Here is a 57,671-nt window from a genome sequence, read left to right as displayed (position 1 = left end):
CGATGGTCTCCTCCACTGCCTCGGCAGCGGTCTCAACTACGGTCTCTTCCATGGTCTCATTCGTTTCGTTGATCTCAGACATTGAATCCTCCTGCGCTTCCGCGCGTGTTGGGCGGCTCATCTCTTGCGCCGCTTCTCAAACGAGCACGGTATTCTCCTCACCGTGCCAGCCAGGCCTTTCGGCCGGTCACCCAGTTTAGGTGTCCGCACCCATAAATACGTGGACAACCTGTGACTCCACAGGAAAGCCGCGATACGCGCCGCTTACGCCTGACGGTAATGCGCCATGAAGTCCGCCAGATCCTCCATGCACTCCTGCAGCACGTCCATGCGCGGCAGGTACACCACGCGGAAGTGGTCGGGCTGGCCCCAGTTGAAGCCCTTGCCCGGCACGATGAGCACGCGCTTCTCGTGCAGTAGGTCGAGCGCGAACTGCTCGTCGTTCGTGATGTTGAACTTCTTCACGTCGATCTTCGGGAAGATGTAGAACGCCGCCTTGGGTTTGACCGCCGTGATGCCCGGGATATCGTTGAGCGCCTTATATACGTACTCGCGCTGGTCGTAGATGCGCCCGCCAGGCACCACGTAGCCCTCCACACTCTGATGCCCGCCCAACGCCGTCTGCACGATCGACTGAGCCGGCACATTGGAGCACAGGCGCATGTTCGACAGCATGTTGATGCCCATGATGAAGTCCTTCGCGCAGCGCTTGTTGCCCGAAAGAACCATCCAGCCGATGCGGTAGCCCGCGATCATATGGGACTTGGACAAGCCCGAGAACGTGATGCAGAACAGGTCGGGCGCGAGCGACGCGATAGACACGTGCTCCTCGCCATCCATCACCAGGCGGTCGTAGATCTCGTCGGAGAAGATCATGAGCTGGTGCTTGCGCGCGATCTCGACGATGCCCTCGAGGACCTCGCGCGGATACAGCGCACCGGTGGGGTTGTTGGGGTTGATGATAACGATGGCCTTGGTGCGCGAGGTCACCTTGCTCTCGATATCGGCCAGGTCCGGATACCATTCGGCCTCCTCGTCGCACACGTAATGCACGGGCGTGCCGCCCGAGAGCGTGGCGCACGCGGTCCACAGCGGGTAATCGGGGCTGGGGATCAAGATCTCGTCGCCCGTATCCAAAAGCGCCTGCATGCACAGGTTGATGAGCTCCGACACGCCGTTACCGGTGTAGATGCTATCCATGTCCACGTTGGGCAGATGCTTGAGCTGCGCATACTGCATGATGGCCTTACGCGCCGAGAACAGGCCCTTGGAATCGGAGTAGCCCTCGCAGTCGGGCAGCTGCATGCGCATGTCGGCGATAACCTCGTCGGGCGTACGGAAGCCGAACGGCGCCGGGTTGCCGATGTTGAGTTTGAGGATGCGCTTCCCCTCGGCCTCCATGCGGCTCGCCTCGTCCACCACGGGGCCGCGGACGTCGTACAGAACGTTATCGAGCTTGGAAGACTTTTTAAATTCGCGCATGGTGGTGCTCCCTTGGGATTGAATGGATTGCGAGGTAGAAAGGGCTGGCCGGCTATCAGGATGCCGAGCAGCCGACCGGCTGGAAGGGGAAGCCGGCGCGGCCGCGCACGCGGGCGGGGCGTCCAGGTGGGCATCGGACGGCAGCGGGGCGTCGCCGGATTCCAGCCAGGACGCGTCCACGTCCAAGATGGCGGCGAGCAGGCGAACCATATCGGGACGCGGCATGGTCTTGCCGCTCGCATATTGGCTCACCTGGCTTTTTCCCAGGCGGCCCCCGTAGTCGCCCGCCAGGCGCACGAGGTCGGCCTGCTTGAGGCCGCGCTCGCGCATCGCCTGTTTAAGACGGAGGGAAAATTCCGTTTCTGCCACATCTACCTCCTTAAGTTCAATTTGTTAACGATGAACGGCACTGGAGTTCAATTTCTTTTCCAGTAGAAGTTCAATTTCAATCGAGTGTAGCGCAACGGAATTGAACTTTTGCAGAACAATCGACGAGAGAACCCTCGACATCGTTTCTGCACACGATGCGCGCCCACGCGCAGGCGCCTATGCGCTCGCGGACGACGGCGGTCGGCGCGCGCGAAAGCCTCCCTTCAAGGAAGGCATCACCGACCTCGACACGGGCACCGTTCTCTACGACGCCAGCGTGGCAGAGCTGGTCAACGGCCGCGAGCTCACGATACCGCTCGCCGCACCGACGCGTCGCCATCCATCTGAAGCATCATAAGCGCATCGCCGCCGCATCCGCCACGCCAGAGGGCAAGGGCGCTCCCGCCGACACGGCACGCCCCCGAGGTGCTCGACCCGCCACGCTTCCAGCCGCTGCCAGCACCCCCAGCATCGCAGACGATTACGCCAAAGCGGACGGGCTCAAGCCTTCGACGGCCAAGCGCATTGAACTGCCTCCCATTTCTTGAACAAGGAAATAGAAGCCCGAGAGATGGGAGGCTTTTCCATGATGATCTACAACAGATCGGTGAGGGAGCTGGCCTGCGGCCTCTTCAACCGCGGGCTCGAATCTTCGCGTCAGGTTTCCGCGCGCGAACGGCGTTCGGCGGCGATTCCTCCCGGCGGGCCGCGGCGGCGGGCTCTCCCCGTCAGGTTTCCGCGGGCCGCGGGCGCCTCCGCGCGCATCGCTCCCGAAAAGGACGTGGGGCCGCGGTTTCCTGACGCGCGGCGCGCCCGAAAGGGCCCGATGGCGTCAGGAAAGCGCGGTCGCGGGCCTCCGGCGTCGGGTTTCCGGAAGAGCTCTCGGATGGAACGGCTTTTCCTCTCGATAAGGCGGCGCCGGGCCGCGTCCCCCGCCGAGCCGCCGCCGCGGGACCGGCGGAGCGGCCTTCCCCCGGCGGGCCGCCCTCGGGGCGGGCCGGGGCGCCCTCCCCCCGATAAGCCAGCGCCGAGGGGCCGCGGCATGGAAGAGGGGGCCGGCCCGGAAGCCGGCCCCCTCGCGTCGGGGATATGTCGGCGGAAGCGCCCCGGCACGCGCCGGGGACCGCGACCCCCGGCGGCGCGGGCGCCGCCCAGCGGCGGCCCCGTGCTCGGAAAGGCGCCCGTCCCCTTTCCGAGCGCGCGCCCCTCTCGGAAAAGTGCCTGTCCCCTTTCCGAGGGGGCGGTGCCTACTTCAGGTCCACCAGGTCCTTCTCCGCCATGCGCTGCAGGAACGCGGCCATGTCGCAGCGGACGATCCGGTCGTAGGGGCGGAACGTCCTCGTGCCGTCCCCGGCGGTCCAGCCGGTGGAGACGCCGGAGGCGGCCAGCCACAGCACGGCCCCGCGGTGCGGCGTGTCCCTCGCGACGTCCGCGAAGGCGTCCTTCGCCTCGAACTCGGGCTCGCCGGCCATGCGGTACAGGAACGCGGCCATGTCGCAGCGGGCGATCTCGGCGTAGGGGCGGAACTCGGCCTTGCCGTCGGCGCCCTTGTAGCCGGTGGAGATGCCCTCCGCGGCGAGCCACAGGATGGCGTCGCGGTGCGGGGTCTTCTCGTCCACGTCGGCGAAGGCCGGGGTCTTATTGACGTCGAACTCCGGCTCGCCGGCCAGGCGGTAGAGGAAGGCGGCCATGTCGGCGCGCTTCACCGTGGCGTAGGGGCGGAACTCGAAGGCGCCGTCGCCGTTGTCCCAGCCCTTGGTGACGCCGTTGGCTGCCAGCCACTCGACCTCGGCCCTGTGCGACGTGTCCTCGTCGACGTCGACGAAGGCGACCTTCTCGACGGGCTTCAGGCCGGCGCGGGCGTCGGCCAGGGCCTTCGCGGCGGCGTCGACCGCCTTCTGGTCGGCCTCGGCGTCGGCCAGGACCTTCTCGGCGGACTTCAGGGCGCCGGCGAACGGGTGCCAGGTCATGGTCTTGTAGTCCTCGGCCTTGAGGGCGCGGGCCTCCTCGACCGCTGCCTCGAGGGCTGCCTTGTCGACCTGCGGGGCCTCTTCCTTCTTCAAGCCGGCATGGGCGTCGGCGAGCATCTGCAGCGCGAGGTCGACGTCGGCCTGGCCGGCCTTGTCGCTCTCGAGGACCGTCTTCGCGGTCCTGAGGGCGGACTCGAAGGCCTTCCAGGAGTCGGCGGTGTAGCCGTCGGCCGCAAGGTCCTTGACCTCGTCGTACTTGGCCTGGAGGGCGGCCTTGTTCACCTGCGGGGCAGCATGGTCCTCGGCGTACTCGCGCGCGACCTGGGTCAGCTCGGTATAGACGCGGTCGGACTCGGAGTGGGCCAGCATGCGATCGGCTTCAGAAGAGGGGACGTTGTTCGAGCCGTTGGGGAACTGCATGGAATCGAACGATGCCTTTACGGTAGCCGCCTGCCCGGCGGTACCGTTCTCCTCGAGATAGCGGGCCTTGCAAACGTCACGGATTCCCTGCTTGAACAGTTCGTAACGAGGCGAGCTGTAGTACCCCTTGGGGTTTTCAGCCAGCTTGGCCGGATCGTACACGCCGTCCACACCCAGCTCGAGCGGATAGATGAACCACGCGTCGCCCGGCTCCCAGTTGACGAACGTGGTATCGCCGTACATGTCGTTGGTCCAGGCATCGAGCGCCCAACGAAGGTAGCCGTCGGTATGGAGCGCCTGCGAATACAGCGCGGACCAGTAGGTATCGCCTGGGTCGGCCTGCTGGGAGCTATTGGGGTAGTCGCCCGTGCAGGTATACATCGTCGTCTCGAGGCCCTGTTCGCGGCGAGCATCGACGAACGCATACCATTCGTCCATGGACCAGGAGCTCAGTACGTGCTTCTGACCGACGGAGATGTCGTCGAGGTACTGGTCCTCGCCCACCTGGTCGGGAGCGTAGTTGATGGCGGCGGCGGTCTTCAAGGCCGCGCCCGCGGCGTTCTTGTGCTCCTTGATGAACTTGCAGACACCATCGATAGCAGGGCGCTCATCGAAGGCGATGTAGGTGATGTCGAACCAGCCCTTCTCCTCGAGGTGCGCGATGAAATCCTCCAGGAACGGCGTCCAGATCTGCTGCCACTGCTTCGAGAGCGGCGTGAGGTCCACCTTCACGAGCTCACCCGTTGCGGCATCCGTGTAGGTCACGCGGTTGTTCCACGGAATCATGGAGTAGCACTTGATCTTGCCGCGGCCGGAGGCGGGGTCGATCACGCCGCACTCGATACCGAACTCGACCCACCTATCGAAGAGCGTGTAGTCGTAATCCCAGCCATCGGCGGTCTTGGTCCACTGGACCATACCCTTGTCGGAGTAGTAGCACTGATGGCCCCATGCCTCATCCACGATGTTGGCGACCAGGTCGTCGCCTCCCATGGCGGCATAGTCCTCAAGGGTCCCCTTGTAGTATTGACGGAAATCGTCATCCAGGAACTTGTCGATGGGCGCATCCGTGCCCACGGTAGCGCCCCACAGGCCGCTACCGCCCTGGCCGCCCCAGATGGTGCTCTTGCCGAAGTAGTAACCCGTAGCGGAGAAGGGGTGCTGCCACAGCTGCACGCTATAGCCGACCTCTTGCGGCGCGGGCTGCTCGATGCCGATGACCTCGAGCGTGTAGCTCAACGGATACTCGACGTCGCCCGCCTTGACCGTCAGGACACCCGTGTATACGCCGGGCGCGGCGTCAACGGGAACGTTGAGGGTCACCCATGCGAAGCGAAGCGTCTCGGCCGGGATGTCGATACCGGTATTGGGATAGCAGATGACATCGGGATAGCTGACCTTGCGTCCGGACATGCCGCGATTGGCGTCGGCGATCACCTCGCGCAGCCACCGCACCTCGACGTTGGAGGCATCGATGACGTCGCCGTTCGCGGTGGTGAAGTCCCCCACCTCGATGGTCACGCCATCCACCTGGTGGTCGCGGGTGGCGACGCCGATCTTGGAAGCGCGCGCATCGCCGAGCCAGGCGACGTCGCTCCATTCATCGGCGAAGGTGGTCATAGCATCCTCGTACGCGCTCGCCGGCAGATCGAGCAGCTTCTCGTCGCCGACGAAGGCGTTGAAATCGCGGACCTTCGGATAGACCGTCACCTCGACGGAAGCGTTCACATCGCTGCCCTCGACGGACGCCGTGATGGTAGCCGTCGCCTTCCGAGCGACCTCCTTGGCCGTCACGACGCCGTCCTCGACCGTGGCCACATCCTCGTTGCTGGAGCTCCATGCAACCGGGACGGGATCGGCCAGCGCGGGCAGGAGCGTATAGGAAAGCTCGCGCTGCTTGCCGGCCTCGAGGGCGAAGTCATCGGTATCGAGCGTCATGCCGCTCACCTTGATGGGCTTATGGACGACGTCGGCGAAGTCGAGCTGAATGGTATCGGTCTCGCCCACGTTGGTGATCACGAGCTCATGTACCCTGTTCTCGAGCTTTTCGGACGTAAAGAGCACCTGCTGGTGCTTTCCGCTCGCGGTACCCGCGTTGAAGGTGCCCGCGACCTTGCCGTCGATCGCAAACTGATAGGTGCTGTGCGCGCGATTCAGGCTGCCGCCCACGATAACCTGGGTGCCCTCGAAATACAGCGTCGCCTTGGCATCCTTGCCATGGGAATACATCTCATCGCCCGCCGAGAAGAGGTCGGGATGCGTATTGCCATACGTCCAATCGCCATCGAAGCGCCAGTGGAACAGCTCTTCCCCATCGGTGCGCGCGCCCACCTCGACGCGGGACGTGATATCGCGATCGGGGTCCAGCTCGACGTTCTTGGCGATCGCGTATTGCAGCGACACGCCCAGCGCGTCCACGGCAGCGGGGTTGGTCTTCTCGAGTACCTCGATATGGGCGACGTGTGCCCCTTTGCCGAGCCCGTTCAACGCAACCAAGAGCTGATCGGACTCACGGGACGCAGCGTAGCAGTCCGCTTCCACGGGATCGCCTTCGTCGACGGCCACCTTGATGAAGCGATGGTTCGGCGCCTTGATGCCGTACAGCTCGAGACCGTCTCCCTCGAAGGAGATGTCGACCGTAGCGCCCACGCTATTGGACCAATGCTCGGTGCTCGCGGCATCTCCCGACCCGCCACCGGTCCATCCGCCGTTGTTGGCGCCGCCTCCTGAGTAGCTCCAACGGGGATCGGTATCGTCGATGATCACGTCGACGCCCGCCGCCCGCGCCTCAGCCCACGCGCGCAACGGCGCATATGCGACGGTACAGCACAGGAGCACGGCGACTACCAGCAACGCTCCCTTCCACCATCGAGAGTTGGCAACTGTTCTCATGCGATCCCCCGTCCTCTTTCGGCCGGGCGCGCGCCACGGCCTGCCTTGTCAAAACCGCAGCCTCAAAAACGCTGCAGATACAACAAGTTATAGTACGGAGCCCGCCCTGCCTCAAACAACGCGGCGCAACCCCGCACGAGCGGTGTCGGCCCGCAAGCGAACGGCGTTCATTTCTCCTAGACAATCACACGGCGCGGCAGGCATGGCCTATCGACCGGCCGTCGAGACGACGATTCCGGAAGAACGCCCGCGCACCAGCAGACCACGACGGCGAGGGCCCGGACGAGCCGCGCCCGCATATCGCCCCGCATCGCACGGCCGCGGCAACGTGCCGTAAAAACGGGGGTGCCAGACATACCGGACACCCCCGAACCTCGCAAAAACGCGCGAACCTTCCCTAGATCGTGTAATCCAGCCCACGCGGGGCGCAACGTAGATCCTCGATGGTCACTCCATCGAGATACGACGAGATGAGCGTATCGAGCTGCGTCCACATCCCTACCGTAGGACATTCATCGGTGCGGGGACAGGCGCCGCACGTCCCGTTCAAGCAGGCAACCGGAGCCAACGTGCCCTCGGTCAGACGCAGGATCTGCCCCACCGTGAACTCGGACGGGTCCTTGGTGAGACGATAGCCACCGCCCTTGCCGCGCATGCCCGTGAGCACCTTGTTGCGCACCAACGTGGACAAGATGTTCTCCAGGTACTTCTCGGATACGTCCTGACGATCGGCGATCTGCTTCAAGGGAATTCTCCCGTCCCCCTGGTGCTCGGCCAGATCAACCATGACGCGCAGGGCGTACCGACCCTTCGTGGATACCAACATGTAACCACCTCCTCCCGACGTGAATGGTGGATTTATGGTAACAGACGTGTATCAAATGGCGAATATCCGAACGCAATCAAAGGCACGACTGGACGGTTTTCAACGACGGACGGTGATGGAAAACATGCTGCTGACGTGCGGTAACGCAAGGGGGTGTGCGATTGCCCGCTCGTTGCGCCTGTGAGCCGCCCATCGAATCCTGGTTGCAAATTTGAAACAAATCGCTTTACACGTGCATATACTCTTGACGAGCCGAATATTCATGGTTAACTAGTTCCAATTTATCCAGCATTTTCCCATCAATATTATGGGTTGCATCAAAAGGAGTCGCCATGCCACAGGTCTACACCAGCATCGACCAGCTTATCGGCAACACCCCGCTCCTCGAGCTCACGCATATCGAGGCGGCCGAGAACCTCCAGGCGCGCGTCCTGGTGAAACTCGAGTACTTCAACCCCGCCGGCTCGGTCAAGGACCGCGTCGCGCGAGCCATGATCGACGCCGCCGAGGAACGCGGAGACATCGCCCCCCACGCCGGCTACACCATCATCGAACCCACGTCGGGCAACACCGGCGTCGGCCTTGCCAGCGTTGCGGCCGCGCGCGGCTACCGCCTCGTCATCACCATGCCCGAAACCATGAGCATGGAGCGACGCCAGCTCATGCGCGCCTACGGCGCCGAGCTCGTGCTCACCGACGGCGCGCTCGGCATGAAGGGGGCCATCGCCAAGGCCCAAGAGCTCGCACGCCAGATACCCGGGAGCATCGTCGCCGGCCAGTTCGAGAACCCCGCCAACCCCGCCGCGCACGTCGCCGGTACCGGCCCCGAAATCTGGCGCGACACCGACGGCGCCGTAGACATCTTCGTCGCGGGTATCGGCACCGGCGGAACCATCACCGGCGTCGGCACCTATCTCAAACAGCAAAACCCCGCTATCCGCGTGGTGGGCGTGGAGCCGGCCGACTCCCCCGTTCTCACGCAAGGCCAGGCGGGCCCTCATAAGATCCAGGGAATCGGCGCGGGCTTCGTGCCCGAGGTCCTCGACACGCGGATCTACGACGAGGTGCTCGTTGTCGAAGCCGCCGATGCATTCGCCACGGGCAGGCGCCTGGGCAGCGAGGAGGGCGTGCTGGTTGGAATCTCGTCCGGTGCGGCAACATGGGCGGCACTCGAGCTGGCACGTCGCCCGGAAAACGCCGGTAAGACAATCGTGGCCCTGCTCCCCGATACCGGCGAGCGCTACCTCTCCACACCGCTCTTCTCATAACGGACCTCGCGCGGTGCGCGCCGCGATACACTAATAACTTCACGTCCCGGCGCGCGATCCCTCGCGCCCGTACTCCAACCACGTCAAGGAGAACCCCATGTCCGCTGCCAGCGCACCTCGCTCCCGCGTCCTCGTCGCCATGAGCGGCGGCGTCGACTCGAGCGTCACCGCGCACCTGCTGCTCAAGCAGGGCTACGAGTGCATCGGCGCCACCATGCGCCTCTACGACGGCGCGACGGCCGGTCGCGATTCCGAACGCGCCTGCGATAACGAGCGCGATATCCGCGACGCCGCAGCGCTCGCCGCGCAGCTCGGCATCGAGCACCGCGTCATCGACTGCCGCGAGCAATTCGACCGCGACGTGATCGAGCGATTCGTGAGCGCCTACGAGACGGGGCTCACCCCGAATCCCTGCGTGCTGTGCAATCGCAGCCTCAAGTTCGGGCGGCTCTTCGAGATCGCCGATGAACTGGGTTGCGACTACGTCGCCACGGGCCACTACGCGCGCATCGAGCGCGACGACGACGGCAGCGCGCTCCTCGCCAAAGCGGCCGACGCCACCAAGGACCAGAGCTATTTCCTCTACACGCTCACACCTGACAAGCTCGCGCGCACGCTCTTCCCGCTTGGAGGGCTCATCAAAGAGACCGACGTGCGCCGCATCGCCGAGGAACAGGGCTTCGCCATCGCGAAAAAGGGCGACAGCCAAGGCATCTGCTTCGTACCCGATAACGACTTCGCCCGCTTCATCGAACGCCGACGTGACCGCGAGCTGCCGGATGGCCCCATCGTCAACGCCGCCGGAGATGTCCTCGGCACCCATCACGGCGCGATTCGCTACACGATCGGCCAGCGCAAGGGACTCGGCGTGGCCATGGCGCACCCCGTGTTCGTCACGAGCATCGACGCCGCCTCCAACACCGTCGTACTTGGCGAGAGCGAGGACCTCGACGCCAGCGGGCTCGTGGCATGCGACTGGACCTGGAGCGTGCCGGCCCGCGAAGCGCAGGCAGCCCTCGACGCCGCCGGCGACACGGGCATCGCGGTCTGCGCGAAGGTCCGCTATCGTCAACCAGACCAGGAAGCCCGCCTCATGCGGGGCCGGCACGACGGCGAGATGGCCCTGCTCTTCGAAGCGGCGCAGCGCGCCATCGCGCCGGGCCAGGCGGTCGTTGCGTATCGGGGCGACATCGTCTTGGGCGGTGGAACAGCCGTGCGCGCCCTCGCCTAGCGACGCGGCCCCGTCTGGCTGTTCGAATCCCGTCTTTCAAAACCAGGCGCACCCCTATCGGGCACCAGATGCAAAAGGGCCTCGGAGTCGCGACTCCGAGGCCCGAATGCGCTTTATCGAGATTCAGCGAGCTACGCCATGATCTGGCGGAACATGCCCATGACGTCGTCGTAGGAAGCCTCGCGGGGGTTGCCCGGGAAGCAGGCGTCGGCCATGGCGTCGCGGGTGAGCGTGTCGAGCTCCTCCTCGGTGATGGCCTCGCACACCGTCGGGATGTTCACATCGACGGAAAGCTGCTTGACGGCGGCGATGGCGGCGTCGGCGGCCTCGTCGGTGCTCATACCGGTGGTGTCGACGCCCATGGCCTCGGCGACCTTGGCCAGGCGCTCGGTCACGACGGGCTTGTTGAACTCCATCGCGATGGGCAGCAGCATGGCGCAGGCCACACCATGCGGGGTGTCGAAGTGCGCGGAGAGCGTGTGGGCCATGGAGTGGTCGACGCCCAGACCGACGTTGGAGAAGCCCATGCCGGCGATGTACTGGGCGAGCGCCATGCCCTCGCGGCCGGAGCCGGGAACGCCGCTCTTGGCCTCGGCGACGGCGTCGCGGAGGTTCTTGGAGATGAGCTCGATCGCCTTGAGGTGGAACATGTCGGACATCTCCCAGGCGCCCTGGGTGGTGTAGCCCTCGATGGCGTGGGTGAGCGCGTCCATGCCGGTGCTGGCGGTGAGGCCGGCGGGCATGGTGGCCATCATCTCGGGGTCGACGACGGCGACCTCGGGAGCGTCGTTGGTGTCGACGCAGACGAACTTGCGGACCTTCTCGACGTCGGTGATGACGTAGTTGATGGTGACCTCGGCCGCGGTGCCGGCGGTGGTGGGCACGGCGATGGTGAACACGGCATGGTTCTTGGTGGGGGCGACGCCCTCGAGGCTGCGCACGTCGGCGAACTCGGGATTGGTGATGATCACGCCGATGGCCTTGGCGGTGTCCATGGCGGAGCCGCCGCCGATGGTCACGATGGAGTCCGCCTCGGCGGCCTTAAAGGCCTCGACGCCATCGACGACGTTCTGGATGGTGGGGTTGGGCTTGATGTCGGAGTAGACGCTGTAGGCGATGCCCGCCTCGTCCAGAAGGTCGGTCACCTTGGTGGCGACGCCGAACTTCACCAGGTCGGGATCGGTGCAGACGAAGACTTTCTTGTAACCGCGGCGCTGGAGCTCGCCGGGGATCTCCTTGATGGCGCCCGCGCCATGATAGGAGATGGTGTTGAGAACTATGCGATTAGCCATGATGTGCCTCCTTGCACGGAATCACGGAGCACGCCCGCCGGCAGCGTCGGCGGCACGGTCCGCGCTAGCACCATGATACCCGCAAACGCGCCGCGCCGATGCGGGGCTACAGCGCATCGGCCCCTCTCGCTTCGCGATCGGAAAACATCAAGACGAACGCCACGAACAGCAGTAGCGAGCACAGCGAGATAGCCTGCAGGCCGAATCGTTCCAAGCACCAGTTGCCCAAGATCGCACCGGCCACGAAGCACACGATCACACCGAAATACAGCAGGCCGTTCACCAGGAACCCGCGCCTGTGGGTGATGATGTAATCATCCACGTTCTGCAGCGCGCTGCGCAGGTTGCCGATGCACATCGTGGTCGCCACGCCGCGTCCGTGGATCTTGCGGAAACTCTCGACCTGCATGCCGCATGCCAGGGAAGTCAGGCAGTTCGCCGCCAGGTTGTACCGCGCATCGATGAACCCCACGCCCAGCAAGATAAGCGCCTCGGCGACGACGGTCACCTGTCGCCAGTGGATCGCGCTCGCGAAACGCACGTGCACCAGGTCGCTCACCATGATACCGACGGCAAAGGAGAGGACGGGCAGCAGGAAGCTTGCAGCCAAGCCGAATTCCCCCTGGGAAAGATGGACGCCCGTCAACAAGATGTTGCCCGTCTGCGCATTGGCAAACACGCCGCCGCGGCCCATATAGGAATACACATCCATGAAGCCGCCCACCAGCGCCAGGATGATCCCCAGCTCGATAGACTCCGAAACCTGCTTCGCCCGCTGCACGCGACCCCTTCCCTCGCCACTCTGCCGGCTCATCAAACAAGCCAGCCTCCCCAGGGTACGGCACGGGCGCGAGCGCCCGCAACATCCATGCGCCATATTTAATGACAAAGCGTCCCGGGCACCCGACAATTCCCTTACATTCATGAAAGAGTTTTGTAGACGTTGACGGCGCCCTCGCCAAACCTATAATTCGTGTCGGTTAAATTAAACGGCCACGAGCCCCGCCCGCAAGGAGGTGCACCATGGATAGCGTTCCCAGTCATAGTAGCCGCAATGCGACGCGCTATCGATTGCGCACCGGGCGGGCGCATCGGGCCAACGGCCTGCCGCTCTAACGGCACGGCACCCCGCGCTCGTCGAGCGAGCCCATCCCAGCACATCGATCCATAGCACGGCGCATCAAGCACGCCATACCGAGTGCACGCCCCTTCGGCGCGCCCTCATCGCATAGCTTCGGCACGCGTGAACGGCCCCACGGGCCTCGTTCGAGCATGCCGGACCCATGCGCCATGGCTGCCGGCGGCATACTCCAACCCTCTCTTGGCAACACGGCCCTCGATCCGGAAGGCCCCATCGACAGGAGGTGCGATATGTCCAAGCTGACGCGCACGATCCACCAGCTCCACCAGCTGCGCAACCAGAAGCAGACCATCCAGACCAGCGAGCTCGACCGCCTCGTCGTGTTCGCCGCGACGCACGAGCCCCGCGAGCTCTTCTCCCAGTTCGGGACCGGCGAGCACGGCCTCGATCCCACGCTCGCCGCCGAGCTCACCGGCGCCTACGGCAAGAACATCGTCGAGGAGGAGGAGGAGCACGACAGCGCGCTGAAGCGCCTCGCCGAATCCTTCGTGAGCCCCTTCACCCTCATCCTCGCCGTCCTCGTAGGCATCTCGCTCTACACCAACGTCATCCTCGCACCCGCCGGCGAGGCCGACCCCTCCACCGCCATCATCATCGGCATCATGGTGATCATCTCCGGCGTGCTGCGCTTCACGCAGGAAGCCAAGAGCGTCAGCGCCGCCAGCGCGCTGAAAGACATGGTCACCACCACCTGCTGCGTGGTGCGCGAGGGCGACGGTCCGGCGGGCACCGAGATCCCCATGGAGGACGTCGTCCCGGGCGACATCGTGCGCCTCTCCGCCGGCGACATGGTCCCCGCCGACGTGCGCATCATCGCCGCGAAGGACCTCTTCATCACGCAGGCCGCCCTCACCGGCGAGAGCGAGCCGGTCGAGAAGACGGCCGACGCCGTCGAGATCCCCTACCACGGCCGCGGCACCGCGCTCGCCATCGACGACTGCACCAACATCGCCTTCTCGGGAACGACCGTGCAGAGCGGCTCCGCCACCGCGCTCGTGCTCTGCACCGGCGGGCACACCTATCTCGGTCGCGTCGCCCGCGCGCTCGACACCAAGCCCGCGCGCACCAGCTTCGACGTGGGCGTCGCAGCCGTCTCGCGCGTCCTGGTAGCGTTCATGCTCATCATGTGCCCCATCGTGTTCGTTGTGAACGGCCTCACCAAGGGCGACTGGCTGGATGCGCTCCTGTTCTCGATCTCCATCGCCGTGGGGATCACCCCGCAGATGCTGCCCGTGATCGTGACCACGTGCCTTGCGCGCGGGGCTACCACCATGTCGCGCCACGACGTCATCGTGAAGAACATCAACGCCATCCAGAACCTGGGCGCCATGGATGTACTGTGCACGGACAAGACCGGCACGCTCACCCAAGACAAGGTCATCCTCGAGCGCCACATGGACGTGATGGGCCGCGATGACGACCGCGTCCTGCGCCACGCCTACCTCAACAGCTATTACCAGACCGGCCTGAAGAACCTCATCGATGTCGCGGTGATCGAGAAGATGGACGAGCTCGCCGCCGTCGAGGCCGCATACGCCGGCATCGACAGCCGCTACACCAAGGTCGACGAGATCCCCTTTGACTTCGAGCGCCGCCTCATGAGCGTCGTCGTGGCCGATGCCGCGGGCAAAACGCAGCTCATCACCAAGGGCGCGGTCGAGGAGGTCCTCGGGGTCTGCACCGACGTAGAGTACGACGGCCGCGTGCAGCCGCTCACCGACGAGCTGCGCCGGCTTGTCATCGAACGCGTGCACGGCTTCAACGACGAGGGCATGCGCGTCATAGCGGTGGCTCAAAAGACCGGCCCGCGCCCGGCGGGCGCCTTCTCGACTGCCGATGAATCCAACATGGTCCTCATCGGATACCTGGCGTTCCTCGATCCGCCCAAGGAGAGCGCCGCTGCCGCCGTGGCGACGCTGGCCGAGTACGGCGTCAACGTGAAGGTCCTCACCGGCGATAACGAGGGCGTCGCCGCGGCGGTCTGCCGCAAGGTGGGCATCGACCCCTCCAATATGCTGCTCGGCAACGAGGTCGACGCGTTGGACGACGCCGAGCTCGCCGAGCGCGCCGCGCGCACGCAGCTCTTCGCCAAGCTCTCTCCGCTGCAGAAGCAGCGCGTGGTGAGCGTGCTGCGCGAGCGCGGCGGGCACACTGTTGGCTTCATGGGCGACGGCATCAACGACGCGGCCGCCATGCGCGCCAGCGACTGCGGCATCTCGGTCGACACCGCCGTCGACATCGCCAAGGAGAGCGCCGACATCATCTTGCTCAAGAAGGACCTGCTCGTGCTCGGCCGCGGCATCATGGAGGGCCGCCGCACCTACGGCAACACCATCAAGTACATCAAGACCACCGCGAGCTCGAACTTCGGCAACGTGTTCTCGGTGCTGGTCGCCAGCGCGTTCCTCCCCTTCCTGCCCATGACGGCGCTCCAGCTGCTGCTGCTCGGCGTCGCCTACACCATCAGCTGCACCGCGATCCCCTGGGACAACGTCGACGACGAGTTCCTGCGCGAGCCCAAGACCTGGGACGCCAAGTCCATCGTATCGTTCATGCTGTGGCTCGGTCCCACCAGCTCGGTCTTCGACATCCTCACCTACGCGGCGATGTTCTTCTTCATCTGCCCCCTCGTGGTCGGGGCGCCCTTCGCCGAGCTGGCCAGCCCGGCGCAGATCGCCCTGTTCGCCGCCGTCTTCCAGAGCGGCTGGTTCGTCGAGTCCATGTGGACCCAGACCTTCGTGCTGCACATGCTGCGCACCGAGCACGTACCCTTTATCGGAAGCAAGCCGGCGGCCTCCCTTACCGCGCTCACCGTGGGCGGCGTGGCGCTGGTCACGGCCCTGCCCTACATCCCAGGCCTCAACGCAGCACTTGGCTTGCAGCCGCTGCCGCTGCCCTTCTTCGGCCTGCTGCTCGCCTGCATGGCGCTCTATCTGCTGCTGTGCGGCGCCGTCAAGGCGATCTACGTCCGCCGTTACGGCAGCCTGCTGTAGCGATCCACGCGCGCCGGCCCGCCGCGGTCTAGCCATGGGCCGCCGCGGACCGGCGCGCGCTCGAGCCGAAGCCGATGGTTCGGCGGCGGACCCCAAGGATCTCCGCAAGGTGCGAAATCAAGATCTCGCATCTACGCTCCTCGGAAATCTGCCGATATGTGATACGCACCACCTTGGCCCCCATATTCTCCAGCGCGAGCGCCCGATCGTCATCCGCTGCCGCCGTACCCCATCCACCGTGGACCATCGCACCTTGGCACTCCAGGATCGTAAGCGGCCTTCCAGCCCTCGCCGACCATACCAAGTCGCCCTTTACGTATGATGAGCCGCAGATCTTCCGCGCGTCTGCATCGAGGTCGATTCTCACGTTGTTCCGCACGCCCGCAAAACCCGCCCCGCCAAGGGCCCGTGAAGAAGCCAGCAGGACCGATGCGCGCGCCTCGAACGGACTGGCTGTCACGCCGGTAACATACCTCCTGGCAAGAGCAAGGTTCTTGATTCCATGCATCCCCGCGTTCGCCTCGATGAACGCATCGAGCTCATCGAGGGTAAGGAGCGCCGGACGGCTCCAGAGATCGCTCCCAGCGGCACTCCCGCTCCGATCGGCAGTGATGCCGCGCTCCTTGGCAATGACATCGCAAGCGACTCGGCCCCAATCATCCAACGAGATTCTTCTTATGCCGCCTATCGCCTCCCGGTAGATTTCTTCAAGTTCGGGACTCGGCGCGAAGACGGTAAACGTCCCCACGAACTCATAGATGAGAAGCGCGAGGTGCACGATGGATACATAAGGGGAAACCATCAAAAGAGTGAGGACGGGAGACGTCACGGCAAAATCGAAGGGCGTGTCGACGATGGCACCGGCGGGAAGATCGGAGCTCCAGAAACGCGGCGCGACCACGTTGGAGATTGGCGTTTGATTTCCGTTAGACTCGCACGTCGGCGAGACCTGGATCCCATCATGGCGCAAGCTTATAGCCGCTATCGAAATCATCCATCGAATACAAGCGCGGCGTGGGGACAACGAGAGAAGAGGGGCATCGCCGCGGCGAAGTGCAATCCTAACGACTTTTCCCATCAACTCCCGAAACTGCCCCGCATGACAAGCTCGCTCCAATTCCATGAGCTGGCATTCTCTTCTTACTGATTGCTTGGCTACTCTGAGTTTTTCAAATTCGATGGGAAAAATCGGCAAGATCGCGCATTCCAGTCCAAAAATCGCCACGCAATGAAAGCCGGGCTGCTACCATGCAGTGAACCCTGCGAGACGAGGAGCGCATCAGATGCAAGCGATCATATTCGATATGGACGGCACGCTCGTGGATACCGAGCGCGTGAGCCAGGCGGCGTGGCGCGCCGCGGCACGCGACTTCGACATCGTCATTCCCGAACACATCCTGCACGCCTTCGTAGGCTGCAGCATTCCCAACGCCATGAAAATGATCGACGAGGAGTTCGGCGACCCCGACTTCACGGTCCGCCTCTTCGACCGTCGCCACGAGATCTTCGAGGCCACTTGGGAAGACGAACTCGAGCTCAAACCCGGCGCCGCCGAAGCCGTCGCCGCCGCGCGCGCAACCGGCGCGGCCGTCGCCCTCGCCACCTCGAGCGTGCGCGATCGCGCCCGCACCAGCATGGAGCGCTTCGGACTCATGGAGCTTTTCGACGTCGCCGTATTCGACGAGGATATCCAGCACCACAAACCGGCCCCCGATGTCTACCTCGTCGCCGCCGACCGCCTCCACGTCGATAACGCGCGCTGCATCGCCGTGGAGGACTCCTTCAACGGCGTGCGCGCGGGAGCCGCGGCGGGCATGCGCGTGCTGATGGTCCCCGACTACAACGAGCCCACGCCCGAGATCCGCGCCCTCTGCACCGAAGTGCTTCCCACCCTCCACGAGCTGCCGCCCGCACTTCAGCGGCTGAGCGCCTCCCGCCTCTAGCCGAGCGGGCCGCGCAGGCTGGATGGGCCACACGGCCCACATGGCCGCATGGAGAAACCGGAGCCAGCTGAGGACTCCGCAATTGCGGTTTATGAATCGACCTGAGCACCGCAGCGATGGCGGGACCCGTGCATAGCGTATGCTTGGACGCGATCGACTCCTACGAAAGCGAGCAGCATGTCCAAGCATTCCCATAAACACGCGTCCTCCGCTCCCAAAAAGAGCTCCAAGCGAACCGCGGGCCCTAAGGCCGACACCGCACGCGGACACGCGGACGGCGCACGCCCCGACGGCCCGGCCCCGCAGGGACGGGCCGCGAACGCCAACGGTCGCGACGTGCGCGGACCGCAGCAAAAGCAGCCCGTAGCCAGCCGCGCTGTGCATCCCAAGGGCCGCCCCGCCCGCGATTCCTTCCTGCCCGTCTCCCGCGCGGACATGGACGCGCGCGGCTGGGACGCCTGCGACTTCGTCTACGTCTGCGGCGACGCCTACGTCGACCACCCGAGCTTCGGCATGGCCATCATCTCGCGCGTGCTCGAGCACGCGGGATATCGCGTCGGAATCATCTGCCAGCCCGACTGGACCGACCCCGCGAGCATCTCCGCGCTGGGCGAGCCGCGCCTGGGCTTCCTCGTCTCCGCGGGCAACATGGACTCGATGGTCAACCACTACACCGTCAACAAGAAGCCGCGCCACGAGGACGCCTACACCCCCGGTGGACGTGCGGGCGCGCGCCCCAACCGCGCCGTCACGGTCTACGGCAACCTCATCCGCCGCACGTACAAGGACAAGCCCATCATCATCGGAGGCATCGAGGCGAGCCTGCGGCGGCTGGCCCACTACGACTACTGGCAGGACAAGCTCAAGCGCTCCGTGCTGCTCGACTCCGGCGCCGACCTGCTGATCTACGGCATGGGCGAGCACGCGATCGTCGAGATAGCCGACGCGCTGGCCGGCGGTCTGCCCGCGAGCCAGATCACCTACGTGGACGGCACCGCCTACCGCACGAGCGGCGCGGGCGCGCTCGACGAGGTCTACGACTACGAGCTGCTCCCCTCCTGGGACGAGCTCGAGGCGGACCGCCTCGCCTACGCGCGCAGCTTCAACATCCAGCAGCAGAACATGGACCCCATCACCGGCGGGCGCCTGGTCGAGCCGTATCCCAACGGCGTCTACGTGGTGCAGAACCCGCCGTCGGCGCCCCTCACCACCGCCGAGATGGACGAGGTGGCCGAGCTGCCCTACGCGCGCCACTGGCACCCCGACTACGACGCGGCCGGCGGCATCCCCGCGTTCGACGAGATCCGCTTCTCCATCTCCAGCAACCGCGGCTGCTTCGGCGAGTGCTCCTTCTGCGCGCTCGCCTTCCACCAGGGCCGCATGCTGCAGGTCCGCAGCCGCGAGAGCATCATCCGCGAGGCCGAAGCGCTCACGCGCGACCCCGAGTTCAAGGGCTACATCAACGACGTGGGCGGCCCCACCGCCAACTTCTTCAAGCCCGCCTGCAAGAAGCAGCTCACCCACGGCGTGTGCAAGAACCGCCGCTGCCTGTGGCCGAGCGTCTGCCGCAACATGGACACGAACGAGGACGAGTACGCCGAGCTCCTGCGCGACCTGCGACAGATCCCCGGCATCAAGAAGGTCTTCGTGCGCAGCGGCATCCGCTTCGACTACACCATGGCCGACGCGAGCGACAAGTTCCTGGTGGAGCTCCTGCAGCACCACGTGAGCGGCCAGCTGCGCCTGGCGCCCGAGCACGTCAGCGACGCCGTCCTCTCCGTGATGGGCAAGCCGCGCCGCGAGGTCTACGACGCTTTCGTCGAGCGCTTCGAGCGCCTCTCGGCCGAGTACGGCCTCAAGCAGTACGTGGTCCCCTACCTCATCTCGAGCCATCCGGGCTCCACCATGAAGGAGGCCGTCGAGCTGGCCTGCGCCGTGCGCGACATGGGCTACATGCCCGAGCAGGTGCAGGACTTCTACCCCACGCCGTCGACGATGTCCACCTGCATGTTCTACACCGGCGTGGACCCGCGCACCATGGAGAACGTCTATATCCCGCGCGACCCGCACGAGAAGGCCATGCAGCGCGCGCTCATCCAGTACCGCAAGCCCGAGAACTACAAGCTCGTGCGCGAGGCGCTGCTGCGCGCCGGGCGCGAGGACCTCATCGGCTACGGACCCAAGTGCCTGATCCGCCCCGTCCCACCGGCGGGCTCCGGATCCAAGGGCGGCACGGGCAAGAATCGCGACGGCGGCAAACGCGGCGGATACGGGCATGCGGGCGGCAACGCAGCCGGCAAGGGCGGCGCCTACGGGCGCACGGGCAAGGGCGCGGCGGGCACCAACCCGCACGCGCGCAACCGCGCCGCACAGGGCCGCCAGGGCGCCAACCGGCATTAAAAACGACCCCGCCGCCCTTCGTCACGATCGGACGGAAGGCGGCGGGGCCGAAATCATTCGCAAGCAAGGGGTAGGCGCGCGGCAGGCGAACCCGCTCCCCTGGCATCACTCTGGGCCGAGCACGTCCTCGTTGCAAGCGACAGGGGCCGGCTGCTCGCCGGTCGATGCGCCGTCGAGCGAAGCGACGGGAGACGCGGGGGCGGCAGGGGCGCCGGAGCACCAGACGCGCGCGAACAGCAACGCACCGCCGACCAGGGAACCCATGCCGATCACCAGGAACCACGTCGTCCCCACCAACTCGGGCAGCCACGCGCTCAGCTCGAACAGCGGGTCGATCAGGAACGAGGACGCGTTCACCGCCAGATGCAGGCCGACGGCGTAGCGCAGTTTACCCGTCTTCCAATACACCCAACCCAAGATCAAGCCAAGCGCGAACGCATATGCGCCTTGAACGATGTTGAGATGCATGAAGCCGAACGCCGCAGCCTGCAGCGCATTGCCAGCTAGGAACGCGACCGCGCCCACGGAGGTGTCGCGCGCGCCGACGCGCGAGCGCCATACGGGGCTCGCCGCCCGCAAACCGTACTCAAGCAGGATGCCGCGACATACGATCTCCTCGGACACGGGGGCTAGGATAACCGTAGTCAAGACGTTAAGCGGACTCAACACGCCGATGCCGGCATCCTCCATCAGCTCGTTGTAATCCTCGATGAGCACCGGCGCGATCAGCGATACAAGGGTGAGCAGCAAACTGATGACCACCTGGAGGCCGAGCCCCAAAAGCAGCAGCGAAACCCAGGCGCGAAGCACATCGGCAGTCGACCTCCGCGGCAAGGAGCGGCAACGAGTGCTTACGAGCGAACGCGCGAGCACCTGGCGCCACCACGGCAGCGTGATCGCAATGACCGAAAGCTGGGCGACGAGCACGCCGATATCCATGGCGAACGGATCGAGCGTATCCGCCGAAACGGAGACGGCGCCGTCCATCACACACGTGGCGAGCATCGCGGCCAGGACGCTGACGACGCCCATAGCGCCCAACACGGCCGCCGTCGTGCCGACTACGGCAAGCGTCCAGGCGATGAAGGCGCGGGCGCGCGAGGCAGGCGCCGTGCCCTCGTGGACGGACCCGCCATCCGACTCGGAGGGCATGGGCGCGTGGCGACCGTCCCGACACTCGAAATCCATAATGCCCCTTTCCCCGTATGATTCGTTGCGATGAGAATACCCCAAGGCGCGATAGGTTGACACGAAATGACAGCCGACGTCGCACCCGAAGACGCAAACGGCCGGATAGGGCGCACCCTATCCGGCCGTACGGTCTATAGCCTATCGACGTCCGCCGCGGTCCCCCGGGCGACGGCTGCCGCCACGCGGGGCATAGCTGCCGCGGTTGTCGCGACCGCCGGCGCGCCCGCCGCGGGCGCCGCCGCGACCACGCCGCTCGCTCGGCTCGTCGTAATTGCGCCACGTATCGCGTTTATCGCGCGGAGACGCCAGCACTTCCTCGCCGTTGCGCGTGCGATTCGGACGGTCGGAGCGATATCCGCCAGCGTCGCGCTTACCGCGCGAGCGCTGACCGCGCTCGGAGCGGGAACGGTCGTTGCCGGAACGACGGTGCTCATCGCGAGCACGGCCGCCGTCCTGTTCGACCTCGCCGAAATACACCCCGGCTGCCCGGGCGCGCAGCGCGGGACCGCTCGAGGCGCCCTTGGAGCGACCGCCGCGACCGGACGGACGACCCTCCTTGCGCGGCCGTTCGACGCGTTCCGCCGTCGTCGCCTCTTCTGCGCGAACGCGCGTCTTGCCCGCACGCTTGCGGCGCGAGGGCTTGGGAGCCTCGGCCGCAGCCTCGTCGTGCGGACCCTCGGGACGCTCGAAGCGCTTATCGTCAGAACCCGCTACGGCGGCGCGCTCGGCACGGCCACCGCGCTCGGCGCGGGAACGCTCGCCCGCGCCGCCGCTGCGACCCGTGCGCTCGCTATCGGCCGAACGGCCGCGGCCGCCCCTGTTGCCCGAGCGCTCGGAGCGCGCCTCGGCCTTGGCGCGACGACGCTTCTTGGCCTTCTTGCCCGCGGGCTTGGAGGCGGGGACGCGGTCCGGATCGACCACGGGGGCGCCCACGCCCACATCGAGGCCCTCGGCGTCGTACAGGTCGGCGGTTTTGCCCATCAGCGCCTCGATGTCGAAGAACTCATCGATATCCTGCGAAGTCACGATCGTGAGCGCCCAGCCCATCTCGCCGGCGCGGCCCGTGCGGCCGATGCGGTGGATATAGTCCACGGGCTCCTCGGGTACGTCGAAGTTCACCACGTAGCGCACGTCGGTGACGTCGATACCGCGCGCCAGGACGTCGGTCGCCACCAGCACGTCGCAGCGACCCTGGCGGAACGCCTTCAACGCGCGCTCGCGCTGGGCCTGGCTGCGGTCGCCATGAATCGCGGCGCAGGAAATACCCGCGCGCTCCAAACGGCGGCAGCAGGTGTCGGCGCGGCGCTTCGTACGCGTGAACACGATGACGCGCTCGGTCCCCTCGCGCTTGAGGATCTCGGTGAGCACGCCGTTCTTGGCGTCGCCGGAAACGGGCAGCAGGAACTGGTCGACGGTCTCGGCCGTGGAGGTGGCCGGAGCGATCTCGACGCGGGCGGGATCGTTTACCAGCGAGGTGATGGCACCGACTTCCTTCTCGTCGAGCGTCGCCGAAAACAGCAGGGTCTGGCGGTCGGCGCGCGTCTGACCAACGATCTGGCGCACCGCGGGCAAAAAGCCCATGTCGAGCATGCGATCGGCCTCGTCGAGGACGAGGACCTGCACCTCGTCGAGCATGCAGGCGCCCTGCTCGATGAGGTCGACCAGGCGGCCGGGCGTTGCCACGAGGATATCGCAGCCGCGCCTGAGGGCGCTCTTCTGCGGGTTATACGACACGCCGCCCACCACGGTCACGGCCGTATGGCGCGTATGGTAGGCGATCTTCTTGCATACGGAATCGATCTGCTGCGCCAGCTCGCGCGTCGGCGTAACGATCAGCATGCGCGGACCGCAGCCCACGGACATCGCGCGACCGCGGGCGCGCTTCACGCGCGGCAGGGTGCTCATCGTCGGCAGCAGGAAGGCGGCCGTCTTGCCGGTGCCGGTCTGGGCGGCGGCGAGCAGGTCGCGACCGGCGAGCACCTGGGGGATGGCGCCCGCCTGGATGGGGGTAGCGGATTCATAGCCAAGATCCTCGATGGCAGCGAGAACCTCGTCGGAGAGGCCGAGCCCCTCGAAGCTCGCGGGCGTCTCATCGACAGCGTTTTCGACCTGCAGGTTCTCGGTGTCCTGCAGGACCTCTTCATTCTGTGCAGTCATGCAATTGTTCCATTCTGGCGGCGGCGCGCCCATACTGGGGGCTCACATGCGCAGCCGCAGGTAAGCGTGATATCAAAACGACGTGCAAGCGGTAAGGACGAACCGCGCACGGGCAGATTTGCCAGCCGCGCCAGAGCGCGGGGCAAGGGAGCAGATTCCGCCAACGGCTAGTATATGGTGGCGAACGGCATGTCCCGCGCGCGTATCGCAATACGCACCCAATTCCCACGTTTGCCGGCCTGTGGTCATTCCTACACACCCCCCAGGGGTGTGGTCTGCTATAGTAAGCATCGGTAAACAATAGAAAGGAGGCCGTGATGGCACGTAAAACCTTCGACGTCACCGGCATGACCTGCGCCGCATGCCAGGCGCACGTGGAAAAAGCAGTCGCCCGCCTCGACGGCGTGGCAGACGTCTCCGTCAACCTGCTCGCCGGCTCCATGACCGTCGACTTCGACGATTCGCTCGTCGACGCGCAGCGTATCTGTTCTGCGGTCGATCATGCCGGATACGGCTCCACACCACGCGAGCCGGTCCCGGGAACCCAAGGGCGCACGGCGTCCACCCGGACCGCATCCCCCACGAAGAAGCTCGAGGAGACCGCGCGCGCTATGCGCACCCGCCTCGTCGTCTCCCTCGTGTTCCTCATCCCGCTTTTCTATATCGGCATGGGGCATATGCTCGGATGGCCGCTGCCCGCCCCTCTCGCCGACCACGACCATGCCATGACGCTCGCCCTCGTGGAGCTGTTGCTGCTCATCCCCATCGTCTTCGCGAATCGCGCGTACTTCAAAAACGGCTTCCTATCCCTTCTCCACCGCGCGCCCACCATGGACGCGCTCATCGCCATCGGATCGGGGGCGAGCATCGCCTGGTCCGTATACGCCCTGCTCCTCATGGCCGAGCAGCTAGCCAGCGGCGATGTGCACGGCGCCGCGCAAACCGCGATGGACAACCTCTATTTCGAGAGCGCCGGCACGATCCTCACCCTGGTCACCGTGGGCAAATACCTTGAAACCAGGGCGAAGTCAAAAACGGGAGGCGCGATCGAGAAGCTCATCGACCTCGCACCGAAGACGGCTACCGTGGTCGACGCCAGCGGCGACACGCGCACTATCCCGGCAGACAACCTGAAGCCCGGCGACGTCGTGCTCGTACGCCCCGGCGAGGCCATCGCCGTCGACGGAATCGTGCTGGACGGAACGAGCTCCGTCGACGAAAGCGCTCTCACGGGCGAGCCGATCCCGCGGGAGAAACGGCCCGGCGATCCGGTAAACGCCGCAACCATCAACAAGAACGGATCGTTCACCTTCCGTGCAACGCGCGTGGGCGACGACACCGGACTCGCGCAGATCATCAAACTCGTCGAGGACGCCAACGCCACCAAGGCGCCCATCGCCCGCATCGCCGACCGCGTCGCCGGCGTTTTCGTTCCCGCCGTACTCGCCATCGCCCTCATCACGCTCGTCGCCTGGCTCGTCATAACCGGCGACGCCAACGAAGCGCTCACCGCGGCCGTCGCCGTCGTCGTCATCAGCTGTCCATGCGCGCTGGGCCTTGCCACGCCCGTCGCCATCATGGTGGGCACCGGTAAAGGCGCCGAGATGGGCGTCCTGTTCAAAACGGCCGAAGCGCTCGAAGCCCTGCAGTCCGTCGACGCCGTCGTTCTCGACAAGACCGGCACCATCACACAGGGCGCGCCCGTCGTCGCTCGCGTCATCCCCGCGCGCCGCCCGGACGGCTCCGCCGCCATAACCGAAAAGGGGCTGATCAAACTCGCAGCAGCGCTGGAAAAACGCAGCGAGCATCCTCTTGCCGAGGCCATCATGGCCTATGCCGACGAGCGCGGCATCGTCGCCCGCACGGTCGATGACTTCCAAGCCGTTCCGGGCCGGGGCGTCACGGCACGCGAGGGCGCAAACGCTATCGCGGCGGGCAACGCCCGGCTCATGGCCGACCTTGGAATCGCCGTCGACGAGCAAGCCCGCGACAGCTTCGCCCGCGAGGGGGAATCGCCGCTCTTCTTTGCAAAAAACGGGGAGCTCGTGGGCACGATCACCGTCGCCGACGAAATCAAGCCCACGAGCGCCGCGGCCGTTCGCGCCCTCGACGCCCTCGGGGTCGAAGCACTCATGCTCACCGGCGACAACGAGCTCACAGCGCACGCTATAGCCCGCCGCGTCGGCATCGCCAGCGTCATCGCCGACGTGCTCCCCCAAGATAAGGAGCGCGTCGTGCGCGAGATGCAGAACGCCGGTCGGCGCGTCGCCATGGTGGGCGACGGAATCAACGACTCCCCCGCCCTCGCACGGGCCGATGTCGGCATCGCCATCGGAACGGGCGCCGATATCGCCAAAGACGGCGCCGACGTCATCCTCATGCACGGCGACCTCGTCGACGTCGCGCGCGCCATCGAATTGTCCCGCGCCGTCATCAGGAACATCAAGCAGGACCTTTTCTGGGCGCTGTTCTACAATTCCCTCGGCATCCCGCTGGCCGCCGGCGTCTTCTTTCCCTGGCTCGGCTGGCAGCTCTCGCCCATGTTCGGCGCGGCGGCCATGAGTCTCTCGTCGCTCTGCGTCGTGGGAAACGCCCTGCGCCTGCACCGATTCGAGCCGCGCTCCTAGCGCACCCTTTGCTCCACAAGGCGACGGACCCAGCTCCGTCGTAGAAAGAAAGGAACCATCATGGAATACCGCATCGCTACCGAGGGCCTCATGTGCGGACACTGCGACGCCGCCGTCGAAACCGAGCTGCTGAAGCTTCCCGGCGTCACCGACGCCGAAGCCGATCATGAGACCCAGACCGTCATCGTCGAGTCCGCGCGCCAGCTCCACGCCGATGAGCTGGCCGGCGCGTTTGCATCCGCGGGCACCACCTTCCGCATCGTCTCCATCGAAGTCGCATAGGGGCAGCCCATGATGGCAGACCGCGAACGCACGCTGCGCCTGCTTAAAACCGCGCGCGGCCAGATGGACGGCATCATCAAAATGGTCGAGGACGATCGCTATTGCATCGATATATCAACACAGCTCATGGCAACGCAATCGCTGATCGGCCGCATCAACGCCGACGTCCTCAAGGCGCACATCGAGCACTGCGTCGCCGAGGCCGCATCCTCGGGGTCCGAGCAAGAACGCGCCCAGAAGATCGAGGAGGTCGAGCGCATCATCGAAAAGCTCGCCAAATAGCCCGGGCGGCATCATCGTCACAACGACCATCCCGCTCCAAGCGGATGGTCGTTTTGCACTTTTGATGACGCCTTGCGCCCATATGTCGTAGCATGGGGTATAGCTGTGAAGCTAGCCGCTGTATAAGGAGCCACTCATGCAAGAATTTATGAAAGATCGCTACGGCGTCGACGACCTCACCATCGGCCTCGGCGTCCTGAGTATGCTGCTCGCCCTCATCGGGTCGCTCGCCAAGCTTTCCGTTCTCACATGGATCGCCCTGGCGGTGGTCATCATCGCGCTGCTCCGCGCCTTCTCCAAGAACATCGCCGCGCGCAAGCGCGAGAACGCCGTGTACCTCGACCTCGTCGCCAAGGTCCCCGCTGTCGGCTCGTTCCTGGCGCCCCTTTCGCAGGGCAAGGGCGCGGCGGCATCGAGCCGCTCCGCCAGCTCCGCCGCTCCGCAAGCAGGCGTCGAATTCAACCGCGCCAAGCGCACCGCCCAGCGTATGTGGCGCGAGCGCAACGACAATCTGTTCTTCCGCTGCAAGAGCTGCGGCTCCATCCTCTCCGTCCCGCGCGGCAAGGGCCGTATCCGCGTCACATGCCCCAAGTGCGGCACCAAGGTAGAGAAACAATCCTGATAATCTCCGTGCATACGCATGCGTCCAGCGGCCGTCGGTCTCACGCAGACCGACGGCCGCTTTTCGTAGCGCAGCGCCTCGTACATAAGTCCCCTTCCAGCATCCGTAGCATCCGTTTTCAAGCCCGATGGGCAACGGGTGTACACTAAACCACACGTATGCATCCGTCATCTGCACGCAATCACAACGATGAAGCCCCAAGAGAAAGCTCGGACCCCATGGCCACCCAATCCCCCCGCTACGCCTTCATACATGCCAACGTACTCGACGGCCGTCCCGAGATGCAGCCCATCCCAAACACCACCGTCATCGTCGAGCGAGGGTCCATCACCTATGTGGGTCCCGACGATCGCGCGCCCATCCCGCGCGACGCCCAGATCATCGACGTCGATGGCGCCTACCTCATGCCCGGCCTCATCAACATGCACGTCCACCTGTGCGGATCGGGCAAGCCCGTCTCCGCGGGCAACGCGGGCGCGCTCATGAAACGCTTCGACAACAAACTCGGCCGCGCCATCGTCCGCCGCATTCTCAAAAGCAGCGCGCAAACCCAGCTCGCCAGCGGCGTTACCACGCTCCGCGGTGCGGGCGACCCGCTCATGTGCGACATAGCCGTGCGCGATGCCATCAATGCCGGCAACTATCTCGGACCGCGCATCATCGCCCCCGGCTGCGGCATCACCGTTCCCCAGGGCCATGGCGCCGGGCTATTCGCCAGCATCGTCACCACGCCCCGCGAAGCCGCCGCACAGGTCCAAGAACTCGTCGCGCGCGGCGCCGACGTCATCAAGCTCTTCGTCACCGGCGGCGTGTTCGACGCAGTCGAGCCCGGCGAACCAGGCGTCCTGCGCATGCAGCCGGATATCGCGGCGGCGGCATGCGGGGCTGCACACAGCCTCGGCCTGCCCGTCATGGCCCATGTCGAAAGCACCGAAGGCGTTCGGGTCGCGCTCGAAGCGGGCGTCGACACCATCGAGCACGGCGCCCCCATGACGCCGCAGATCATCGAGCTCTACCAACGTAGCGCCCACCAGCTGCACGGCCGGCCCGCATCCCTTACCTGCACCATCTCCCCCGCTCTGCCGTTCGCCAAGCTCGACCCCGAAAAGACGCGCTCCACCGAGGTCCAGAAGATCAATGGCGACATCGTCTGCGCCGGCATCATCCAAAGCGCTCGCCAAGCACTCGAAGCCGGCATCCCCATAGGCCTCGGAACCGATTCAAGCTGCCCGTATGTCACCCAGTACGACATGTGGCGTGAAATCGCCTACTTCGCCAACTACACCGGTGCATCCAACGCCTTCGCGCTCCACCGCGCCACGCTCGGCAACGCCGAGCTCCTTGGCCTCGGACATACCACCGGCTCTATCGAGGTCGGGAAAGAAGCCAACATCATCACCACGCAGCGCAACCCGCTCGACGACCTATCAGCCCTGCGCGACGTCACCCACGTCATGGTGCGCGGCGAACTCGCCGACGGCCTGCGCGCCAAGCACATCTCCGAACTCGATGCTGAACTCGACTGGATCATAGCCCAGCCCCTCGACAGCATCTACACGCGCTAGCAGGCAACCGGCTCGAAAAGCGGTGGCGCCAACACGACGGATGCCATCACAGCGGGAGCGCCGCGCTATGGCACGCCCGCTTAACCAGCAGGGCCGTCCAGACCATGCCGGCGCGCCTCGATCTCGCGGCGCAGCGCCGCGCCGGCATCCGTCTGCCGCAGACGCATCGTATGATGGTAGCGCCCGTCGATCGAGAACACGTCGTATACGAACCGAATGAAGAAGCCCATCTCGCTCAGATACGGCCGCGTATCTCGATCCTCCTCATGAACGCAGCCGGGGCCATCGCGCCGCGTCGCAGCCTCCGGAGCGCGGTCGTACATGCACACCTGTCCCACCGTCTGCCAAACACCGTCCACGCGTGCGATGCGCAAGGCGATCGTCCCGTCCTTCCAGCCATCAATCGAGCACAGGTGCGGGTCGAACACCTCGTAGCACCGTCCGTCCATGACATCGCGCAACGTCGCCATGCCGGCGCGCTTCCGCTTTTCAAGGATCGCAAAGCGCGAAAAGAACTGTGTCCGCACCACCTCGCGTAAACTGTCGAGCGCATCGGTATCCACGTAGCTCGGCGGTTGGTCCACATACGCCATCAGAGGCGTATAGCCACCCAGCAGCTTGCATTCAAAGAGCAACCACTCGGTATAGCAGATATTGAACTGCACCGACATCAAATCATCCGGTTCCTCCTCATACGCGAATGCTGGATCGATCAGGGATGCGAAGAAGTCACCCGTCATCCCCATCAGCTCGTCTTTTCGAGCCATCCAATATGCCGCCATCTGGTCAACATCGTCCTTGGCTATCCGAAACGCATCCATCCGGCCTCCTCACGCTCATGCGATCCCGTAAGAACCAGCCTACGATGCGCGCGCTGTCCGCAATGGACCCGATTCGAACTATCGGACGAGCCGCTCAACGGAATCAAACACGGCCCCAACAACCATGTTGGACTCCTGGCCTCCATGCCTCGCCAGCCGGTCTGGTATGCAGGCTCGACATCGCATGGTCGGGATCGAACCACGGCCCATCCAACGAGAATCCCAGATCACCCGCGCGCCGCCACGGTCCCGCCACATTAAAAAAGCGCCCACCCAAACGGGCGGACGCTTCCTCAGCATATGTGCTTCGGAGTTGTTACTCCTCAACAGCCTCGAACTCATCGGGACCGACGCCGCAGACGGGGCAGACGTAGTCCTCGGGAAGCTCGGGGGTGTCGACCTCGACCTCGAAGCCGCAAACAACACAAACAAACTTGTAGGTCTTCTCGTCGCTCATGACGAACCTTCCTTTCGCAGGCGAATTGACATTAGTAGAAGTATATCCATCGATTCGGCTCGCTATCCCGGCAAACCACGATTTCCAAACTCCATTGGCTGCCATTATTGTTACACGTACGGTAACGTTTAATCAAGAGTTTCCTATAAGAAACTCAAAACGCGAATCCCCCGACGCTCGCCATCGAACACGGCGCGCGTCGTCGCCGATACGGGCCTACCCCTGGTACGACGATGCCTTGGGCGGGGTCTTCCCCTTCAACGTGCTGTGATAGTAGGCGTAGGTGAGCGGCGGCTCGTCAGAGAGGCGCTCCGCCTCCACGACGTCGCCGATGAACAGGTAATGCGTACTCACATCTACCGTATCGGCCAGGCGGCAGGCGAACACGGCGCACGCATGCTCGGGGGAATATGCGTCGCCCGTAGCGGACTCGGCCACCTCGTACTTCTCGAACTTGTTATACGTATCGCTCGTCCTAAAGCCAAAATTGCCGATGTAGGGCATGTCGGCGGTCTGATCGATGGCCGTCACGGTAAAGGTTCCGGCCTCCCTGATCACCCGCGCCGTGCAGTTATCCTTGTGCACCGCCACCATAAGACGCGGCGGCTCCGCCGTCACCTGCGTCGCGGTGTTGATCACGCACCCCGCGCGCTCGTCGCCGGCTGTCGCGGACACCACGTACAGTCCGTAGCTCATGGTAAAGAACGCCGTCATATCCATGCCAATCTCCTCTCGATCAGGCATCGTGCCAAAACGGCCCTGCATACCGCAATGATAACGCCGCCGCGCTCGCGTAGCCCCAGCGAATCGATGGGCTGAAGCATGTCACGGCGGCGAGTACGCGCTATCTGCTACGCGCCTTGAGGGCCCGGTCGATCTCGCGCTGCATATCGCGCTTCGCCATATCCTCGCGCTTGTCGTAGAGCTTTTTACCGCGACCCAGCCCCAGCAGGAGCTTCACGCGGCCGTTGTCATCGAAGTACAGCTCGAGCGGCACCAGGGCGTAGCCCCTGTTGCGCAGCTTGCCATCCAGGTAGTCGATCTCCTTGCGATGGAGCAGCAGCTTACGACGGCGATCGGGGTCGCGGTTGAAGATCGATCCATGCGAATAGGGATGGATGTGCACGCCGATGAGCCAGCACTCGCGATTGCGGATGAGCACGAAGGTATCGGTGATCTGGCAGGCGCGCTCGCGGAGGCTGCGCACCTCGGTACCAGCGAGCTCGATGCCGCACTCAAAGGTCTCGTCGATGAAGTACTCATGGTGCGCGGAGCGGTTCTTGGCGATGGTCTTGCGCTTCTTCTCGCTCGGCATGGCCTACTCCCCGTTCCCGGCGCCGTCGTGCGAGCGCTCCTGCGCGAGCTCGGCATCGGATTCGTGGATGAGCTTGACCAACGCACGGCACGCCTCCTCGCCGATGAGGTTGTTCGCCCGCACGGTGAGGGAGGTGGCCTGCTGGGCGTCTCCCTCGCGGGCAGCGTCGCTGGCGCACATAAGCAGGCAAACGGCGATATCCGCGCTGGGGGCGGTAGGGATCCCCTCCAGGGAGAGCTCGCCCATCACATGCGCGTCCGACTCCTCCATGGCCTCGGGATGCTCGGCCATGATGCGGTTCTGCAGGCGCACCACGCGCTGGTCGGCAGCCGCAAGGCTCACCGCGAGGCGCGTGCAGCCCGCGGCCGCGCTCGGCTTATCCTCGTCGAGGAAGAACTGGCCGAGGTTCGCGTACGCGCGCGCGGCCGAACGGCCGTCGGATGCGCGCTCGATCACCGAATAGCTCAGCGACGCCCACTCCTGCGTATCCTCCAGCGCGCGGAAGATCTCGGCCAGGTCGAGGCGGTAGTTGCAATTCATAGGGTTCCAGCGCACGGCCTGCATGAGCGCATCGCGCGCAGAGATCCAATCCTGCTGTCGGATATAGGCGAAGGAGAGCGCGCTGTACAGGCGGTCCACCGGAGCGGGAACCTGGATGAGCTCGCGCGGATCCTTCTCGACGCGTCGGTATGCCAAGCGCTCGAAGGCGTCGTTGAAGCTGAACCATTGGGTCGTATCGTTTGCCACGCATTCCGTCTCTGCGTACTCCTCGACCATCTCGGCGAGGCGCTTCAGGAGCGGGAACGCGGTTACCATATCTCCGGATGCCAAGAAGTTCTCGGCATATTCGACATCATGTGCATCTATGGGGAAATCCATGGGGCCTCCTTATCGCAATAGGTTGTAGTGTAGCGCAGCGCGCAGGCGCTGGGCGAGGTCATTCGGACGCGGACGGCAAGCCGACAAGCATCAGGTCGAGACGGCCGCGCAGCACGTTGACGCGCGCGACCTCTACGGCGACGCGTCGGCCGAGCGTGATGACCGTACCGGTAGAAGACCCGGTAAGGGTGAGCGAGCGCTCGTCGAACTCCCACCACTCGCCGCCCAGGCCGCGCAGGCGCACCAGCCCCTCGGCGCCGGTGTCGTCCAGGCGCACGTAGATGCCCGTCTGGTCCATCCACGAGATGGTGCCCGAAGCGCGCTGCCCGATTCGATCGCCATAATACTGCGCCACCTTGATCTTCTGGGTGGCGTGCGCGGCGGCGTCGGCGAGGCGCTCGCGCTCGCTCGCATGGCGGCAGAGCTGCGGGGCGATGGCGTCGAGCGCCTGCGCGCCCGTACCCGTAAGCAGGCGACGTCGCTCCGCCGCAGCCTTTCTGCCCAGATGCTCGCGTGCCAGCGAAAGCTTGAGCGCGCGATGGACGAGCAGGTCGGGGTAGCGGCGGATGGGGCTGGTGAAATGGCAGTATGCAGGCGCGCCCAGCGCATAGTGCCCTTCGTTGTGCGGCTTGTAGAGGGCGCGCTGCATGGCGCGCAGCAACAGGGCGTTGGCAAGCGCCTCGCAGGGCGTCGAGCGCACCGCATCGAGCGCGGCAGCGATGGCATGCGGATCGGCCGACTCGAGCGCGAGGGCCTGCTCGCCATCGAGCGCGCCGATCTCCACCAAAACGCGAGCGGCGGCCACGAGGTTGTCTTCGAGCGGCGGCTCGTGCACTCGAAATGCCGCCACGGCGCCCTCGTCGGCAAGGCGCTCGGCAACGCACTCGTTAGCCAAAAGCATGGCCTCCTCGACCAGCGAGGTCGCGCACGTACGGGCGCGATTCACGATGCGCACCGGCAGGCCGGCCTCGTCCAGCAGGGCATGTACCTCCACGGTTTCGAAATCGATGGAGCCGCGCTTCCGGCGTAGAAGCCGACGCGCCTCGGCGACCCCGGCAGCCCGGCCCAGGAAGACGGGCAGGTCCACGCCGAAGCGCGCGGCCGCCTCGACGGCCGCGGCGGCATGCGCGCAGACGACCTCGTCCACAGCGGGCTCGGCATCTCCATCCACTGGATTCGAAGCATCGCGCAGCAGCAGGTCCGCGGCGCCGTAATCCAGGCGCACGCGCGAACGGATAACACTGGGATAGCACTCGTAGGAGCGCACGCGGCCGCGGGCATCAAGCTCGATGTCAACGGAAAACGCCAGGCGGTCTTCATCGGGTACCAGCGAACACAGGTCGTTGCACAGACGCTCGGGAAGCATGGGCAGCACGCGGTCGGCAAGGTATACCGAAGTGGAGCGGCGGCGCGCCTCCAGGTCGATTCCCGACTCCCATGCGACGTAGTGCGATACGTCGGCGATGTGGACACCCAGGCAGCAGCCGCCGTCATCACGCGGCTCGAGCGAGATGGCGTCGTCGAAATCGCGCGCATCGACCGGGTCGATCGTTATAACGAAGCGATCGCGGATATCGCGCCGCAGCGGATCGGCCAGGGCCCCATCGACGTCCAGCGCGAGCCCCCGGGCCTCTTCGGCTGGAGATGCGGGGTAGCCGTCCGAAAGGTCGTAGCGGGCCATAACGCACGCTATGCCCAAATCGGGCGCGGTGGCGTCGCCGATGCGGCGCTCGAGCGTGACGATACCCGATTCCACGCGGTTGGGATACACCTCGATGCGCGCCGACACGATATCGCCCGGCTCCACGCCGAGGCACGCGGGCGAATCGTCGGTGGGAAGCACGAAGAAATCATGCTTGATACGCGTATCGAGCGGACGAACGATGCCAAGCGGGCTCGCCACGTCATAGGTGCCCACCACGGTGGACGTCGCGCGCTCGATCACGTGCTCGACGACCGCGCGGCGCTCGCCCTTGGGACCCCGCCCCACGCTCGCGTACACGCGGTCTCCGGGCATGGCGTCGCGCAGCCCGCGCCCCGTCAGCCGATAGGCCCCCTCGGCCGTCTCGACGAAGCCCGCATGCTCGGACACCCTGACCACGCCAACCAGGCCCGACGCGCGCTTCGACCGCATCGGACCCTTGCGGCCTCCCTTTCGACTTCTCCCCATAACTCCCCTTCATGTCATCGACGCCCCGGCGGGCATCTCGAAATGTACGTTCTTCCCTTCTACCCAAAGCGCGGCCCCGCGCATCGCGAGCCCTTGCAGGGCATACGCGACCCCGAGGCGAACGATGAGCGCCCATCCGGCGCATACCCGGGCATCCGCGGTCTGCAGCCGGGCCGAGCGCCATAAGCCCGCGGCAATAGGTGGCGAACAAAAAACGGGCCGAGGGAATCCCCCGGCCCGTACGTGGCATAGATTGTGCGCAGACGGCTAGACACGCAGGTAGCGGCGCATGGCGATGGCCGAGCCAAAGAGGCCGATGAACACGCCGACGAGCACCAGGGAACCGTAGGTTGCCAGGTATACGTTGAGCGGGATCTCGATAGCCATCCACGACAGCCCGTTTTGCACCATGGGCATAACCAGGTTGCGCACGAGCTCGAGGCAACCAATGGCCAGCAAGGAGCCCAGCAGCGCCTGGACGACGCCCTCGGTCACGAACGGCCCGCGGATGAAGCCGTTGGAAGCGCCCACCAGGCGCATGATGGCGATCTCGCGGCGGCGCGCGGTGATGGACAGGCGGATCGTGTTGTTGATGAAGATGAACGACACGAACGTGAGCAGGGCGACGAGCACGACGGCGGCCAAGCGGATGTAGTCGATCATCTGGAACATGCGACCGACCTCCTCCTGCCCGTACAGCACGGAGGCGTCGACATCGGCTTCGATATCGTCGACGCTCGGATCGTCGTCGTCGACAATCTGGCGGAAGTCCTCATCGGACTTGATCTTCTCGGCCATACCCTCGACCTGCGAGGGCTCGTTCATCTCGATGACGAACGAACGGGGCAGCGGGTTCTCGCCATCGAGGGCGCTGATGGTGGCATCGGCCTTGCTGGAGCTCTCGCGATAGCTCTCCAGCGCGTCCTCCTTCGACTTGAAGGTGACGTCCTTCACGTTGTCCCAGCCCTCGATTTTGTCCTGGAACTCCTCGACGGCCTCGTCGGAGGCATCATCCGAGATGAACGCGGTGATGGTGACCTGCTGCTCGACGTCGCCGATGACGGCGTTGACCATCGCGGAGCCCACGATGAACAGGCCGATGATGAACAACGACAGGAAGATCGTGATGACGGCGCCCAGGGACGTGGTCCAGTTGCGCACGAAATGCCTACCTGCCTCTTGCAGGGAATAACCCAGATTAGAAGGAGCCATAGTTGCCGTAGCCTCCCCTCTCCTGATCGCGGATGACGCGGCCGCCCTCGAGGGCGATGACGCGACGGTGCATCGAGTCGACCATCTCGCGATCGTGCGTAGCCACGATGACGGTGGTGCCGGTGCGGTTGATGCGCTCGAGCAGCTTCATGATGCCGAGCGAGATGGCGGGGTCGAGGTTGCCCGTGGGCTCGTCGCAGATGAGCAGCGGCGGACGGTTGACCATGGCGCGCGCCACCGAGACGCGCTGCTGCTCGCCACCGGAAAGCTGGTCGGGCATCATGTCCATCTTCTCGGCCAAGCCCACGAGGCGCAGCACCTCGGGAACCTGGGCCCGGATGACCCCGCGGGGCTTGCCGATGCACTGCAGCGCGAAGGCCACGTTCTCGAACGCGGTCTTGTTGGGCAGGAGCTTGTAGTCCTGGAACACCGCGCCGATCTGGCGGCGAAGCAGCGGGACCTTGCGATTCTTGATCGTCATGAGGTCGTGACCGGCTACCAGCACGCGTCCCGAAGTGGGCTTGACATTGCGCAGCAGCGTGTTGAGCAGCGTGGTCTTACCAGAGCCGGAATGGCCGACGAGGAAGACGAACTCGCCGGGATAGATGGAAATGTTCACATCGTCCAAAGCGGGCTTATTGGGCTGCGCGGGATATACCTTGGTGAGGTGCTCGATGTGAATCACCGGCTCCACGCCCGCCTGGCGCGTAGCCTTCTGGCGCTGTGCGGCGCGATCAAGATCCGCGGGCGAGAACACCGACGTGAAATCGGGGTTTTGCAGCGCCATGTCCACATCGTGCACCTGACGTGCCTCGTCGGCGTCCGTGGAGGGCACGGCCGGGCCGGCCGCCGTCATAAAGACGTCGGGATGGGGCGCGGGCGCCGCAGCGGGGACCATGGGATCCGGAATGGACGCCAGCGACGGCGTGGAAACGGGCGCATCCACCGGCGAGGGGACGTTGAACATGGAGGGCGCCGCCTCGACGGGCGAAGCCGGTGCAGAAGCATCGGAAGCGGCTTCTGCGGCGGCTGCAGCATGAGCATGAAGCGGTGCCGGGATGTCGGTCTGGGGGAACAGATCTTCTTGCAGCGTCATAGGCTGCTCTTGGGTATCCGGAGATGCAACGGCATCGGCGGGAGCCGCAACGCCCTCGGGCGTCGTCGGCGCGAACGCGGACTGCTCGTCTCCGGATGTACGGAAGTGGTTACCCACTAGAGCTCCTTCGTGTCGTGCGTTTAAACTTCTTGAGCTCGATTATTTTACCAAGTCCTATCCATGCGCACAGAAGCGACACGGGATTTGCAAGGAGCGACCATGTTAGCGCGATGCAAAACAGCCGCCCGGGCACCTGCCCGAACGGCTGTTAACAAGCATGGAGAAACGTGTTATGCAAGCAGCTCGCGAACGCGTGCGGCGATGCCGGCGGCATCCAGGCCGTAGTGCTCGAGCAGGTCGGCGGCGGTGCCGGACTGGCCGAAACCGGTCATGCCCAGGCGGCTCACGCGGCAGGGCTGCTTCTCGGCGAGAAGCTCGGCCACGGCCGAACCCATGCCGCCGTAGATGCTGTGCTCCTCGACGGTAAGCACGAGGCCGGTCTTGCCGGCAGACGCCAGGATGGTCTCCTCGTCCAGCGGCTTCACGCTCATGATATCCACGACCTCGGCGGAGACGCCCTCTTCGGCCAGAAGCTCCGCCGCCTTGAGGGCGTGCGCGAGCTCGACGCCGCATGCCATGATGGAGATGTCCGAACCCTCTCGGACGACCTGTGCGAACGCCTCGGAATCGATGGCGAAGTCCTCGCCGTACACCTCGGGAAGGTTTTCGCGGCCCATGCGCACGTAGAAGGGACCGGGAGTCTTGGCTGCGAAGCGAATGGCTGCGCGAGCAGCGTTGTAATCGGCGGGAACGAGCACGCGCATATGCGGAAGCACGCGCATCAGCGAGATATCCTCAAGGGCCTGATGGGTCTCGCCATCGGGGCCCACGGTAATACCGGCATGCGTGGGGCACACCTTCACATCGAGGTTGGAGACGCAGACCGTGTTGCGGATCTGCTCCCAGCAACGACCGGAACCGAAGACCGCAAACGAACCGGTGAAGACGGTACGGCCCGTAAGCGCCAGGCCAGAGGCGACGCCGATCATATTCTGCTCGGCGATACCCACCTCGACGAAGCGATCCGGATATTCGGCCGCGACTTTAGCCGTCGTGGTGGAACCAGCGAGGTCCGCATCGACGGCCATGACGTCGACGCCCTCGTTGATGAGTTCGAGCAGGGTGGGGCCGAATGCCGCACGAGTAGCTTTTGCCATAAGAACCGTTACGCCTCCTTCGCAGCTGCCGCGAGCTGGGCGCCAACCGCGTCGATCTCTGCCAATGCCTGAGCGGCCTGCTCGGCGCTCGGCGCGTTGCCGTGCCAGCTTGCCTGGTCCTCCATGAAGGAGACGCCCTTGCCCTTGATGGTCTTGAAGATGATGGCCGCGGGCGATGCGGTGCACGCGACGGCCTCGGCGAGCGCGGCGCGGATAGCCGCGACATCGTGCCCGTCGCAGGTGATGACGTGCCAGCCGAACGCACGGAGCTTCTCATCGAGCGGATCGATGCTGCAGACATCGGTTACGTGGCCGTCGATCTGCAGGTTGTTGTTATCGACCAGCACCACGAGGTTGGAGAGCTTGCGATGGGCCGCGAACATGAGGGCCTCCCAGTTCTGGCCCTCCTGCAGCTCGCCGTCGCCGGTGAGCGCGAAGACGCGACGCAGCTCCTCGCCGGACGCCTTGGCGTCGAGTGCCAGGCCCATGGCCATGCCGGCGGCGATGGACAGCCCCTGACCCAGCGAGCCCGTACCCACCTCGACGCCGGGGCAGAGGTTGGAATCCGGATGGCCCTGCAGACGGCTGCCGAGCTTGCGGAGCGTGGTCAGCTCCTCATGCGGGAGATAGCCCATCTGGGCCAGCACCGCGTACAGGGCGGGGGCGACATGTCCCTTGGACAGAACGAACCGATCGCGCTCGGGCGAGCACGGATCGGCCGGATCCCACGCGAGAACGCCGGAATAATAGAGCGTCGCCATGATGTCGGCGGCGGACAGCGATCCGCCGGGATGACCAGAGCCCGCAGCCTCCAGCATCTCGATGATATCGCGGCGCATGCGATTGGCCACGAGCTCGATTTCGCCGTCGGTGCGCACACACGCGTTCCTAAGCGTTTCTGTTGACATGCCTTTCCCTTCATGTACGGGAGCGATTAACACGGTTTCAACTATAACAGCCGTGCGGCGCAATGAAAAACGTGAATTAAAACACACGGTTTTGACGCGAAGCGGCGCCGGGGACGCCGTTAAGCCGTCCACCGACGCCGCTCACGGAGCGGGGGCCTTCGCAACCGGTCGCGCTAGCCCGCCTTAGATACCGTGCCCGAGATGGACATGGTCTCGTTGGTGGGGTTTCCGAAAAGGAACGCGGGCTTGGTGTAGTCGCCCGAGAAGTCGAAGAACAGCTCGCCATCGAGGCCGAACACGCCCTCGATGTGCGCCGCGCCGTCGCCTGCGGAACTCGAGCCGTCGCCGGCAAAGGTGTACACGTAGCCGTCGGCTTGGCTGAAGTCGCCGCTACCCTCGGAGCCCTCGGACACGCTCATCGCGCATGAGATCACACCCGAGATCGCCTGCGGATTGAACCCCGTGCTCGTGGCCTTGTACTCGAGCGTGAAGGTGCCGGACTCGGTGTCGAAGTTCACGATCTTGAAGCTCGTGAGGCGCGCGGAATCACCCGCTCCGGCTGCATAGGATCCCGCGATGGCATCGGCGTTGTAAGCGAACGTCGAGGTCGCATCGCCCGCAGCGCGGGTCCACGCCGTGCCATCGAACGTATAGGTATACGGGGTAGCGTAGCTCCATGCGCCGAACCACAGCTCCATTCCGGAGGATGCGGTGAAGGTGCACGTCTGCGAGGCTTCGTCGAACGCAGGCGCGAACCCGTCCCCAAAGTCCGGATCAACCGTGACCCCGGCTATGGCGCGCGTGGTGGCCGTGGACGACAGCAGCGTGCCGGTCCACTCGCCATCAGGGCTTTCGGCATGCTCCACGCCCTGGATAGACGGGAAGCGGTCGAGCTGGGAGGAATGCACGAAGCTCAGCTGCAGCACGCAGTCGCTCACGAAGGATTCGTTGCTCAATACGGCGGTGGCGTCCACCGTGACCGAACCGTCCTCCTGGCGATCGGCGGACTCTATGCGAACATCGGAAAGCGCATAGGGCGTCTGGGCCACGTAGTCGTTCGACGCGAATCCGGCCATAAGGGTCGTGTTGGCCTCGAGCACGCTCGAAACCGCAGCCTCGTCGACCTCCGCCGTCATCGATGCGATATAGCCGGGCCCGTCGAGCACGAAGAACGCGCCCACGGCCGCGACAAGCGCGAGCACGACCGCCACGGCCGCGACTGCCGCGCGGTTCACGCGGCGGCGGGGCTTGTCCTCAGCAGCGTCCAGGGGGCTGCCCGAACCCGCAGCCTGCGGAATCGCCTGCGTCCAGCCATCGCGGCCATCCTGCGTATAGGCGGCCGTAACGACGGGCAGCACCTGCGTGAGGGAGCCTACCGCCTGGTCGTATTCGGCGATATCGAGCAAAGCGATGGCCACGAGCTCGCAGGCGGCGGCATAGGTCGAGGTGGCGGTGGCGGCCGGTCGGCCGGCGACGAGCCCCTCCGCGGCTTGCGCCGTAGAGCACTCGGGCGCATCGGCCCCGGCGGATGCGGAGACAGCGACGCCCACGGATGCGGTCGACTCGGCGGCATCCTCTCCATCGACGTTCGCGGCGGACGCGAAGTGCACGGCTCGATGCAGAGACGCGCGCTCATCGAGGTCGTCGGGCAGCACCTGCGTGGGCGCACCGAAATGGACCCCCGCGGCACGGCGCACGACGCGGTGCGCGAGGGATGGTTCTATGGAATCGTGTAGATCGAGGTCGTTGTCGAACGGCTCGGCCATGGTCACTCCAAACAATCAGGGTACGGAGACATTTTAAAGCAGATTGCCCCCGACGCCATCTGCCGTTTGCAGCAGGCGACGGGATGGCCCGCGACTCAACCACGCTGGAGATGCGGCGCGGACGCCAGGTTAGCAAAAAGCGGCCCCGTAGGACCGCTTAACAGCATCATCGACGGCGGGCGGGCAGCATGCGCTCCCAGGCGGGCTACTCCCCCGCCTTCTTGAAACCGTATCCGATCGCCTCGTTCACATCGGTGATCACCAGAATCGCGTCGGGGTCGTGCTCGTACACGACCGTCTTGATAATGGAGATCTCGCGCTTGCTGAACACGAAGAACAGCACGGGGCGGTCCTTGCCGGTCCAGGAGCCCTGCGCCATGAGGCGCGTGCACCCGCGATCCATCTCATGCAGGATATCCCGCTCGATATCGGCGAACGCGTCGGAGATGATGAAAGCTGCGCGCTGGCTGTTGCCGCCGTCGACCACCATGTCCACCACGTAGCCCATGACCACCATGGCAAGCGCGGCGTACAGCGCGTTGGCAAGCGAGAACACCGGGGCCGACGCGGCGCACACCGCGACGTCGATCGCCATAACCGTACCGCCCACGGGCAGCGAGCTCTTTCGCGAGATGATCTGACCGATCGTATCGGAGCCACCGGTATTGGCGCCGCACCGAAATACCAGGCCGTATCCCAGGCCCGATATGATGCCGCCCCAAAGCGCCGAGAGCGTAAGGTCGTTATGGCTCAGCGGCACCACGAAGGGTGCGAACAGGTCCGTGAAGAAACCGAACAGCACGAAGCCCGTGATGGTCTGCACGGCGTACTTGAACCCGCCGGCGCGGATGACCACGAGCAGCAGCAGGGCGTTCATCACGATGGTCTGCAAGCCGACGGGCAGGTCGATGCCGCTGCGGCGCCCCAGCTCGGCGATGATCGTGGCCAGGCCCGTCAAACCGCCGGCCGCCAGGCCGTTCGGAACCATGAAGGCGTCGGTGGCGAAGGCCGCGATGGCGCAGCCGAGCATGACGATGGGCAGGTCGTTTACGAATTGAGACTGGATGATGCGGCGGATATTGATGCGCTTTCCCATATGGTCCTTATGCGTCGATGTCGTCTGATGCGGGGGCGGCCGCCTCGGCCTTGCCGGTAGCCCATCGGTGGTAGCCCACGACGAAGGGATCGAGGTCGCCGTCGTCCAGGACCGCTTCGACGTTGCCCGTCTCCACGCCGCTGCGCAGGTCCTTCACCATCTGGTACGGATACAGCACGTAGCTGCGAATCTGGTTGCCGAAACCGATGGCGTGCTTGGGGCCGCGGATCTCGTCGAGAGCCTCCTCGCGCTTCTCGAGCTCGAGCTCGTAGAGGCGGGCTTTGAGGATCTGCATGCACGCGGCCTTGTTTTGGATCTGGCTGCGCTCGTTTTGGCAGGTAACCACGATGCCGGTGGGCAGATGCGTGATGCGCACGGCGGAGTCGGTGGTGTTCACGCCCTGACCGCCCGGACCGCTCGCATGGTAGACATCCACGCGGATGTCGTCGGCCGCGATCTCGATATCGATGTCGTCGGGCAGCACGGGAATGACCTCGACGCCCGCAAAGGTGGTCTGACGCCGCTTCTTATCGTCCGTAGGCGAGATGCGCACCAGGCGGTGCACGCCCGCCTCGGCGCGCAGCATGCCGAACGCATCCTTACCCTGCACCGTGATGGTGGCTCGGTCGATGCCGATGACCTCGGCGGCCGGGCAATCGTTGATAGTGACCTTCCAACCGCGGCGGGCGCAGTACTTCATATACATCTTGAACAGCATGAAGGTCCAGTCCTGGGCCTCCAGGCCGCCCTGGCCCGGCTTGATGGTAACGATGGCGTCGCCGTGGTCGAACTCGCCCGTAAACCAGCTTGAAAGCTCCATCTCGTCGATATCGCGCGCCAACGCGGTCGCCGTCGCCGCTGCCTCGGCGATCAGCTCGGCCGCCTCCTCGCCCTCCATCTCGTCGGCGAGCTCCAAAGCGGCGCGCGCGTCGGCCAGACGGCCATGGGCGCCCTCGACCAGCTGCACATCGTCGCGACAACGCGCCAGCTCCTCCATAAGCGAGCGAGCGCGATCGCCATCGTCCCAAAAACCAGGGGCGGCGCTCATCTGCTCGAGCTCGCCCACGCGGGAGCGCTTTTCCTCGAGCCGCAGATATGACTCGACCTCGCCGAGGCGGGAACCCAGCTCGTCGAGGTCGATCATGATAGCTGCGGCCGACTCGGTCGCAGCGGCCATTAGTTATTCCTGCCGTGGCAGTTCTTGAACTTCTTGCCGCTGCCGCACGGGCACAGGTCGTTGCGGCCCACGTTTGCGTACGGGTCGCCCGATTCATCCTTGCGGTAGGTGCGCACACCGGCGCCCGCATGCGCATCGGGCGCGGAGCCCGCAGCGTTGGCGGCGCTGGCGGCTGCCTGCTGGCGCAGCGTGGAAGAGCCGGAATCGCCGTCGACCTGCTCGGGACCGGAATACGTCGCGCCGCGCAGGGCAGGGTCCTCGGGAGCCGGGGCGGGAGCCTGGCGCAGCTCGACGCGCAGCACCGTGCGCAGGTAGTCCTCGTACATGGTGTCGACCAGGATGCGGAAGGCGCCGAAGGCCTCAGTCTTGTACTCGACCAGCGGGTCGCGCTGACCGAAACCGCGCAGGCCGATACCCTGCTTGAGGTAGTCCATCTCCTGCAGGTAGTTCATCCAACGCGTATCGATGACGCGCAGCATGACCTGGGTGTTGAGGTCGCGCATGAGCTCTTCGCCCAGGCGCTCGGCCTTCTCGTCGTAGATGCCGTCCACATAGGCGAGCACCTCGCCGGTAAGGGCCTCGGCGTCCTTGGCCTCGAACTCCGGGGCATCCAGATGGCCGGTAAGCTCGACGAGCCATTTGTGCAGGCCCTCGAGATCGGCCTCGGCGCCGCGGGCGTCGGCCGGGCAGAACTCGGCGACGCAACGGCGAACGGTGTCGGACATGACCTCGTCGACATGCTCGGAGAGGTCCTTGCCGTCCAGGATCTTGTTGCGCTCGGCATAGATGACCTGGCGCTGCTTGTTCATAACGTCGTCGTACTCCAGGACGTTCTTACGCATGGAGAAGTTGATGTTCTCGACCTTGCGCTGGGCGCCCTCGACGGCCTTGGAGATGACCTTGTGCTGCATGGGCATGTCGTCGCCCATCTCGGCGGACACCATCATATTGGAGATCTTGTCCATGCGGTCGCCGCCGAACAGGCGCATGAGGTCGTCCTCGAGCGACAGGTAGAACTGGGTCTCGCCCGGATCGCCCTGACGGCCGGCACGGCCGCGGAGCTGGTTGTCGATACGGCGGGACTCGTGGCGCTCGGTGCCGATGACCGTGAGGCCGCCGGCTGCCAGCACCTCTGCGCGCTCGGCCTTGCAGGTCTCCTTCGCGGCGGCCAGGGCCTCGTCGTAGGCGGCCGTCAGATGCTCGAGCACCTCCGGCTCGACCTCGATACCGCGCTCGGCAAGGGTCTCGACGGACTGGCGAGCCAGCTCGCCCTCGGCGAAGATGCGCTCGACCAGGGCCTGGTCGATGCCGAAATCCATCCCCGCGACCTGCTCCTGGGCCATCTCCTCGGCGTTACCGCCCAGCAGGATGTCCGTACCGCGGCCGGCCATGTTGGTGGCGATGGTGACGGCGCCCTTGCGACCTGCCTGCGCGACGATATGGGCCTCGCGCTCGTGGAACTTGGCGTTGAGGATCTCGTGCGGGATGCCGCGCTTGTTCAGCAGGCGCGACAGGCGCTCGGAGCTCTCGATGGAGACGGTGCCCACCAGGACAGGCTGGCCCTTGGCATGACGGGCCTCGACCTCGTTGGCAACGGCGTTGAACTTGGCGTCGATGGTGCGGTAGACCAGGTCCTCGTGGTCTTGGCGCGCGACGGGGCGGTTGGGCGGAATCACCTGGACGGCCAGCTTGTAGATCTCGCGGAACTCGGCGTCCTCGGTGAGCGCGGTACCGGTCATGCCGGAGAGCTTGTCATACAGGCGGAAATAGTTCTGAAGGGTGATGGTTGCGAGCGTCTGGTTCTCCTCGCGAACGAGCACGCCTTCCTTGGCCTCGATGGCCTGGTGCAGGCCCTCGGAGTAGCGGCGGCCCTCCATGATGCGGCCGGTGAACTCGTCGACGATCTTGACCTCGCCGTTAGCGACGACGTACTGCTTGTCGCGATGGAACATGTACTGCGCCTTCAGGGCCTGCTGGAGATGGTTGACCAGCTGGCCGGACAGGTCGGCGTAGATATCCTCGATGCCCAGGCGCTGCTCGATCTTCTTGAGGCCCTGCTCGGTGGCGGCGATGGTGTGCTTCGCCTCGTCCATCACGAAGTCGCCGGTAGCCTCCTGGGGCTCGAGGCCGGACAGCGGATCGTGCTGGGCCTCCTCGCCGCGCTCAAGACCGCGAACGGCGCGCGCGAACTTCTTATAGGTATCTGCCGACTTGGTGCCGGCGCCCGAGATGATGAGCGGGGTACGGGCCTCGTCGATAAGGATGGAGTCGACCTCGTCGACGATGGCGTAGGCGTGGCCGCGCTGGACGCGGCGCTCGGGACGCGTGACCATGTTGTCGCGCAGGTAATCGAAGCCGAACTCGGAGTTGGTGCCGTACGTGACGTCGGCCTGGTAGGCCGGGCGCTTCTGCTCGAGCGGCATGCCGTTCTGCAGCAGGCCGACCGTCATGCCGAGGAAGCGGTAGATGCGGCCCATCCATTCGGAGTCGCGCTTGGCCAGGTAGTCGTTGACGGTGACGACGTGGACGCCCTTGCCGGCGATGGCGTTGAGATAGCCGGCGAGCGTGGAGACGAGCGTCTTGCCCTCGCCCGTCTTCATCTCGGCGATGTGGCCCTCGTGCAGGGCCATGGCGCCGATGAGCTGCACGTCGAAGTGGCGCATGCCGGACACGCGCTTCGACGCCTCGCGGACGACGGCGAACGCCTCGGGCAGCATGTCGTCGAGCGACTCGCCATCCGCGTAGCGCTTGCGGAACAGATCGGTCTGACCCCGGAGCTCCTCGTCGCTCATGGCAACATAGGTGGGCTCGAGCCCGTTGATCTTGGTAACGAGCTTCTGATAGCGCTTGAGGTCCTTATCGGATCCAAACGAGAGCAGCTTAGAAACGAATCCCATGTGGCTTCCTCTTCATTCATCCCGACGGCGAAAGGCGCGGGCAGCAGCGTATGGCACCGTGCACGGAGCCTGCCGACGCGCCGTACGCCGATCGGGTTCATTGAATACACTCAGACGACCATAACTTTAGCGGTTTAAAGGATGAAGCGCCCAGCGAGATTGCGTTCACACGTATAAACCATGCAAGATGATGAGAATCACGTTGGGCCGGACCGCTTGTCGACCAATAGCGACGCACGCCGATACAAGTTTTGCATTTTGACGCCGAACGTGCTTACAGATGGTCGCGCGACTCGGTCCGAACCCTACGCGCGGCGCTCGCCGACCGCGCGGACGCACTCTACGAGGAATCCCACGCCGGCGCCGGTGAGGGCAACGCCCAGCCCCGTATAGAAGAACGCGATGAACCAGCTGGGCACCAGCGAGAAGGCTCGCAGCGAGATGCCCACCGTCATCATGATGGCCATGATGATGAACGCCTGGCGATCGAAGAAGCGCCAAAACGGCTGCGGGTCGGCGTACGCCAGGATGCGGTCGACGTGCTTGGCGAGCATCTTCGAGAACACCTTCGTCCAAAATACCGCGAACACCGCGATGCTGCCCGCAACGAGCAGCATGATGAGCGGCCAGCTCTGCTCGAGATAGGCCAGGATGCCCAGGCGCACGATGTTAAACCCGGCGATGCACCACACGGCGCCGGCGATACCCAGCAGGGCCTCCTTGCCAACGAATCCGATCTTCATGGATATCTCCCCTTTCCAAGGCGGTCCCGGACCGCACGCTGCCGCGGCATCCGTCGCAGCCACGCATCGTCCCCGCCGTCCTTATGTTGAACTTTGTTCACTTGAACGTTGTTCATTCTACCCGCGGACGGGCCTCCATCCAGCCTGGGCAGAGGAGTCCCCCGTTTGCACATAACGCCCACGAACCGCATGGTCGCGCTATAAAAAAATCCCCGCACCCTGAAAAGGGTGCGGGGATCTTCGTGCGCTATGCGGATGCGAGCGGACTACTCGGCGGCAGCCTCGGTCTCGGCCTCGGCAGCGGGCTCCTCAGCGGGGGCCTCGGCAGCCTTCTTGGCGGCCTCGGCGGCGAACTTCTCGGCACGCTTGGCCTTCTCGGCAGCCTTAGCCTCGCGCTCGGCAGCCTGCTTGGCAGCGAGCTCCTCGGCGGCCTTGGCCTTGGCGGCCTTCTTGGCGGCCTCGCGCTCGAGGGCGGCCTGGGCGGCGCCACCGAACTTGTCGGCGAAGCGCTGGACGCGTCCACCGGTATCGACGAACTTCTGCTGGCCCGTGTAGAACGGGTGGCACTCGTTGCAGAGCTCGACCAGGATCTCGGACTTGGTGGAACGGGTGGTGAAGGTGTTGCCGCAGGAGCAGCGCACCGTGCACTCCACGTACTCGGGATGGATTCCAGACTTCATGCAGGGCTCCTCTTATAACTCGCGTCCTGGTTACCGACCAGGACTAAAGGGGTGCCTTGGTTTCCGACCAAGGCAAAATAGCTTGACTACTTTATCACAACTCGCCAGCTGTCCGCCGAGCCCACAAAAGCACCATGAGAGCAGTCGTTCGTCCGCCTCGACGCGCGCATACGCGGGGTTACAGCCATGTAATACTCGCGCAAGGCGCCGCGGGGATACATGGAACCCGCTACAATGGTGAGCATTCTATTGCAACGACGTGCACCGCTTTCGCGTTTGCCCGGTACGAGAAAGGCCCCATCATGGCACAAACCGCATCCGACCGCATCGTCATCACCGTTTTGGGCGAGAACCGCGCCGGCATCGTCGCCGCAATCTCCAAGGTGCTGGGCGAGACGAACGTCGATATCCGCGACATCACGCAGAGCATCATCGAAGACATCTTCACCATGACCATGCTCGCGGACATGTCCGCCGCAACGCTCGAGTTCGCCGAGCTCCAAAAGACGCTGGCCGACGCGGGCGACGCCGTGGGCGTGACCGTGACCGTCCAGCGCGAGGACGTCTTCAAGTTCATGTACCGGCTCTAATCCCCCTGGAGCCGCGGAGCGCGGACCCGCACAGATCGGAGAGGCAATGGCATATACCACGCAGAACATCTTCTATCGCTTCGACGACGCGCTCAGCCGCCTCGTCATAGACTACGAAGCGAGCCGCAAGGTCTCCGACGAAAGCGAGCGCCTCTACCACGGTGCCCCCAGCGAGCCCTACGACGAGCTGCTGTTCACCGAGCACGACGTCAAGCGCGGCCTGCGCAACTCCGACGGGTCCGGCGTGGTCGCCGGCCTCACGCGCATCTGCGACGTCCACGGCTACAACATCGTGGACGGCGTCCTCGTGCCCGATGAGGGCAAGCTCACGCTGCGCGGATACGACATCGAGGACCTCATCACCAACGCGCAGGCAGAGGACCGTTTCGGCTACGAAGAGGTCGCCTACCTCCTGCTCACCGGATCGCTGCCCACCGCGAACGAGCTCGATGACTTCCAGGCGCGCCTGGGCGCATACCGCCACATCTCCGAGGGCTACGTCGCCCAGTTCCCCATCACCACCGTATCCAGCAGCATCATGAACGTGCTCATGCGCGCCGTCCTGCTGCTCTACGCGTTCGACGCCGAACCCGACAACACCTCGCCGGAACACGAGATCGACGTCGCCGTCTCGCTGCTTTCCAGGCTGCCGCGCATCGCCGCGATGGCGCACTCCTTCGCCATCGCTCGCCAGGAGGGACGACGCCCGCAGGTCCCGCTGCCCGATGCCGGCTTCTCCACGGCCGAGACGATCCTGCAGATCCTGCGCGGCGAAGACAGCTACACGCACGAAGAGGCCATGCTGCTCGACGTGATGCTCATGCTCCACGCCGAGCACGGCGGCGGCAACAACTCCACCTTTGCCTGCCGCGTCCTGTCGAGCTCGGCTACCGACGCCTACTCGGCATACGCCGCGGCGATCGGCTCGCTCAAGGGCCCGCGCCACGGCGGCGCCAACGAGAAGGTCGTGCGCATGCACGAGGACATCCGCGCGCATGTGTCCAACTGGGAAGACGACGACGAGCTGGCATCCTATCTCGAAAAGCTGCTCCGCCGCGAGGCATTCGACCGATCCGGGCTCATCTACGGCATGGGGCACGCGGTCTACACGCTCTCAGACCCCCGTGCCAAGCTCTGCAAACGCTATGCGCGCAGCCTGGCCGAGGCGAAGGGGCTGGGTGCGGAGTTCGCCCTCATCGAGAGCATCGAGCGTCTGGCGCCCGATGTCATGCGCTCCGTCCGCGGCACCAAAAAGCCCATCTGCGCCAACATCGACCTCTACACGGGCTTTATCTACACGATGCTCGACATCCCGCCCGCCCTGTTCACGCCGCTATTCGCCGTGGCGCGCACGGCCGGCTGGTCGGCGCACCGCATGGAGGAGCTCTTCGGCGCGCACCGTATCATCCGCCCCGCGTACAACGCGGTGATGGACGATATGGGATACGTCCCGCTCGCGCAGCGCTAAGCCGCAGCCCGACCGCGCCCGTATCCGACCCGAGACGCGCATCGAACCAGGCCGCAGCGGCGCGTGAACGCGCGCCATCGGTCGGCGCCCGCACCCGAGGAGCAATCGAATGATCATCTTTTCCGATATGGACGGCACCTTTCTGGATACCCGCAAGCACGTCGGCCCCGCAGGCTGGCAGGCGCTCGACGCCCTCGCGGCGGCCGGCTTGGAATTCGTCCCCTGTACGGGCAGGCCGCTGTCGGGCATCCCCGCCGATGTGCTCGCCCATCCGGCCGTCCATTACGCCGTCAGCTCCAACGGCGCCGTGATCGCGCGACTCGACGGCGAGCGGCCGCAGGACACGAGCAGGGCGACGACCCTACACCTCGCGGGGCTTAGCCGCGCGAAGGCTCACGAGATATGGGAGATCGCGCGCGACTACGACGTAACCTTCGACATCTTCGCGGGAGGCGACTGCTACACGCAGCGATCCATGTACGACAGGCTCGAGGAATACGTCGCCGACCCCCATATCGTACGCGCCCTGCGCGCCACGCGCATCCCACTCGAAGCGACGCCGGAGGCGATCATCGACGGCGCGCGCGACCTCGAGCGCGTGGCGATCTATTGGAAGGACCCCGTCGACCGCGATGCGATCCGCGTGCGCCTGGCCGCGGTCGACGGCATCGAGGTTACCCGCTCGTATTCCATGAACATAGAGGTGATGGCCGCGGGGACATCCAAGGGCAGCGCGCTGCGCTGGCTATGCGCGGAGCTGGGAATCTCCACCTCCGAGGCCGTAGCGTTCGGCGACAACATGAACGACGTCTCGATGCTGCAGATCGCCGGCACCGGCGTTGCCATGCAGAATGCCGAAGACGCCGTGCGCGCGGCTGCCGACGCCGTGGCGGCCTCGAACGATGCGGACGGTGCGGGTCTCTTTATCTTGGACCTCCTGGCGCGCGCATAGGCCATGCGGGCGCTGCGGGCGGCCTGCAGTCGACGGCCGCACGGCCGAGGCTCGCGTGCGATCTGCCGCGCCTACGCCGACTCCAGCAGCCCGCGCATCTCGTTTTGGACCGCGTGCTCGTAGTTGTACCCCACCACGCGATCGGCCACGGCGCGCAGGGCGGGACGGCCGTTCGCCATCGCGCAACCCGTGCCCACGAAGCGAATCGCCTCGTAATCGTTCATGGAGTCGCCGAAGGCCATAACCTCCTCGCGCTCGATGCCGTAATGGTCCATGAGCTCGGCCACGCCCGATGCCTTGTTCACATGCGGCTGCATGCAATCGATCCACGCGCTGCCCGAAGGGGCGAATACGAACTCGTCGCCCAGCTCGCGCGCGAGCACGTAGGCGTTGTCCATCACGTTGCCGTCGTCGCAGAAGATCGACGCCTTGATGATGTTGACCGTGGCCGCGGGCAGCTTCCAGATGCGCTCGACGTTGGGAAGGTCCTTGTCGACCTCGCGCACGAACTTGCACTCGTCGTCGAGCAGATAGGACTTGGTGCTGTCGAACAGCGCGAGGTGCATGTTGGCGAACATCGAAACCGTGCGGGCGAGGCGCTTGATGGAGAGATGCGAGTACACCTCGCGCCCCACCTGGCGTCCCTCCACGTAGACCTGGGCGCCGTTGGAGGCTACGAAATCCATCTGGTCCCTCACCGGGGCGAAGAACTGGCACAGGCGGTCGTAGCGTCGACCCGATGAGGCGGCGAAATGAATTCCACGCTCGCGCAAGGCGACGATGAGCTCGAATGTCTCCGGCGGAACCTCGCCGTGCTCGTCCAGCAACGTGCCGTCCATGTCGGATGCGATCAATTTGATCATGGGCCCTCCCCTTGTTCCGATTCCAGGAAACGCGGATCGGCGGCGCCGCTGCGCACCGCCCCATGAACCATGGTACCCAACGAGCGATACATCCCGCGCCCGCGAAGCGATTCCCATGAGAAGCCCGTACGGCGCGGCGACGCCGAATACCGCATGCCGCGCAACGACGGGCCGGCAGCGACATCGGCCCGCGGGCGGCGGCAGATGCCCCATGCAACGCATGCGAGCCGCGATTCGCAACGGACCGCACGGAGCAAGGACGCGCGCGCTTCCACGGCCTTCTTCGGGTGAAAAAACCGGGCGCCGGCCAACGAGGGCCGACACCCGGTTCGATACGATCTGGCAAGGCGCGCTGGGAACGCCCGCCCCTATCGGATCACTAGGCGAGGCGAGCGAACTTACGCTTGCCAACCTGCAGCACGACGCCGCTCTTGAGCAGGGAGGCATCGATGTTGTAGCTCTTGGGAGCCACGGCCTCGCCGTCGATCTTCACGCCGCCGCCGTCGATGAGGCGACGCGCCTCGCCCGCAGACGGAGCCAGGCCGGCGTCCTTCAGCAGGCCGGCGAGGTACAGCGTGCCGTCCTCGCCCGGGGTGAGATCGAGGGAGATCTCGGCGATGTCCTCGGGGAGCTGGTTCTCCTTGAAGACGCGGTCGAACTCGGCCTCGGCCGCCACGGCGTCCTCGGCGGAGTGGTACGTGGTGATGAGATCGCGGGCCAGAGCGCGCTTGAGCTGGTACGGATCGCCCGTGCCGTCGGCGAGCGACGCCTCGATGGCCTCGACCTCGTCAAGCGTCTTGGAGCTCGCGAGGCGGTAGTACTTGGCGATCATCTCGTCGGGAATCGACATGGTCTTGCCGAACATGTCCGCGGGGGCGTCGGTCAGGCCGATGTAGTTGCCGTAGGACTTGGACATCTTGCGCGTGCCGTCGGTGCCCTCGAGCAGCGGCATGGTGAGCGCGATCTGCGGCTCCATGCCCATCTTCTCCATGAGCTCGCGGCCGGCCAGCAGGTTGAAGAGCTGGTCGGTGCCGCCCATCTCGACATCGGCCTCGATCTTCACCGAGTCGTACGCCTGCATAACGGGATAGAGGAACTCGTGCAGGGCGATGGGGGTCTGGGACTGGTAGCGCTTGGTGAAGTCGTCGCGCTCGAGGATGCGGGCGACGGTGAACTTGGAGGCGACGGCCAGCAGCTCCTTGAGGCCCATGGGGAACATCCAGTCACCGTTGTGGACGATGGTGGTCTTCTCGGGATCCAAGATCTTCATGGCCTGGGAGACGTAGGTCTCGGCGTTGGCCTCGACCTGCTCCTGCGAAAGCTGGGGGCGCGTGGTGTTCTTTCCAGACGGGTCGCCGATGGTGGCGGTGCCGTTGCCGATGATCAGGGTCACGCGATGGCCCAGGTCCTGGAACTGGCGCATCTTGCGCAGCGGGACGGCATGGCCCAGGTGAAGGTCGGGGCTCGTGGGATCGACGCCCAGCTTGATGTTGAGCGGCTGGCCCTTCTCGAGCTTCTTCCTCAGGTCGGCCTCGGGCACGATCTTCGCCGTACCGGAGGTGATGATGCGCATCTGCTCGTCGACTGACAACAATGCTCTGCCCTCCTGCAGAATCGGATAGCACCCTCGCACAGGTTGGTTGTCCATAGCGGTGCTTGAATATGCAATTCTTTTAGTTTACTCGAGTTGGACCGCCTTGGCGCCAGCCATTTTAAAACCAAACCCCGGCCGCAGGCGCAACGAGCCGGCGGCCGGTCGTCCGGCGGCGATACGGGAAGCCGCGCCTACCAGGCGCAGGCGCCCTCGTCCGCCTCGAGGAAGCACGACACCCCGGCCGTAGCCAGCATCGCCACGTCACCGGAGCGATCGAGCGGCTCGGCGTCGTAGATCCGCGTACGGCCGCGCACGTCGACGCGCACGGGCAGGCAGGTGCCGTCGCGCTCGACCAAAAAGCGCTCCGAGCGTCGGCGCGCGCACCCGCCGCACGAGCCCGAGCACGCGCCCTCGGCGGTAAGCAGGCAGTGCTCGGTCACCATGAGCTCCGGAAGCCCGGAGGAAACCACGCCGACGAGGACCCGCCCGGCAGCCGCCCGCGCCAACCCGGCCACCCGATCGACAGCCATGTCGGAGGGCAGCCACACGCGGCGGGCGCCCAGGTCCGCGCAGGCATGCAGGCTCGCGACGTTGGTCACGGGAATCGGAGAGGCGATCTCGAACGCCGCGCCCGCATCGCGGGCGTACGCCACCTGGGTGAGGTTGCGGCACGCCACGGCGCCGGCCGTCGCGCACAGCGAGCGCTGGAACGCCTCGTCGCCGACGCGGGAGACCTCGTCGAGTAGGACCGTCAAGCGGCCCAGCAACGATCCCCATGCCCCGCAGCCCGTCTCGGCGACGGCGAACGCCGGGACAAGGATCTCGGCCCCGCCGGCCTCTAGCAGGGCCGCGGCGCGCTCGGGCGTCTCGACGAGCACCGCCCGCGCAGGCGTGCGGCCCGCGTCCGCGCATGGGCGCGCACCCGCGCGGGCGGCGGAGCCGGAACGGCAAGAGGGCCCCATCCCCTCGGCGCGGGCGGCCGGCGCGGGCGGCGCGGCGTCCTGGACGCCGTCCAGCACCGTCGCGACCGCCGCGTCCGTGCGGGCCAGCACGCCGGCGCTGCGCACCACGTGCACCACGCTGCCGCACGAGACCTTGCGCTTGCAGTGCACGGCGATGCGCGCGCCGGCGGCGGCCGTCACCGGACACGGCACCATGGGCCAGCGCTTCGGCACATCCGGCGCCGCCTCCTCCCCTGGGATATAGCGGATCTCCAGCGTATCGCCCGCCTCGACCGACCGCTCGAGCTCGACCACGACCTCCTCGTAGCGGCGTTCGACCACCACCCCGGCACGCAGGCCCTGGTTGCACGAACGCTCCCAGCTCATAAGGCCCGCGCCCGCGGAGCCGTCCAGGTAATCGGTGGTAAACCCGCGGTTGAAGGAACGGGCGAGCTGCGCCTCGAGCGCGTCGACCTCCACCGGCAGGCCGTCGCGAACCGCGTCCAGGGCCGCGCGGTAGCAGCCCACCACGTTGAAGACGTAATCGGGGTTCTTCATGCGGCCCTCGATCTTGAGGGCGCCCACCCCCGCGTCCACGAGTTGCGGGATATGGCGGATCGACAAGTAGTCGCGCGGGCACAGCAGCAGATCGCCCTCGCGCGCGTCGACGCGGCGCCCCGCGCCGTCCGCGAGCCCGTAGTGCAGGCGGCAGGGCTGCGTGCAGTCGCCACGGTTGGCCGAGCGGCCGCGGCGAAGCGACGAGAACGAGCAGGCCCCCGCATAGCACACGCAGATGGCCCCGTGGCAGAACGCCTCGATCTCGACGCCGGTGACCGCCATGGCCGCGATCTCGTCCACCGAGAGCTCGCGGCCGCAGGTGACACGGGAGACGCTGAGCTCCCGGGTGGCCAGAAGAGCGCCGTCCGAAGCATGCACGCCCGCCTGGGTCGACAGGTGAATCTCGACGTCTCCCAAACGACGGCGCAACTCGGCGATGAGCCCGAGGTCGGCCACGATCAGCGCATCGGCGCCCGCTTCGAGGACATCCGCCGCCAGCGCGACCGCCTCGTCCAGCTCGTCGTCGCGCACGAAGATGTTGAGGGTGACGTACAGGCGCGCGCCGCGGCCATGGCACAGGCCGGCGGCGATGCGCAGCTCATCGAGCGAGAGGTCGGTTGCCGCCGCGCGCGCGTTGAAGGCTCCCGCGCCCGTGTAGACGGCATCGGCGCCGGCGGCGACGGCCGCCGCGAGCGCCTGCAGCGACCCGGCCGGCGCAAGCAACTCCGGTAAACGCACGCCCATGGCAAACCTCCGCTTTCCCGCGCGCCGCATCCCGGGCGCGCCGCTTATCTGAAACTTTCTCGCAGGCTAGGATACACAAGGATTCGAGCAGGCAGGTGCGGTAATCTATAGTATTTGAAGTTCCCTCATGATTCACGGCGCGTCCGCGCGCATGAAACGTACAGGAGGTATCTATGGGTTCTCGTGAGCGGTATAGGCGCGAGCGGTCCAAGACGCATGCACTCCCCATCATCCTGGGCTCCCTGTTCGGGTTTCTCTTGATCTCCGGCATCGCGTTCGGCATCGGCATGATGGGCAATATCAACCGCTGGCTCTCGGACCTTCCCGACTATACGGATGCCAACCAATACTTGGTCAGCGAACCTACCACGGTCCTCGACGCCAACGGCAACGAGATCGCGAGCCTCTACGTCCAGAATCGCGAGAGCATCACATACGACCAGGTGTCCCCCTACGTCATCGAGGGCACCGTCGATACCGAGGACGTCCGCTTCTACGAGCACAACGGCGTCGACCTCGTCGGCATCATGCGCGCCGTCCTCGTGCAGCTGACCGGCGGCTCGGAGGGCGCCTCAACCATCACGCAGCAGCTCGTCCGCAACACCATCCTCTCCGAAGAGCAGTTCGACAACACCATCGAGCGCAAGGTCCGCGAGGCCTTCATTGCCATCAAGATGGAGGAGGTCTACTCCAAAGAGGACATCCTCATGATGTACCTCAACACCATCTACTACGGCCACGGCGCCTACGGCATCCAGGCCGCCGCCAAAACCTATCTGTCCAAGAACGCCGCCGACCTCACCCTTGCCGAGGCCGCCATGCTCGTGGGCCTTCCCAACGCCCCGTCGATGTACGACCCCACGGTCAACCCCGAATACGCCCTCTCGCGCCGCAACCTCGTGCTCGACCGCATGCTTTCGGCAGGCGACATCTCGCAGGAAGAGCACGACGCCGCCCAAGCCGAGCCCATCGAGCTCAACCTGGCCCCGGCCGTCCCCATGAACGGCATCCTGGCCTACCCCTACTTCGTGGACTACGTCAAGTCGCTCCTCCAGGAGGAGTTCTCCACCGACATGATCTTCAAGGGCGGCCTCACCGTGAAGACCACCATCGACCCCACGCTCCAGGCCAAGGCCGAAGAAGCCGCCGTCTCGCGCATGAACGACGCGGGCGCCGATACGCTGGAGGTCGGCATGGTCGTCCTCGACCCCAAGACCGGCTATATCAAGGCCATGGTGGGCGGCAAGGACTACAACGCCAACGAGAGCCACGTCAACCACGCACTCGGTCGCCGCTCCCCCGGCTCGTCCTTCAAGACCTTCACCCTCGCCGCGGCCATCAAGGCCGGCATGAGCCCCAACATCGTGCTCAACTGCTCCTCCCCGCTCAAGGTGTGGGGCAGCGTCTTCCAGAACTACGGAAACCACAACTACGGCTCGCGCACCCTGGCGCAGGCCACCGCCGTCTCGTCGAACACCGGCTTCGTGCAGGTAGCCGAGGCCATTGGCAATAAAGCCATTATCGAAACCTGCCGCGAGCTCGGCATCGACACCAAGAGCGAGCAGGCCAACTTCCAAGACGTCCCCGCGCTTACGCTGGGCACCGCCAGCATCACCCCGCTCGAGATGGCCGAGGCCTACACCGCCTTCGCCAACGGCGGCTACCACCGCGAGGCCGTGGCCATCACCGAGATCACCTCGCGCGACGGCAAGACCCTCTACAAGCACGAGGATGCCCCCAAACAGGTCTTCACCGCAGGCCAGGCAGAGGCGATCACCAACGTGCTCAAGATGGTCATGGTAGGCGGCGGCACCGGCGTGTACGGACGCCCCTCCATCAACCAGCCCATCGCCGGCAAGACCGGTACCGCGGGCACCGCGAGCGAGACCACCGACCTGTGGTTCTGCGGCTACACCCCGCAGCTCGTGTGCTCCATCTGGACGGGCCGCTCGGGCACCAACGCGTCCTTCCGGGGTTTCGGCACGGCCGACCTGCCGCTCCCCATCTTCCGCGCATTCATGAACAGCGCGCTCGCCGGCGTCGAGCGCGAGGAGTTCCCCACCGGCGACGCCCCGCAGTACAAGGCGAACAGCAGCTGGAAGTTCTCCGGCGGTAGCTATACCGAGAAGGACAAGGAAGAGGAGGAGAACGAGGAGAATACAGAGGAGAACGAGGTGACCGAGGGCACCGACACCGTGCCCAACGAGGGCACGTCGGGCGGCACGACGCCTCCCGCGCCCGCACCTTCGCCCAACCCCGCGCCCGATCCGTCTCCCGACCCAAGCCCCAGCCCCTCGCCCGATCCGGCGCCGCAGCCCTCCCCCGACCCGGCTCCCCAGCCGTCTCCGAACCCGTCGCCCGATCCCGCCCCCACGCCAACGCCCACGCCCTAGGCGAACGTCCCGCACCAACGCCGGCATCCTCGCAGATGCCGGCGTTTTTTATACGCATGGCACATCGGAGCGACCGCCGCCCTCGCCTTGGCTTCCCAGTGCCCGAACGCGATCGCGCCGCCCATTACAGTTTGAGCCGTCCGTAAGGGCGGCTCTTTCACCTTCAAGGCATTACGATTGG

The 57,671-nt window shown here is 65.5% G+C and carries 43 protein-coding genes (1 of these 43 running past the window's edge); 14 read left to right on the top strand and 29 right to left on the bottom strand.

The genetic code is table 11. The annotated features are described in order from the left end of the window. The 4 genes from E4J93_RS06925 to E4J93_RS06905 all read right to left on the bottom strand — a co-directional run. A protein-coding gene (locus tag E4J93_RS06925; protein WP_187231647.1) for a hypothetical protein crosses the window boundary here: on the bottom strand, positions 1-82 show its 5' portion. 938 nt of this gene lie to the left of the window's left edge; the window shows 82 of its 1,020 coding nt (coding positions 1-82); its start codon is at positions 80-82; its stop codon lies off the left edge, out of view. 182 nt (positions 83-264) lie between these two features. Further along, positions 265-1,812 (bottom strand): aminotransferase class I/II-fold pyridoxal phosphate-dependent enzyme, encoded by a 1,548-nt coding sequence (locus E4J93_RS06920; RefSeq protein ID WP_370511760.1) that lies wholly within the window; start codon positions 1,810-1,812, stop codon positions 265-267. 1,286 nt (positions 1,813-3,098) lie between these two features. Beyond that, on the bottom strand, positions 3,099-7,133 hold the full coding sequence (locus E4J93_RS06910; protein ID WP_147588735.1) for a glycoside hydrolase domain-containing protein: 4,035 nt from the start codon (positions 7,131-7,133) through the stop codon (positions 3,099-3,101). Positions 7,134-7,530: 397 nt separating this feature from the next. After that, on the bottom strand, positions 7,531-7,959 hold the full coding sequence (locus E4J93_RS06905; RefSeq protein ID WP_147588734.1) for an Rrf2 family transcriptional regulator: 429 nt from the start codon (positions 7,957-7,959) through the stop codon (positions 7,531-7,533). A gap of 332 nt (positions 7,960-8,291) precedes the next feature. Between E4J93_RS06905 and cysK the strand changes: the two genes are divergently transcribed. Next, positions 8,292-9,227, top strand: coding sequence for a cysteine synthase A (cysK, locus tag E4J93_RS06900; RefSeq protein ID WP_147588733.1), 936 nt, complete (start codon positions 8,292-8,294; stop codon positions 9,225-9,227). A gap of 97 nt (positions 9,228-9,324) precedes the next feature. Next, positions 9,325-10,458, top strand: coding sequence for a tRNA 2-thiouridine(34) synthase MnmA (gene mnmA, locus E4J93_RS06895; protein ID WP_147588732.1), 1,134 nt, complete (start codon positions 9,325-9,327; stop codon positions 10,456-10,458). 131 nt (positions 10,459-10,589) lie between these two features. Here the strand turns inward: mnmA and fucO are convergent, their stop codons facing one another. Both fucO and E4J93_RS06885 read right to left on the bottom strand, forming a co-directional pair. Beyond that, the gene (fucO, locus tag E4J93_RS06890) at positions 10,590-11,750 is read right to left on the bottom strand and encodes a lactaldehyde reductase (protein ID WP_147588731.1); all 1,161 of its coding nucleotides are present in this window, start codon (positions 11,748-11,750) and stop codon (positions 10,590-10,592) included. A 106-nt stretch (positions 11,751-11,856) separates the two neighbouring features. Continuing rightward, positions 11,857-12,531, bottom strand: a complete 675-nt coding sequence (locus tag E4J93_RS06885; protein ID WP_187231646.1) for a YoaK family protein — start codon at positions 12,529-12,531, stop codon at positions 11,857-11,859. 590 nt (positions 12,532-13,121) lie between these two features. Between E4J93_RS06885 and mgtA the strand changes: the two genes are divergently transcribed. After that, positions 13,122-15,884, top strand: a complete 2,763-nt coding sequence (gene mgtA, locus E4J93_RS06880) for a magnesium-translocating P-type ATPase (RefSeq protein ID WP_147588729.1) — start codon at positions 13,122-13,124, stop codon at positions 15,882-15,884. A 28-nt stretch (positions 15,885-15,912) separates the two neighbouring features. Here mgtA and E4J93_RS06875 read toward each other — a convergent pair whose 3' ends face one another. Further along, positions 15,913-16,962 (bottom strand): hypothetical protein, encoded by a 1,050-nt coding sequence (locus E4J93_RS06875; protein ID WP_147588728.1) that lies wholly within the window; start codon positions 16,960-16,962, stop codon positions 15,913-15,915. Positions 16,963-17,167: 205 nt separating this feature from the next. Between E4J93_RS06875 and E4J93_RS06870 the strand changes: the two genes are divergently transcribed. Next, the gene (locus E4J93_RS06870) at positions 17,168-17,827 is read left to right on the top strand and encodes an HAD family phosphatase (RefSeq protein WP_147588727.1); all 660 of its coding nucleotides are present in this window, start codon (positions 17,168-17,170) and stop codon (positions 17,825-17,827) included. A 177-nt stretch (positions 17,828-18,004) separates the two neighbouring features. After that, complete coding sequence (locus tag E4J93_RS06865) at positions 18,005-20,227, top strand: YgiQ family radical SAM protein (protein ID WP_255431959.1); 2,223 nt, start codon at positions 18,005-18,007, stop codon at positions 20,225-20,227. 105 nt (positions 20,228-20,332) lie between these two features. On the opposite strand, the gene E4J93_RS06860 is transcribed toward E4J93_RS06865, so the two are convergent. After that, on the bottom strand, positions 20,333-21,415 hold the full coding sequence (locus E4J93_RS06860) for a CPBP family intramembrane glutamic endopeptidase (RefSeq protein ID WP_147588726.1): 1,083 nt from the start codon (positions 21,413-21,415) through the stop codon (positions 20,333-20,335). Positions 21,416-21,556: 141 nt separating this feature from the next. Continuing rightward, entirely contained in the window at positions 21,557-23,575 is a 2,019-nt protein-coding gene (locus E4J93_RS06855; RefSeq protein ID WP_147588725.1) for a DEAD/DEAH box helicase, read from the bottom strand. Between the two features lie 317 nt (positions 23,576-23,892). Here E4J93_RS06855 and E4J93_RS06850 point away from each other — a divergent pair, with 317 nt between their 5' ends. The 5 genes from E4J93_RS06850 (at position 23,893) to E4J93_RS06830 (ending at position 28,953) form a co-directional block, all read left to right on the top strand. Continuing rightward, a complete protein-coding gene (locus tag E4J93_RS06850) occupies positions 23,893-26,202 on the top strand; it encodes a cation-translocating P-type ATPase (RefSeq protein WP_147588724.1) in 2,310 nt (769 codons plus the stop codon). 60 nt (positions 26,203-26,262) lie between these two features. After that, positions 26,263-26,484, top strand: a complete 222-nt coding sequence (locus tag E4J93_RS06845) for a heavy-metal-associated domain-containing protein (RefSeq protein WP_147588723.1) — start codon at positions 26,263-26,265, stop codon at positions 26,482-26,484. A 9-nt stretch (positions 26,485-26,493) separates the two neighbouring features. After that, positions 26,494-26,766, top strand: coding sequence for a metal-sensing transcriptional repressor (locus E4J93_RS06840; RefSeq protein ID WP_147588722.1), 273 nt, complete (start codon positions 26,494-26,496; stop codon positions 26,764-26,766). 136 nt (positions 26,767-26,902) lie between these two features. Then, positions 26,903-27,388, top strand: coding sequence for a hypothetical protein (locus E4J93_RS06835; protein WP_147588721.1), 486 nt, complete (start codon positions 26,903-26,905; stop codon positions 27,386-27,388). A gap of 218 nt (positions 27,389-27,606) precedes the next feature. Then, entirely contained in the window at positions 27,607-28,953 is a 1,347-nt protein-coding gene (locus E4J93_RS06830) for an amidohydrolase family protein (RefSeq protein ID WP_147588720.1), read from the top strand. A gap of 80 nt (positions 28,954-29,033) precedes the next feature. On the opposite strand, the gene E4J93_RS06825 is transcribed toward E4J93_RS06830, so the two are convergent. The 16 genes from E4J93_RS06825 to rpmE all read right to left on the bottom strand — a co-directional run bounded on the left by E4J93_RS06825 (position 29,034) and on the right by rpmE (position 47,387). Next, positions 29,034-29,774, bottom strand: a complete 741-nt coding sequence (locus E4J93_RS06825; RefSeq protein WP_147588719.1) for a hypothetical protein — start codon at positions 29,772-29,774, stop codon at positions 29,034-29,036. A 316-nt stretch (positions 29,775-30,090) separates the two neighbouring features. Beyond that, positions 30,091-30,231, bottom strand: a complete 141-nt coding sequence (locus E4J93_RS06820) for a rubredoxin-like domain-containing protein (protein WP_147588718.1) — start codon at positions 30,229-30,231, stop codon at positions 30,091-30,093. A gap of 216 nt (positions 30,232-30,447) precedes the next feature. After that, entirely contained in the window at positions 30,448-30,951 is a 504-nt protein-coding gene (locus E4J93_RS06815) for a flavin reductase family protein (RefSeq protein WP_147588717.1), read from the bottom strand. 124 nt (positions 30,952-31,075) lie between these two features. Then, entirely contained in the window at positions 31,076-31,546 is a 471-nt protein-coding gene (smpB, locus tag E4J93_RS06810) for an SsrA-binding protein SmpB (RefSeq protein WP_147588716.1), read from the bottom strand. Positions 31,547-31,549: 3 nt separating this feature from the next. Beyond that, a complete protein-coding gene (locus tag E4J93_RS06805; RefSeq protein WP_147588715.1) occupies positions 31,550-32,425 on the bottom strand; it encodes a hypothetical protein in 876 nt (291 codons plus the stop codon). A 58-nt stretch (positions 32,426-32,483) separates the two neighbouring features. Then, positions 32,484-34,559, bottom strand: a complete 2,076-nt coding sequence (locus E4J93_RS06800; protein WP_255431956.1) for a ribonuclease R family protein — start codon at positions 34,557-34,559, stop codon at positions 32,484-32,486. A 303-nt stretch (positions 34,560-34,862) separates the two neighbouring features. Continuing rightward, positions 34,863-35,807 carry a permease-like cell division protein FtsX gene (ftsX, locus tag E4J93_RS06795; RefSeq protein WP_147588713.1) on the bottom strand — a complete coding sequence of 315 codons (945 nt, stop codon included), beginning with the start codon at positions 35,805-35,807 and terminating at the stop codon, positions 34,863-34,865. Continuing rightward, positions 35,794-37,020: a cell division ATP-binding protein FtsE gene (gene ftsE, locus E4J93_RS06790; protein ID WP_147588712.1), complete on the bottom strand. Its 1,227-nt coding sequence runs from the start codon at positions 37,018-37,020 to the stop codon at positions 35,794-35,796. Before ftsE ends, ftsX begins: the two co-directional genes overlap by 14 nt. Positions 37,021-37,193: 173 nt before the next feature. Beyond that, positions 37,194-38,120 (bottom strand): transketolase family protein, encoded by a 927-nt coding sequence (locus E4J93_RS06785; protein ID WP_147588711.1) that lies wholly within the window; start codon positions 38,118-38,120, stop codon positions 37,194-37,196. 8 nt (positions 38,121-38,128) lie between these two features. After that, on the bottom strand, positions 38,129-39,028 hold the full coding sequence (locus tag E4J93_RS06780) for a transketolase (protein WP_147588710.1): 900 nt from the start codon (positions 39,026-39,028) through the stop codon (positions 38,129-38,131). A 173-nt stretch (positions 39,029-39,201) separates the two neighbouring features. Then, the gene (locus E4J93_RS06775) at positions 39,202-40,794 is read right to left on the bottom strand and encodes a hypothetical protein (RefSeq protein ID WP_147588709.1); all 1,593 of its coding nucleotides are present in this window, start codon (positions 40,792-40,794) and stop codon (positions 39,202-39,204) included. Positions 40,795-40,999: 205 nt separating this feature from the next. Further along, positions 41,000-41,890 carry a YitT family protein gene (locus tag E4J93_RS06770; RefSeq protein ID WP_147588708.1) on the bottom strand — a complete coding sequence of 297 codons (891 nt, stop codon included), beginning with the start codon at positions 41,888-41,890 and terminating at the stop codon, positions 41,000-41,002. Between the two features lie 7 nt (positions 41,891-41,897). Further along, complete coding sequence (prfB, locus tag E4J93_RS06765) at positions 41,898-43,067, bottom strand: peptide chain release factor 2 (protein ID WP_187231644.1); 1,170 nt, start codon at positions 43,065-43,067, stop codon at positions 41,898-41,900. Then, complete coding sequence (secA, locus tag E4J93_RS06760; protein WP_147588707.1) at positions 43,067-45,964, bottom strand: preprotein translocase subunit SecA; 2,898 nt, start codon at positions 45,962-45,964, stop codon at positions 43,067-43,069. Before secA ends, prfB begins: the two co-directional genes overlap by 1 nt. A gap of 305 nt (positions 45,965-46,269) precedes the next feature. After that, a complete protein-coding gene (locus tag E4J93_RS06755) occupies positions 46,270-46,707 on the bottom strand; it encodes a hypothetical protein (protein ID WP_147588706.1) in 438 nt (145 codons plus the stop codon). A gap of 266 nt (positions 46,708-46,973) precedes the next feature. Beyond that, positions 46,974-47,387 (bottom strand): 50S ribosomal protein L31, encoded by a 414-nt coding sequence (rpmE, locus tag E4J93_RS06750; RefSeq protein WP_147588705.1) that lies wholly within the window; start codon positions 47,385-47,387, stop codon positions 46,974-46,976. A 302-nt stretch (positions 47,388-47,689) separates the two neighbouring features. Here rpmE and E4J93_RS06745 point away from each other — a divergent pair, with 302 nt between their 5' ends. The 3 genes from E4J93_RS06745 (at position 47,690) to E4J93_RS06735 (ending at position 50,397) form a co-directional block, all read left to right on the top strand. After that, positions 47,690-47,977, top strand: a complete 288-nt coding sequence (locus E4J93_RS06745; protein WP_147588704.1) for an ACT domain-containing protein — start codon at positions 47,690-47,692, stop codon at positions 47,975-47,977. Between the two features lie 46 nt (positions 47,978-48,023). Continuing rightward, a complete protein-coding gene (locus E4J93_RS06740; protein ID WP_147588703.1) occupies positions 48,024-49,445 on the top strand; it encodes a citrate synthase in 1,422 nt (473 codons plus the stop codon). Positions 49,446-49,554: 109 nt separating this feature from the next. After that, on the top strand, positions 49,555-50,397 hold the full coding sequence (locus E4J93_RS06735) for a Cof-type HAD-IIB family hydrolase (RefSeq protein ID WP_147588702.1): 843 nt from the start codon (positions 49,555-49,557) through the stop codon (positions 50,395-50,397). 71 nt (positions 50,398-50,468) lie between these two features. On the opposite strand, the gene E4J93_RS06730 is transcribed toward E4J93_RS06735, so the two are convergent. The 3 genes from E4J93_RS06730 to E4J93_RS06720 all read right to left on the bottom strand — a co-directional run bounded on the left by E4J93_RS06730 (position 50,469) and on the right by E4J93_RS06720 (position 55,097). Further along, entirely contained in the window at positions 50,469-51,260 is a 792-nt protein-coding gene (locus E4J93_RS06730) for an HAD family hydrolase (protein ID WP_147588701.1), read from the bottom strand. Positions 51,261-51,639: 379 nt separating this feature from the next. After that, on the bottom strand, positions 51,640-52,854 hold the full coding sequence (gene tyrS, locus E4J93_RS06725) for a tyrosine--tRNA ligase (RefSeq protein WP_187231649.1): 1,215 nt from the start codon (positions 52,852-52,854) through the stop codon (positions 51,640-51,642). 191 nt (positions 52,855-53,045) lie between these two features. Continuing rightward, a complete protein-coding gene (locus E4J93_RS06720; protein WP_187231643.1) occupies positions 53,046-55,097 on the bottom strand; it encodes a peptidase U32 family protein in 2,052 nt (683 codons plus the stop codon). A 173-nt stretch (positions 55,098-55,270) separates the two neighbouring features. On the opposite strand from E4J93_RS06720, the gene E4J93_RS06715 reads away from it, so the two are divergent. Further along, the gene (locus E4J93_RS06715) at positions 55,271-57,490 is read left to right on the top strand and encodes a transglycosylase domain-containing protein (protein WP_147588699.1); all 2,220 of its coding nucleotides are present in this window, start codon (positions 55,271-55,273) and stop codon (positions 57,488-57,490) included. On the opposite strand, the gene E4J93_RS08170 is transcribed toward E4J93_RS06715, so the two are convergent. Beyond that, the coding region (locus tag E4J93_RS08170; RefSeq protein WP_222705703.1) for a hypothetical protein at positions 57,487-57,671 on the bottom strand (185 nt) is incomplete at its 5' end. The two genes, E4J93_RS06715 and E4J93_RS08170, sit on opposite strands and share 4 nt — an antisense overlap.

This window comes from Collinsella sp. BA40, from assembly GCF_008014645.1.
Classification (GTDB): Bacteria; Actinomycetota; Coriobacteriia; order Coriobacteriales; family Coriobacteriaceae; genus Collinsella.
The sequence above is the reverse complement of the archived record's forward strand: the minus strand, read 5'-3'. Positions and strand labels throughout refer to the sequence as shown.

What these genes read in the sequence shown, in the direction of transcription:
- E4J93_RS06920 (WP_370511760.1), bottom strand. Translation starts at nt 1,812, where the DNA reads ATGCGCGAGCGCGGCCTCAAGCAGGCCGACCTCGTGCGCCTGGCGGGC.
- E4J93_RS06910 (WP_147588735.1), bottom strand. Translation starts at nt 7,133, where the DNA reads ATGAGAACAGTTGCCAACTCTCGATGGTGGAAGGGAGCGTTGCTGGTA.
- E4J93_RS06905 (WP_147588734.1), bottom strand. Translation starts at nt 7,959, where the DNA reads ATGTTGGTATCCACGAAGGGTCGGTACGCCCTGCGCGTCATGGTTGAT.
- cysK (WP_147588733.1), top strand. Translation starts at nt 8,292, where the DNA reads ATGCCACAGGTCTACACCAGCATCGACCAGCTTATCGGCAACACCCCG.
- mnmA (WP_147588732.1), top strand. Translation starts at nt 9,325, where the DNA reads ATGTCCGCTGCCAGCGCACCTCGCTCCCGCGTCCTCGTCGCCATGAGC.
- fucO (WP_147588731.1), bottom strand. Translation starts at nt 11,750, where the DNA reads ATGGCTAATCGCATAGTTCTCAACACCATCTCCTATCATGGCGCGGGC.
- mgtA (WP_147588729.1), top strand. Translation starts at nt 13,122, where the DNA reads ATGTCCAAGCTGACGCGCACGATCCACCAGCTCCACCAGCTGCGCAAC.
- E4J93_RS06875 (WP_147588728.1), bottom strand. Translation starts at nt 16,962, where the DNA reads ATGGGAAAAGTCGTTAGGATTGCACTTCGCCGCGGCGATGCCCCTCTT.
- E4J93_RS06870 (WP_147588727.1), top strand. Translation starts at nt 17,168, where the DNA reads ATGCAAGCGATCATATTCGATATGGACGGCACGCTCGTGGATACCGAG.
- E4J93_RS06865 (WP_255431959.1), top strand. Translation starts at nt 18,005, where the DNA reads ATGTCCAAGCATTCCCATAAACACGCGTCCTCCGCTCCCAAAAAGAGC.
- E4J93_RS06860 (WP_147588726.1), bottom strand. Translation starts at nt 21,415, where the DNA reads ATGGATTTCGAGTGTCGGGACGGTCGCCACGCGCCCATGCCCTCCGAG.
- E4J93_RS06855 (WP_147588725.1), bottom strand. Translation starts at nt 23,575, where the DNA reads ATGACTGCACAGAATGAAGAGGTCCTGCAGGACACCGAGAACCTGCAG.
- E4J93_RS06850 (WP_147588724.1), top strand. Translation starts at nt 23,893, where the DNA reads ATGGCACGTAAAACCTTCGACGTCACCGGCATGACCTGCGCCGCATGC.
- E4J93_RS06845 (WP_147588723.1), top strand. Translation starts at nt 26,263, where the DNA reads ATGGAATACCGCATCGCTACCGAGGGCCTCATGTGCGGACACTGCGAC.
- E4J93_RS06840 (WP_147588722.1), top strand. Translation starts at nt 26,494, where the DNA reads ATGATGGCAGACCGCGAACGCACGCTGCGCCTGCTTAAAACCGCGCGC.
- E4J93_RS06835 (WP_147588721.1), top strand. Translation starts at nt 26,903, where the DNA reads ATGCAAGAATTTATGAAAGATCGCTACGGCGTCGACGACCTCACCATC.
- E4J93_RS06830 (WP_147588720.1), top strand. Translation starts at nt 27,607, where the DNA reads ATGGCCACCCAATCCCCCCGCTACGCCTTCATACATGCCAACGTACTC.
- E4J93_RS06825 (WP_147588719.1), bottom strand. Translation starts at nt 29,774, where the DNA reads ATGGATGCGTTTCGGATAGCCAAGGACGATGTTGACCAGATGGCGGCA.
- E4J93_RS06820 (WP_147588718.1), bottom strand. Translation starts at nt 30,231, where the DNA reads ATGAGCGACGAGAAGACCTACAAGTTTGTTTGTGTTGTTTGCGGCTTC.
- E4J93_RS06815 (WP_147588717.1), bottom strand. Translation starts at nt 30,951, where the DNA reads ATGGATATGACGGCGTTCTTTACCATGAGCTACGGACTGTACGTGGTG.
- smpB (WP_147588716.1), bottom strand. Translation starts at nt 31,546, where the DNA reads ATGCCGAGCGAGAAGAAGCGCAAGACCATCGCCAAGAACCGCTCCGCG.
- E4J93_RS06805 (WP_147588715.1), bottom strand. Translation starts at nt 32,425, where the DNA reads ATGGATTTCCCCATAGATGCACATGATGTCGAATATGCCGAGAACTTC.
- E4J93_RS06800 (WP_255431956.1), bottom strand. Translation starts at nt 34,559, where the DNA reads ATGCGGTCGAAGCGCGCGTCGGGCCTGGTTGGCGTGGTCAGGGTGTCC.
- ftsX (WP_147588713.1), bottom strand. Translation starts at nt 35,807, where the DNA reads ATGGCTCCTTCTAATCTGGGTTATTCCCTGCAAGAGGCAGGTAGGCAT.
- E4J93_RS06785 (WP_147588711.1), bottom strand. Translation starts at nt 38,120, where the DNA reads ATGGCAAAAGCTACTCGTGCGGCATTCGGCCCCACCCTGCTCGAACTC.
- E4J93_RS06780 (WP_147588710.1), bottom strand. Translation starts at nt 39,028, where the DNA reads ATGTCAACAGAAACGCTTAGGAACGCGTGTGTGCGCACCGACGGCGAA.
- E4J93_RS06775 (WP_147588709.1), bottom strand. Translation starts at nt 40,794, where the DNA reads ATGGCCGAGCCGTTCGACAACGACCTCGATCTACACGATTCCATAGAA.
- E4J93_RS06770 (WP_147588708.1), bottom strand. Translation starts at nt 41,890, where the DNA reads ATGGGAAAGCGCATCAATATCCGCCGCATCATCCAGTCTCAATTCGTA.
- prfB (WP_187231644.1), bottom strand. Translation starts at nt 43,067, where the DNA reads ATGGCCGCTGCGACCGAGTCGGCCGCAGCTATCATGATCGACCTCGAC.
- secA (WP_147588707.1), bottom strand. Translation starts at nt 45,964, where the DNA reads ATGGGATTCGTTTCTAAGCTGCTCTCGTTTGGATCCGATAAGGACCTC.
- E4J93_RS06755 (WP_147588706.1), bottom strand. Translation starts at nt 46,707, where the DNA reads ATGAAGATCGGATTCGTTGGCAAGGAGGCCCTGCTGGGTATCGCCGGC.
- rpmE (WP_147588705.1), bottom strand. Translation starts at nt 47,387, where the DNA reads ATGAAGTCTGGAATCCATCCCGAGTACGTGGAGTGCACGGTGCGCTGC.
- E4J93_RS06745 (WP_147588704.1), top strand. Translation starts at nt 47,690, where the DNA reads ATGGCACAAACCGCATCCGACCGCATCGTCATCACCGTTTTGGGCGAG.
- E4J93_RS06740 (WP_147588703.1), top strand. Translation starts at nt 48,024, where the DNA reads ATGGCATATACCACGCAGAACATCTTCTATCGCTTCGACGACGCGCTC.
- E4J93_RS06735 (WP_147588702.1), top strand. Translation starts at nt 49,555, where the DNA reads ATGATCATCTTTTCCGATATGGACGGCACCTTTCTGGATACCCGCAAG.
- E4J93_RS06730 (WP_147588701.1), bottom strand. Translation starts at nt 51,260, where the DNA reads ATGATCAAATTGATCGCATCCGACATGGACGGCACGTTGCTGGACGAG.
- E4J93_RS06720 (WP_187231643.1), bottom strand. Translation starts at nt 55,097, where the DNA reads ATGGGCGTGCGTTTACCGGAGTTGCTTGCGCCGGCCGGGTCGCTGCAG.
- E4J93_RS06715 (WP_147588699.1), top strand. Translation starts at nt 55,271, where the DNA reads ATGGGTTCTCGTGAGCGGTATAGGCGCGAGCGGTCCAAGACGCATGCA.